45 protein-coding genes, 1 pseudogene and 2 riboswitches (1 of these 48 running past the window's edge) are annotated in these 57671 nt (G+C 50.1%); of the genes and pseudogenes, 26 read left to right on the top strand and 20 right to left on the bottom strand.

Translation table 11 applies throughout. The features are described 5' to 3' along the window. Together IOQ59_RS19200 and IOQ59_RS19195 are read right to left on the bottom strand one after the other, a co-directional pair. Positions 1-976: the 5' end (the start) of an Ig-like domain-containing protein gene (locus tag IOQ59_RS19200; RefSeq protein WP_193955089.1), read on the bottom strand. 1910 nt of this gene lie to the left of the window's left edge; only the first 976 of its 2886 coding nucleotides appear in the window; the start codon lies at positions 974-976; the stop codon falls past the left edge of the window. A 72-nt stretch (positions 977-1048) separates the two neighbouring features. After that, a riboswitch (cyclic di-GMP riboswitch) is annotated at positions 1049-1132 on the bottom strand. A gap of 863 nt (positions 1133-1995) precedes the next feature. Continuing rightward, positions 1996-3387 carry a sigma-54 dependent transcriptional regulator gene (locus IOQ59_RS19195; RefSeq protein ID WP_193955088.1) on the bottom strand — a complete coding sequence of 464 codons (1392 nt, stop codon included), beginning with the start codon at positions 3385-3387 and terminating at the stop codon, positions 1996-1998. 257 nt (positions 3388-3644) lie between these two features. Here IOQ59_RS19195 and IOQ59_RS19190 point away from each other — a divergent pair, with 257 nt between their 5' ends. The 4 genes from IOQ59_RS19190 (at position 3645) to IOQ59_RS19175 (ending at position 9358) form a co-directional block, all read left to right on the top strand. Next, positions 3645-5336: an ExeA family protein gene (locus IOQ59_RS19190; protein WP_193955087.1), complete on the top strand. Its 1692-nt coding sequence runs from the start codon at positions 3645-3647 to the stop codon at positions 5334-5336. Between the two features lies 1 nt (position 5337). Further along, positions 5338-6147, top strand: a complete 810-nt coding sequence (locus tag IOQ59_RS19185; RefSeq protein ID WP_193955086.1) for a general secretion pathway protein GspB — start codon at positions 5338-5340, stop codon at positions 6145-6147. A gap of 413 nt (positions 6148-6560) precedes the next feature. Then, entirely contained in the window at positions 6561-7859 is a 1299-nt protein-coding gene (locus IOQ59_RS19180; protein ID WP_193955085.1) for an alginate export family protein, read from the top strand. Between the two features lie 86 nt (positions 7860-7945). Further along, a complete protein-coding gene (locus tag IOQ59_RS19175; protein ID WP_193955084.1) occupies positions 7946-9358 on the top strand; it encodes an aldehyde dehydrogenase family protein in 1413 nt (470 codons plus the stop codon). Positions 9359-9943: 585 nt separating this feature from the next. Here IOQ59_RS19175 and IOQ59_RS19170 read toward each other — a convergent pair. From IOQ59_RS19170 to IOQ59_RS19155, 4 genes are all read right to left on the bottom strand, one after another. Next, positions 9944-10870: a ChaN family lipoprotein gene (locus tag IOQ59_RS19170; RefSeq protein ID WP_193955083.1), complete on the bottom strand. Its 927-nt coding sequence runs from the start codon at positions 10868-10870 to the stop codon at positions 9944-9946. A 99-nt stretch (positions 10871-10969) separates the two neighbouring features. After that, positions 10970-12157: a hypothetical protein gene (locus tag IOQ59_RS19165; RefSeq protein ID WP_193955082.1), complete on the bottom strand. Its 1188-nt coding sequence runs from the start codon at positions 12155-12157 to the stop codon at positions 10970-10972. A gap of 880 nt (positions 12158-13037) precedes the next feature. After that, entirely contained in the window at positions 13038-19412 is a 6375-nt protein-coding gene (locus IOQ59_RS19160) for an AAA family ATPase (RefSeq protein ID WP_193955081.1), read from the bottom strand. A 6-nt stretch (positions 19413-19418) separates the two neighbouring features. Further along, the gene (locus tag IOQ59_RS19155; protein ID WP_193955080.1) at positions 19419-20150 is read right to left on the bottom strand and encodes a response regulator; all 732 of its coding nucleotides are present in this window, start codon (positions 20148-20150) and stop codon (positions 19419-19421) included. A 337-nt stretch (positions 20151-20487) separates the two neighbouring features. On the opposite strand from IOQ59_RS19155, the gene peaA (IOQ59_RS19150) reads away from it, so the two are divergent. The 5 genes from peaA (IOQ59_RS19150) to IOQ59_RS19130 all read left to right on the top strand — a co-directional run bounded on the left by peaA (IOQ59_RS19150) (position 20488) and on the right by IOQ59_RS19130 (position 25938). Continuing rightward, positions 20488-22083, top strand: a complete 1596-nt coding sequence (gene peaA / locus IOQ59_RS19150; protein ID WP_193955079.1) for a quinohemoprotein amine dehydrogenase subunit alpha — start codon at positions 20488-20490, stop codon at positions 22081-22083. A 63-nt stretch (positions 22084-22146) separates the two neighbouring features. Further along, the gene (peaB, locus tag IOQ59_RS19145) at positions 22147-23574 is read left to right on the top strand and encodes a quinohemoprotein amine dehydrogenase maturation protein (RefSeq protein WP_193955078.1); all 1428 of its coding nucleotides are present in this window, start codon (positions 22147-22149) and stop codon (positions 23572-23574) included. Beyond that, positions 23575-23895, top strand: a complete 321-nt coding sequence (gene qhpC, locus IOQ59_RS19140) for a quinohemoprotein amine dehydrogenase subunit gamma (RefSeq protein WP_193955077.1) — start codon at positions 23575-23577, stop codon at positions 23893-23895. A 15-nt stretch (positions 23896-23910) separates the two neighbouring features. Beyond that, a complete protein-coding gene (peaD, locus tag IOQ59_RS19135; protein WP_193955076.1) occupies positions 23911-25068 on the top strand; it encodes a quinohemoprotein amine dehydrogenase subunit beta in 1158 nt (385 codons plus the stop codon). A 180-nt stretch (positions 25069-25248) separates the two neighbouring features. Further along, on the top strand, positions 25249-25938 hold the full coding sequence (locus IOQ59_RS19130; RefSeq protein WP_193955075.1) for a DUF3313 domain-containing protein: 690 nt from the start codon (positions 25249-25251) through the stop codon (positions 25936-25938). 55 nt (positions 25939-25993) lie between these two features. Here IOQ59_RS19130 and IOQ59_RS19125 read toward each other — a convergent pair whose 3' ends face one another. After that, positions 25994-26296, bottom strand: coding sequence for a hypothetical protein (locus IOQ59_RS19125; RefSeq protein ID WP_193955074.1), 303 nt, complete (start codon positions 26294-26296; stop codon positions 25994-25996). Positions 26297-26359: 63 nt separating this feature from the next. Continuing rightward, positions 26360-26434: riboswitch (cyclic di-GMP riboswitch) on the bottom strand. A gap of 765 nt (positions 26435-27199) precedes the next feature. On the opposite strand from IOQ59_RS19125, the pseudogene IOQ59_RS19120 reads away from it, so the two are divergent. After that, positions 27200-27584 (top strand): annotated as a pseudogene (locus IOQ59_RS19120) (integrase core domain-containing protein); the annotation flags it as partial. Positions 27585-27667: 83 nt separating this feature from the next. On the opposite strand, the gene IOQ59_RS19115 reads toward IOQ59_RS19120, so the two are convergent. Continuing rightward, positions 27668-28219 (bottom strand): FlgO family outer membrane protein, encoded by a 552-nt coding sequence (locus tag IOQ59_RS19115; RefSeq protein ID WP_193955073.1) that lies wholly within the window; start codon positions 28217-28219, stop codon positions 27668-27670. 6 nt (positions 28220-28225) lie between these two features. Further along, entirely contained in the window at positions 28226-28894 is a 669-nt protein-coding gene (locus IOQ59_RS19110) for a hypothetical protein (protein WP_193955072.1), read from the bottom strand. A gap of 200 nt (positions 28895-29094) precedes the next feature. Between IOQ59_RS19110 and IOQ59_RS19105 the strand changes: the two genes are divergently transcribed. Continuing rightward, a complete protein-coding gene (locus IOQ59_RS19105; RefSeq protein WP_228051028.1) occupies positions 29095-29610 on the top strand; it encodes a GNAT family N-acetyltransferase in 516 nt (171 codons plus the stop codon). 28 nt (positions 29611-29638) lie between these two features. Here the strand turns inward: IOQ59_RS19105 and IOQ59_RS19100 are convergent, their stop codons facing one another. Next, on the bottom strand, positions 29639-30235 hold the full coding sequence (locus IOQ59_RS19100) for a LysE family translocator (protein ID WP_193955071.1): 597 nt from the start codon (positions 30233-30235) through the stop codon (positions 29639-29641). 98 nt (positions 30236-30333) lie between these two features. On the opposite strand from IOQ59_RS19100, the gene IOQ59_RS19095 reads away from it, so the two are divergent. Both IOQ59_RS19095 and IOQ59_RS19090 read left to right on the top strand, forming a co-directional pair. After that, complete coding sequence (locus IOQ59_RS19095) at positions 30334-31218, top strand: LysR family transcriptional regulator (RefSeq protein WP_193955070.1); 885 nt, start codon at positions 30334-30336, stop codon at positions 31216-31218. Between the two features lie 58 nt (positions 31219-31276). Then, positions 31277-31924, top strand: a complete 648-nt coding sequence (locus tag IOQ59_RS19090) for a glycine-rich domain-containing protein (protein ID WP_193955069.1) — start codon at positions 31277-31279, stop codon at positions 31922-31924. Positions 31925-32038: 114 nt separating this feature from the next. On the opposite strand, the gene IOQ59_RS19085 is transcribed toward IOQ59_RS19090, so the two are convergent. From IOQ59_RS19085 to pcaF, 8 genes are all read right to left on the bottom strand, one after another. Further along, positions 32039-32695 (bottom strand): response regulator transcription factor, encoded by a 657-nt coding sequence (locus IOQ59_RS19085; RefSeq protein WP_193955068.1) that lies wholly within the window; start codon positions 32693-32695, stop codon positions 32039-32041. Positions 32696-32864: 169 nt separating this feature from the next. Beyond that, on the bottom strand, positions 32865-33962 hold the full coding sequence (gene paaE / locus IOQ59_RS19080) for a 1,2-phenylacetyl-CoA epoxidase subunit PaaE (RefSeq protein WP_193955067.1): 1098 nt from the start codon (positions 33960-33962) through the stop codon (positions 32865-32867). A 7-nt stretch (positions 33963-33969) separates the two neighbouring features. Then, positions 33970-34509 carry a 1,2-phenylacetyl-CoA epoxidase subunit PaaD gene (paaD, locus tag IOQ59_RS19075; RefSeq protein WP_228051027.1) on the bottom strand — a complete coding sequence of 180 codons (540 nt, stop codon included), beginning with the start codon at positions 34507-34509 and terminating at the stop codon, positions 33970-33972. 23 nt (positions 34510-34532) lie between these two features. Next, the gene (gene paaC, locus IOQ59_RS19070) at positions 34533-35297 is read right to left on the bottom strand and encodes a 1,2-phenylacetyl-CoA epoxidase subunit PaaC (protein ID WP_193955066.1); all 765 of its coding nucleotides are present in this window, start codon (positions 35295-35297) and stop codon (positions 34533-34535) included. Positions 35298-35313: 16 nt separating this feature from the next. Next, positions 35314-35601: a 1,2-phenylacetyl-CoA epoxidase subunit PaaB gene (paaB, locus tag IOQ59_RS19065; RefSeq protein ID WP_193955065.1), complete on the bottom strand. Its 288-nt coding sequence runs from the start codon at positions 35599-35601 to the stop codon at positions 35314-35316. A 12-nt stretch (positions 35602-35613) separates the two neighbouring features. Then, a complete protein-coding gene (gene paaA / locus IOQ59_RS19060) occupies positions 35614-36555 on the bottom strand; it encodes a 1,2-phenylacetyl-CoA epoxidase subunit PaaA (protein ID WP_193955064.1) in 942 nt (313 codons plus the stop codon). Positions 36556-36769: 214 nt separating this feature from the next. Beyond that, positions 36770-38068 carry a phenylacetate--CoA ligase PaaK gene (gene paaK / locus IOQ59_RS19055; protein ID WP_193955063.1) on the bottom strand — a complete coding sequence of 433 codons (1299 nt, stop codon included), beginning with the start codon at positions 38066-38068 and terminating at the stop codon, positions 36770-36772. A gap of 138 nt (positions 38069-38206) precedes the next feature. Then, complete coding sequence (gene pcaF, locus IOQ59_RS19050) at positions 38207-39415, bottom strand: 3-oxoadipyl-CoA thiolase (RefSeq protein WP_193955062.1); 1209 nt, start codon at positions 39413-39415, stop codon at positions 38207-38209. A gap of 557 nt (positions 39416-39972) precedes the next feature. On the opposite strand from pcaF, the gene IOQ59_RS19045 reads away from it, so the two are divergent. The 3 genes from IOQ59_RS19045 (at position 39973) to IOQ59_RS19035 (ending at position 41685) form a co-directional block, all read left to right on the top strand. After that, positions 39973-40341 carry a SpoIIAA family protein gene (locus IOQ59_RS19045; RefSeq protein ID WP_193955061.1) on the top strand — a complete coding sequence of 123 codons (369 nt, stop codon included), beginning with the start codon at positions 39973-39975 and terminating at the stop codon, positions 40339-40341. Between the two features lie 91 nt (positions 40342-40432). Then, on the top strand, positions 40433-41074 hold the full coding sequence (locus IOQ59_RS19040; protein WP_193955060.1) for an esterase/lipase family protein: 642 nt from the start codon (positions 40433-40435) through the stop codon (positions 41072-41074). Between the two features lie 74 nt (positions 41075-41148). Continuing rightward, a complete protein-coding gene (locus tag IOQ59_RS19035) occupies positions 41149-41685 on the top strand; it encodes a nucleoside 2-deoxyribosyltransferase (RefSeq protein ID WP_193955059.1) in 537 nt (178 codons plus the stop codon). A 9-nt stretch (positions 41686-41694) separates the two neighbouring features. On the opposite strand, the gene IOQ59_RS19030 is transcribed toward IOQ59_RS19035, so the two are convergent. Together IOQ59_RS19030 and IOQ59_RS19025 are read right to left on the bottom strand one after the other, a co-directional pair. Beyond that, positions 41695-43152: a hypothetical protein gene (locus tag IOQ59_RS19030; RefSeq protein ID WP_193955058.1), complete on the bottom strand. Its 1458-nt coding sequence runs from the start codon at positions 43150-43152 to the stop codon at positions 41695-41697. A 134-nt stretch (positions 43153-43286) separates the two neighbouring features. Then, positions 43287-44783 carry an aldehyde dehydrogenase family protein gene (locus tag IOQ59_RS19025; RefSeq protein WP_193955057.1) on the bottom strand — a complete coding sequence of 499 codons (1497 nt, stop codon included), beginning with the start codon at positions 44781-44783 and terminating at the stop codon, positions 43287-43289. Between the two features lie 425 nt (positions 44784-45208). Here IOQ59_RS19025 and peaA (IOQ59_RS19020) point away from each other — a divergent pair, with 425 nt between their 5' ends. The 10 genes from peaA (IOQ59_RS19020) (at position 45209) to qhpG (ending at position 57567) form a co-directional block, all read left to right on the top strand. Next, on the top strand, positions 45209-46810 hold the full coding sequence (gene peaA / locus IOQ59_RS19020; protein ID WP_228051026.1) for a quinohemoprotein amine dehydrogenase subunit alpha: 1602 nt from the start codon (positions 45209-45211) through the stop codon (positions 46808-46810). Positions 46811-46863: 53 nt separating this feature from the next. Continuing rightward, positions 46864-48324, top strand: coding sequence for a quinohemoprotein amine dehydrogenase maturation protein (peaB, locus tag IOQ59_RS19015; RefSeq protein ID WP_193955056.1), 1461 nt, complete (start codon positions 46864-46866; stop codon positions 48322-48324). 1 nt (position 48325) lies between these two features. After that, positions 48326-48652 carry a quinohemoprotein amine dehydrogenase subunit gamma gene (qhpC, locus tag IOQ59_RS19010; RefSeq protein ID WP_193955055.1) on the top strand — a complete coding sequence of 109 codons (327 nt, stop codon included), beginning with the start codon at positions 48326-48328 and terminating at the stop codon, positions 48650-48652. Positions 48653-48670: 18 nt separating this feature from the next. Continuing rightward, positions 48671-49822 (top strand): quinohemoprotein amine dehydrogenase subunit beta, encoded by a 1152-nt coding sequence (gene peaD, locus IOQ59_RS19005; protein WP_193955054.1) that lies wholly within the window; start codon positions 48671-48673, stop codon positions 49820-49822. Positions 49823-50134: 312 nt separating this feature from the next. Continuing rightward, a complete protein-coding gene (locus IOQ59_RS19000) occupies positions 50135-51463 on the top strand; it encodes an alginate export family protein (RefSeq protein WP_193955053.1) in 1329 nt (442 codons plus the stop codon). A gap of 63 nt (positions 51464-51526) precedes the next feature. Next, positions 51527-51679, top strand: a complete 153-nt coding sequence (locus IOQ59_RS18995; protein ID WP_193955052.1) for a hypothetical protein — start codon at positions 51527-51529, stop codon at positions 51677-51679. 75 nt (positions 51680-51754) lie between these two features. Further along, positions 51755-53683, top strand: coding sequence for a sigma-54-dependent Fis family transcriptional regulator (locus IOQ59_RS21490; RefSeq protein WP_193955051.1), 1929 nt, complete (start codon positions 51755-51757; stop codon positions 53681-53683). Positions 53684-53806: 123 nt separating this feature from the next. Beyond that, positions 53807-55534 carry an ABC transporter ATP-binding protein gene (locus IOQ59_RS18985; protein ID WP_193955050.1) on the top strand — a complete coding sequence of 576 codons (1728 nt, stop codon included), beginning with the start codon at positions 53807-53809 and terminating at the stop codon, positions 55532-55534. A gap of 1 nt (position 55535) precedes the next feature. Then, entirely contained in the window at positions 55536-56243 is a 708-nt protein-coding gene (gene qhpE / locus IOQ59_RS18980) for a subtilisin-like serine protease QhpE (RefSeq protein ID WP_193955049.1), read from the top strand. After that, positions 56236-57567: a flavin-dependent monooxygenase QhpG gene (gene qhpG, locus IOQ59_RS18975; RefSeq protein ID WP_193955048.1), complete on the top strand. Its 1332-nt coding sequence runs from the start codon at positions 56236-56238 to the stop codon at positions 57565-57567. Before qhpE ends, qhpG begins: the two co-directional genes overlap by 8 nt. Positions 57568-57671 lie beyond the last annotated feature (104 nt).

Genomic DNA, 57671 nt, shown 5'->3' with positions numbered 1-57671 from the left:
GGAAGGCGTAGATAAATCGTTTATAGGCGGAAAGGTTAACGCCATTTGACTCGGCCGCCTGGCGGGCCGCAGCAACAATCGCTGCTGAATCACAACTTGTGCTGCTCAGCGGAAGCGTATACCAGCCTGTGACATCACCACTTAACCAAGTTTTTTGGAACGAGTTTTCCATGATGAAGTCATTTGCGGTACCGAACACGGTATTAGAGACATCGTTTTGGGTCCATGGCGTTGTTGGGTTATCCTGAAAATTCACCATAATAACCATGGTTGCCTGCTCACCCGATGTAGCTGTACTGGCTGCGGAACCACCATTGCTCCCACCGGTACTGCCGCCATCTGCTGCAAGTGTCAGTACGCTACCTTCATCTGCGCTCAGGGCAACATCACCGTCAATGCTCGCGTATTCGTCGTTACTTGAAAGCAACAAACCGTTAATACTGACGTTGGCGCCATTTTCCAGGTGTTTGTTCTTGCCCGCAAAATGCAGCTCGAAACGCTCGTTAAATTCGGTTTTTAGAAAACGACGTAGTTTATGGCTGCCATCATCATAATCTTCGTAAAGCACTTCCAGCGTGCCCTCAACTTCGACGTGTTGCTCTAGCAACTCTAGCGTTTTCTGGGGCAGACCCGCTTGCTTATCTTCAGGTATAGCAACGCGCAGCGCTTCGGCAGGATTGGTTTTGATTAACTTAGCCAGCATCTCCCGACGCGCTTCTGCCTTGGCAATCAGGTTGCTCAGCGCTTGTGCTTTGTTAGATGCACCTCGTGCCTGGGCCCATTGTTTATGTGCGGTGATAAAGTCTGATGTGGTGTCGGATGACGCTTTACGAGCAGCCGCTGGCGTAGAATACGCGGCAGTGGCTGCGTGATCATGCTGAGGACCAGATATTGCGAGGCCCGATGTGAATAGCAGGGCAGATGTAAGGCCCAGTGATGCAAGTATGTGTGTAGGCGTTGGCGCTTTAAGCGTCATGAGAATCTCCGCAAATTGGGTTTGCGAAAGATCCTCAACAGCTACGTATTCACGCGCGAGGGTATACTCTCCATCGGCAGTGCGGCCGTCCCCACAACAAAGATGGGACCCGTGACTTTGCGACACCTGGTTTCCCAGGTTGTGCCTTTATCCAGAGAGGATCTTTCAAATATATAACCGCGGTACTGTTTTCCCGCGGACAGACCCTTATGGCTGATTCTCGTCAGTGAGACCGTATATCCAGCAACATCAATGTTCCCGTTGACCGTCCTTGTCCAAAGTGGATGCGTTAAGCCATTCGGGTGGTAAAGCGGACATAAGATATGAAAGGCGTACGAATACGAATGCGGGTAACAAGAAGACGCATGAAGCGTGTCTGTACTTACCGAATTTCCCTACCAAAATTCAGCCAGTCAGACGAAACAGTTGTTCCCCACAACGTATTGCCAACGTCATATCGTTTGCTTTACACGCTGTAAACTGTTGTAACGGAGCGCATCCTAGCATTTACAACTGGTCGTGTCTTATACAGTTGTGGAATAAAACATACGTTTGCCTGAATAAATAGTGATCAAATGTTCAGGAACTTTTTAACAGTTGCTTATACACCTTATGGATTCCCATCCTCGTCGTGATTGGATAGGTCGTTTTCGTAAACGTTACTGTCGTCAGTTGAAGGGACGTTCTCGTCAATTTCATCCCATAACAGGATAATGGGGCCAGAACTGTAATGAACGCGTTGGTGTAGCAGGCGGCGGGAGCGGCTGCGAAAGGAGGGAACCAGATGAGGCGCTGACGTAGGCAGCGTATGATTTGAGGATGCGGATGAAGGGGCCGGCATCTGGTTATTTGAACCTGAACCGGCATCATTGTCGCGATGATATTTTTTAGTGTCTAGGCTATGTCGCATACTTATCTCCATCCCCTGTAAGGAAATAAGCAACCTTCGCGCCACTAATTTAATTCGTTTATTTACAATAAGTTAAAGCGCCTGCGCTAAAAACAGGTAAGCAAAACTGTTAAGGTGCTGATACATTTTTCTTTAAATCATACTTATCAATCAGGCGGTATAGCGTTACCCGAGAGACCCCTAGAATTTTTGCAGTTTTTGTAATGTTATGGTGGGAATAATGCAATCCACTTTTTACTGCGAGTTCTTCTGCATGATTACGCGCCTCGTCCAGCGACATCACTTGCAACTGAACAGGGGAAGAGGACAGTCCGAGATCCGATGGCGTTATCATTCGGTTCTCGCCCATGACCATCGCACGCCGGATACGGTTGATCATCTCGCGGATATTGCCTGGCCAGCTGTGTTTGTTCATCGCTTCAATCGCCTGGCTAGAGAAGCCTTTTACCTGCGTTTCGTATTCGTGGGAGAACTTTTTGAAGAAATAGCGGGCAAGTAGCTCGATATCCTCATAGCGCTCGGCGAGTGTAGGCATGTCAATATTGAGTACATTTAAGCGATAGTAAAGATCTTCCCGAAAGCGTCCTTCTTCAACCGCTTTCTCCAAATCGATATGCGTAGCGGCAATAACGCGCGCATTAACACGATGGCTTTCATTCCCGCCAAGTCGCTCGATCGTTCGCTGTTCCAAAAAACGCAGCAGATAGACCTGTAACTCCAAGGGCAGGTCACCGATCTCATCGAGGAAAATCGTACCGTTCTGGGCAGCTTCGATGCGCCCAATCTTTCGTTTATACGCACCGGTGAAAGCACCTTTTTCATATCCGAACAGCTCTGCGTGGATCAACGTATCTGGCAGTGCACCGCAGTTCACCGCAATGAACGGTCCGTCGTTACGGTTTGAGCGCTGATGGATAGCGCGTGCGACCATCTCCTTGCCGGTACCGGTGTCTCCTCCTATCATCACCGGTGCATTAACATTCGCGACTTTACGAATCTCGTTAAATACACGGCGCATATGTTCACTGGCACCGACCATCTCCGTTTGCTCATACTCATTTATCCCCTGGCTTTCGAGGGAACGTAAAAGAGCGATTCCGTAAGCATGGCCTAACGTTGCTTTCAGATAGTCCAAGCTATTGTCCAGCGGCAACGTGAAGTAATCATAGAAATTGGCACAAATCATCCGCTGGAAGTTCGCATCCAACAGATCGTTATGCTCAACCAGAGCAATCCATATGGTGTTGTATTCACGACCCACAATCTCCATCGCCTGTTGGCGTTGAATATCGGATAAGTGGCTTAAATACACCAAGCCGACCAAATAGTGGTGTGCGTGAATACAGGCTTTGGCTCTTGGTGGACTCGTAACGCGGTCAAGTGCCCAATCAGAGAATTGAAAGTTATCAATATTACTGGGGTGATACTCGGCTAAATCTACATATAGTGCCTTCCGTATACCCCCATCGTCTCGTTGTGTGAGTTGAGTGTTGGGGTTCATGGTAAAGACCTTGTCTATTAAAGTGAACAAGTGTGTACAAAACATCCAGTCACTAGGTGGTTTAAGTTTAGCCCGTGGTACGCAACATGTTGTGAAAACAATGCAATACATCGGTGTTCAACATGCGTTCCATTTAAGTAGCGTTTGTCAGCTATTTGAACGCAATGGGAGAGGGGGTGTAATAGCAGCTGTACGAATATTGAGCATTTGGCGCCTAAGGGTTCTATATTGGTATGTGTAACCAAGGGATACTTACCATGTACAGTAACTACTTTGGATTATCCGAACCGCCATTTGCGATAGCACCAGACCCTCGTTTCCTATTTATGAGTGAACAGCATCGCGAGGCACTGGCACATTTACTTTACGGTATAAACAGCAACGGTGGGTTTGTGCTGCTGACGGGCGAAGTTGGCACCGGTAAAACGACAGTATCTCGCTGTTTACTGGAGCAGCTACCGGAAAATACAGAAGTAGCCTTTGTTCTTAACCCTCAATACAGCGCAATAGAGCTGCTTGCCGCTATCTGCGACGATCTCCGGATTTTCTGTGCCAAAAACAGTGAGTTGAAAGATTATGTTGATTCGATCAATCAGCATCTTTTAGATAATCACCGCAATGACAAACACACGGTTCTGATTATCGATGAAGCTCAGAACTTATCCGCAGACGTACTCGAAACCATTCGTTTGTTGACCAATCTTGAGACAAACACGCAGAAACTGTTGCAAATTATTCTGATTGGACAACCTGAACTGACCGAGAAACTGTCAAAACCAGAGCTAAGACAAGTCAATCAGCGAATTACTGCGCGCTATCATCTGCGGGCGCTATCACAAAACGAATTACCTGCGTATGTAGCTCACCGCCTGTCTGTAGCGGGTGTTGATGGGCAGCTATTTCCTCCTTCCTCCATCAAACGTCTTTACCGGCTGACAAAAGGCATTCCAAGGTTAGTAAATATCATCTGTGACAGGGCGTTATTGGGGGCTTATGTGCAGAGGGAGAGTCGGGTGGAAGCGGGCACGTTGGGCAAAGCTGCCAATGAGGTATTTGGTGAAACACCAGATGGCCGATCAACCGCGGCGTGGTACTCAAGACCGATTGTGATGATAGGGTCATTAGTTGCGATTGTTACCTTGAGTTTGGTTCTGATTAAGAACATGCCGGACAATAACCTGTTTGAGAGCTTACAGGCGGTGACGCATCAGATAAGCGACCCATTACGTCACGATGAAAGCACTTCGACATTGTCAGAAATGGAGCTTACCGAGCAGAGTGATGAAACGGTAGTCGGCGGAAAGGAACTGTCTAATCCAGCGAATTGGCAGTGGCCAACCGGAACCGACACGCGTCGCACTGAAGTTCAGGCATATAAAACATTGATGCAGCAATGGGGCCTTACGTATGAGCCCAGGAAGCAGCCGGCCGTCTGTCGGTTTGCTGAAGCCAATGGTCTCAGATGTCTCTTCAAAATCGGTAGTTTAGATGAGCTGATTAACCTGAACCATCCAGCAGTGATCAGCCTGTTTAACGCCAAAGGGCAAAGCTTCTATGCGACGTTATTAGGTGTACATAACGGCGTGGCCAAGGTGTTTATTGCAGGTGAAGTTCGCTTGGTGGGTATAGAGGATCTTAAACTGTGGGTTGAGGGAAAATACACTGTTGTATGGCGCGTCCCTCAACATTACAAAGCGCCTATTCATCCTGGCACCGAGGGGCCGGAGGTGATCTGGTTGGATCGTCAACTCGCATTTGCTCAAAGTCGGGCTCCACGTTATTTCCGTTTTCAAAAGTACGATAACGGGCTGGTCAGACAGGTTAAACGTTTTCAGGAAAGTCATGGGTTAGTACCGGACGGAGTTGTCGGACCTCATACAGCCATTCTTCTGAATTCTGTTACTCAGAAAGATGATCCAATGCTTGAAGCAAAAGAGGGAGGTGTGTGAAATGTCCTATATCCTTGATGCACTTAAGCACTCAGATCACGATCGAAATCGCGGACGTATTCCCGATATTCAAACTCAAACACTTCCATTACCTGAAACACCGAGCAACAAGACGACCTCCTATCTATGGGCGGGCGCTGTTTTCCTCGGAATTGTGATTGCGCTAATAGGTGGTACCGTTCTGTTATCACCGTTTTCGGCATCTTCGGCTCAACAGGTTGCACCTGCATCGGTAGTAGATCCCAATGACAACAATACGGTGACAGTGAAGCTTCCCATTGATGCTAAAGATCCTCCGTTAAGAAATGATGATTGGTTGCTATCGGCCGAGGTGCTGTCCGATGTAGAGAACGTCAAAATTCGCACGGCCAGCGCACGCGCAAGTGATATGTCGGTTGCCCCAACACGGTATGCGGATAACCTTAAGGCACAGAAGGCTGCATCATTAACGAAAAAGCCACAATCCATTCCAAAACCAGTGGCCAAAACGATCGCTAAGGTCGTTCCGTCACCCGTTCCCGTTGCGTCATTGACACCGCCTGTTACGAAGATCACTCCTTCCATGCCTGACCCCTACGCAGGTATACCACATCAGAAACAGTTGCCTGCAGCGTTCCAAAAGTCGTTGCCAGATTTCACGTTCAGCGTTCACATATTCTCGTCCAAAGCGGCATCAAGAATGGTCAAGATTAACGGTCAGCGCTTACGTGAAGGTGATTCAATTGCCGCGGGCTTGACCCTTAAGCAGATTACCCAGGACGGTGTGATTCTTAGCTATAAAAACAGGCAGTTTTGGATCAACGCTCGCTGATCACTCGAAAGCTGACCTTTCTATCCCAAGCGTATTCAATCCTGACATCCTCATCAAAATACCTGTGTGCACATGATTTGATCCTGATGAGATAAACCCAGGCGACGAATAGGGTGGTTAAACCTGTTTTGTATTCTACGGGCTTTAAGAATCGTTGATTAACCGATCGGTCTGTTTTGCTGCGTCGAATGTTGTGATTCCAATCGATGTGATCTGAAACTGTCATGTTCCTTTATCTATTACAAGTCGTTACATCTCTGCACAACTCACTACATCCGCCGCAAATCCTGTTTACAGCGTGTAGGTACTCTAGCCATATCGAACTTTTGCATACCAGCAGCCCCCCTTCCTGCTGAAGTGAAGTTCTTGAATAAAAACAAATAAAAAATGCGCTACTGCGGAGGACGAACACAATGAACTCAAAGATGAAGCGCCGGCTTTCCGGTGTTTTGCTGGGGGCGGCAATTGCTGCTGCATCAGGTACAGCGTCTGCGTACAACCTGGTTAATGAAGACGGTACTGAGCTGAACTTTGATTTGGAAGTGATTGCAGGTTATTTCAGCAGTCAGGAAACTTACGGCAACTCAGCGAGCAAGCCAAGCTGGGGGGAAGCCTATGCAAAATACGGTTTCTCTGGAAATAAAGTCGTTGCAAACGATGTTGCCGTATATGGGGCTATAAATGCACTTACGAGCGGTGCATGGGGTGATGGTGAAGCATCTGGTACGACCAATGGTAATGAACGTCAGACCAAACTAGAAGATATCTATATAGGTGCGCGCACAGGCTTAGTGGATTTCTCGGTGGGTCGTCAGAACATCACGCTTGGTGATGGTTTTCTAATGAATGGTGACTCTCTTAACTTTGGCGAAGCAATTGATTCAGAGTTAAGCCGCGGCGGCGCATATTGGCTGGCAGGTCGTAAAGCATTCGACAAGACTGCATGGCTTAAAGTCGGTGGAGACGAAGGCCTGAGGTCCGACTTATTTTGGTTCGAGTCTGACAATAAGGCTCAGGGTCGTCCAGAAATGGCGGGTATCAACATCGAGCACAACAGTGAGATGGGTACTTTTGGACTGATGTATCTGAAAGGAATGGATGTTAATCCAACCGGTATCGCGGGTGGTGCTTTTGATAATCTTCAGCGAGATGGTCAGAAAAACATCAGCCTTCGCTATCAAGGTAATGCGGGGGTAGAAAACCTATTCTTGTCTGCTGAATACGTTGATCAGACTCAGGGGAATAGTGCACCAGACGCGAGTGCTTGGTACGTGGAAGGCGGCTGGACATTTGCAGACGTCGCGTGGTCACCAAGTGTGAACTACCGATATAGCACTTTTGACAAAGGTTATGATCAGCTCTTTACCGGTTTTAACCGTGGCTACGGTACGTGGTTCCAAGGTGAAGTATGGGCCAATTATGCGGCAGCGGGTCCTGGCAATACCGGTGTTGATGTTCATCACATTGGTGTGAAGGCTCACCCAACGGAGCTGTTGACGGTCGGTGCGTTGTACTTCGACTTCGAAGACACCAGTGGTCTGGCTGCACGTTCTGACGCTCAAGAGTTAAATCTATATGCGGAATGGGTTGTTAATGATCACTTGATCGTTAGTCCATTGCTGGGTTTCTTTAAACCTGATTCTGCAAGCAGCACACAAGGTAACACTGACACCAATACCTACTTCCAGGTACTGGCTATCGTACCGTTCTAATCACAGCGGACGGACACGTTATTCGCCGGACTCAGCAATGAGTCCGGTTTTAATGGCTATAAGAAGACAATAAAGGACCAACCTCCATGCAGAGAGAATACAGTTTAATTATTAATGGCGAACAAGTTGCGGGTGGCCGGGGAACTTTTGATGTAATCAACCCGGCAACCGAAGAGGTTGTATCAGCGTGTCCATACGCAACCGTTGAGCAGTTGAATGATGCCGTAGATGCGGCAGATGAGGCATTTAAAACCTGGCAGTACAGTAGTGATGCAGAGCGTAAACAAGCGTTACACCGTATCGCCGACGGTATCGAAGCGAATGCGGCTGAGCTGGCTGAAATCATTGTAAAAGAGCAGGGCAAGCCAATGTTCCTGGCTCAGGCCGAAGTTGGTGGAGCTGTTGCCTGGACGCGTTACACCGCGGATTTGGAGATTCCTGTAGAGGTACTGGAAGACAGCGATAACAAGCGCATTGAACTTCACCGCAAGCCATTGGGCGTAGTGGGCTCCATTACCCCATGGAACTGGCCGCTCATGATTGCAGTGTGGCATATCATGCCAGCGCTACGTACGGGTAATACGGTTGTCTGTAAGCCATCCGGCCTGACACCCCTGAACACCATCATGCTGGCTGAAATTATCAGTAAAGAAGTACCTGCAGGTGTCATGAACCTCGTGACTGGCGAAAGCGGTATTGGTAGTGCGATCACCGGTCACGAAAAAATTCGTAAGATTGTATTTACGGGCTCCACGCCAACCGGTCAGGCCATTATGCGTAACGCCGCCGGTAACCTGAAGCGTCTGACACTGGAGCTGGGTGGTAACGACGCAGGTATTATCCTGCCGGATGCTGATGTAAACGCGATTGCCGAAGGTATTTTCCAGACTGCATTCCTGAACATGGGGCAGACCTGTGCAGCACTGAAGCGCCTGTATGTTCATGAAACCCAATATGACCAAGTGTGTGACAAGTTGGTTGAACTCGCCAACGCTCAATCTGTGGGTGACGGTATGGCAGAAGGTACGACCTTCGGCCCTGTACAAAACAAGGACCAGTTCGATTTGGTTAAAGACCTGGTTGATGATGCCAGAGAAAATGGAGCCTCTGTTCTATGCGGCGGTCAGCCGTTAGAAGGCAAAGGTTTCTTCTATCCACCTACTATTGTCGCCAACGTTACCGATGATATGCGTATTGTGACTGAGGAACAGTTTGGTCCAACACTGCCTGTCATTCGTTATAGTGACGTAGATGATGCGGTAGAGCGGGCGAATAGCTGCGATGTGGGTCTGGGTGGTTCTGTTTGGTCTTCTGACATTGAAGGCGCTCAGAAGATCGCTCAACGCCTGGAGTGCGGAACTGCATGGATTAACGGTCACGCTGAAGTGCTGCCACATGCTCCGTTTGGTGGCTGTAAAATGTCTGGCTTTGGTGTGGAGTTCGGACAGGAAGGGCTGCTGGAATATACAGTGCCTCAGACCCTTAATATCAACAAGTAATCCTTTCCCGTTTTCCCCCTCGCTGCTGCCGGCCATCATGCTGGTAGCAGCCCTCTTTTTCTTGTCACCTTGGCTGTCTAGCGATTTCTCATGCTGGAGTTCGCAGGAACCTTCGGGTTCCTGTGTTTTTTATGCGTGTTTGAAATGACAAATAAAAAACACATACAGGTATGGCAGAAGTATTACCTGATAGTTGGTCAGTACTTCTAAAAAAAGTAGTAAGAGGAGGGCAGAAATAAGAAAGGGCACGAATAACGTGCCCTTAGGATCGAGACAGTAAGGAATTGTCTTTCGGCTTTGAACAACTCTTCACTGTAGAAAATCGTAATATGTATTCAGTATCTGCTCATATAGAGCTCTGGAGCATCCTTGCTCTCCGGATTTCCTGATTTTCGGCTTTGATCAGGAAGCCCGCCTGTTGTCGGCTCTTTCGCTGGAAAAGCCGTAACAGTTAAGGTTAATTAAGGACCTAAAGTAGTATCAGGGCAATACGAAGTATTTCGTAATTTGTTGTCTTGGTCTGATATTTCTATGTTTAAAAGCATTTGTTCGGCCAGCCAAAATAAAGCACTCTGTAACGGATATTTATTTCTGACTTGTTTTGAGGTCTTTGCAGTAGTCACGATCAGTGAAGCGAGGAGTAAACCAAACATAGTCAGCCTGACGTTGCATCTCCCGGAGAGTATCTTGATTGTTTTGTAACGTTGGATCAACTTCTTGCAACATGATTACCAAGGGGTGTTTGTTACTTTTTCTCAGACGCAGATGCAGCGGAACGGCCGTATCTTTGCGGACATGGTACCCACCCGCAATGAGGATCGTCTGTGACGATTTCACGCCATCAATTGCTGCAGCCATATATGCATCTCGTGCCAATTGGATATTTACCATGGGTGATAAACGCTCTCGGGGCATCATTTCACAGTGCTGCTCGTAAATTTCGTCCAGAAGAGATGATCGGATTGTATTGCTCATTTCAAGCACTGTCTTAAACCGCGAATCAGTGATTAAAGCTTCTGTGCCGTCTTTGTAGATGCTTCTAACTTTGCTGCGCGATATGTTACCCACTAAGAGCGTTGCGTCTTCAGAGAGGATTTGGCGAACGATAGGTCCATAGTACTCCCAAGGCCAACCTTTTTCGTTCCAGTTAAGTGTTTTTTTAAGCTCGTCGTCAGAATCCGAAGCCTGGATTATGGTTGTGGCATTAGATTGGCTCTCATCAAGCATTTCAAGAATGACCGAAGGTTTGTCAGAAGCATTTATTAATGTCCCCAATATGATCTGTTCCAGGCGATGGTGATCAGGGTTGTCATGCTTTTCACCGATTAAGATAACATCATGATTCTTCAATGCAGCCAGTAATGATTGAGGTTCAACGGCTTCTTGTGTCCGTAAATCGTAAACTTTACCAACATTAGGATGGTCGGTGCTCAGTGGGGATATCCACTCCAAATCAGCATGCGCATGGAGGGCGATTAGTGTGGCAAACAATATACTGAAGAAGCGCTTCATCAATGAATTCTCTGTCCAATTAAACGGGAAAACCTCTGTTCGGAGGCGTTTCGAACAGAGGTTCAAGAAGTTTTTATCAGCTGGGGACTGAATACAAGTCTAAGCTGCAATATGACGTCGGCTACGTGGTTGTTGTCGATCATCGTTACGAATGAGTTTGGATAGAATCCACCAAAAAAACGGGAATAGTCCAAATAATAGGAGCCAGAACGTCGTACCCAACTCTCCTTCTGAGTCAGGCCCCAGAGACGCTGATTTAGCGGCCTTGTGCGTTGTAGAGCCCGAACTATTGGAGGCCAAAGACAAAGCGCTACCCGATGAAGCCGCTGCATTGGAATTGGAGTCAGCTAAAGGGCTCTTGGCGGAAACATTACTGGAGCCACTTTCGCCTTCAATACCCGCTGCGGTAGAACCCAAATCGCCGGTGCTTGCTATACCGCCACTATTGCCACCTGTGACGCCGCCTGTATCACTTGCGGAGCCACCGTTACCCCCCGCAAACCCGCTGGTGCCGCTTGTAGAAGCTCCATTACCGTCTGCGAACCCGCCGGTACCGTTTGTGGAACCACCGTTACCATCTGCGAACCCGCCAGTACCGCTTGTAGAGCCACCGTTACCACCTGCGGACCCAACGGTACCGCTTGTAGAGCCACCGTTACCACCTGCGGACCCACCGGTACCGCTTGTAGAGCCACCGTTACCATCTGCGAACCCGCCGGTACCGGTACCGCTTGTAGAGCCACCATTACCATCTGTGAACCCGCCGGTGCCGTTTGTAGAACCACCATTACCCCCCGCGAACCCGCCGGTGCCGCTTGTAGAGCCGCCGTTACCACCTGCGGACCCACCGGTACCGCTTGTAGAGCCACCGTTACCCCCTGCGAACCCGCCGGTGCCATTTGTAGAGCTACCATTACCATCTGCGGACCCACCAGAGCTATTTGTTGATCCGTCGCTGCCGCCTGAGAACCCTCCAGTGTCACCTGTGCTGCCGCCAGCATTGTTGGATGCTGTATCACTGGAGTTGCCTGAACTGCTGTCACCGCTATCTGGCGAGCTGCTGCTTGAACTAGTAGACGAGCTCGTAGTTGTCGATGTATCGCCGCCACCTCCATTAGGAGTGATCGGGGCACCGCTGTTCATTGCAATCGAAAGATTATCAATATTGCCTGTAACCGTATTTCCGAGGGATTGGAAACTAACGACGACAACGGCTGCAACCAGTACGCCGGCAAGCGCATATTCAATGGTTGCTAAACCTTTTTGTTTTCTCCGCAAGGTATTCATACCTGATCCACCTTCTAAAAATGGGGTTGTACGTGTCAGGGCGGGTGTTCAGTGTATATTCAGTTTAGTGAAGCGATGTCGGCATCGCGAACAAACGGGCTTGAGTAGTTTTCATCCGTTAAGCACGCTTTACATTTTTTATGGATGACACGGTCATGTCAGTTTCCGCGTCCTTTCAATATAAGAAGCTTCAGATAAAAATCCCTCATATCTAAGGCCTTACGTGATTTCTGTGCGTCTCGTTGTTCGGCGTTAAGTTCGTCATGGGCTGGTTTAATATCTACGTCGGTAGGCGTGTCCGATGGTAGTTGAAACTCATTCTGTACGGATAACTGAGATATCACGCTGAAGGGCCCGTAGTATGGTCGTTCTGGCTGAATAGATAGGGCATAAGACTGTGTGCTGCTAAGCACTGTAATCAGTGTTAACGTCAATATTCTCCACATAGATATTGAACGTTTCATAAAGTCCTCCCGAACCCAGCCGCTGTGTAACGTCGCATTTACAGTTCAATTGGAGTGTGAAAATACAGAATGTAGCTTGATAAAGACTAGTGTTCTGCGGTTATTTATCTCGTCATTATTAGTCTAGTGATGCCAAAGCGGTTGGGAGCGGATCAATATTCAGTTACAGCAGCTTGCGCATAGATAAACGCATGACCTCAAATTTATGTGTGTTTATGAAATGTCTTTTAATTCAACAGATTAAAGGAAGGGCTGTGAATACTGAATTGTCCGAAACAAACTCAATTCAATTTAATGTATTGCTCTGAAGCCGCTTGATAGCAGGCATAACGGGGGCTAGAGCGAGGTTGTTAACTGGATGAAAATCATGCAAGTTAATTGATACACCTATGGATGATTTGGTTTACAAAAGCGGTCTATTCGCTTTGAACGACTCGAAAGCCGCGTAGATCTTCGAGGCTTTGCAAATAAATGTGATACGCGTGTTCTACCTGTTTTCTTACAGATTCATGATTATGCGTATCACCTGTTTCAATTCCTTTACATAAGAGGCTCAGCTCATCGAGGCCAAAGTTGGAGCTGGCGCCTGCCAGTTTGTGTGCGAGTTGCTGCACGTTATGCCATTCGCTACTTTGTGACGAAGTTTGTAACTGTTGGAAGAGCTCGTCTGATTGCTGCACAAAACGCTGAAGCAACACGCTAAGCTGTTCGTCACCCAGCATTTCACGATGTTGTTGTAACAGGGCTAGATTTAACCGTGTATGGCTGCTGTGATCCGTCATGGTTTTTGGATTCATCGGTGTTTGTTCTGCTAGCAGTTGTTTTAGTTCAGCAAATTGCAGAGGCTTGGAAAGGACGGCATTCACACCCGCAGCATAGTAATACTGGATCTCTGCATCCGTTACTGACGCAGTAAATGCAATAATCTTAGCGGCCGCTTTGTTTGCATTTGGATGCTGACGCATGCGCCGGGTCGTCTCCATACCATCCATATCAGGTAGATGGATGTCCATCAGGATCAGATCGTAGTCATTATCGCTATGTAGCGATAGGGCGGTGAATCCATCGTCGGCAATTGTAACCGTGTGTCCGTCACTCTCCAGCAAACCTGCGGTGACTTGCTGATTGATTTCAGTATCTTCCACCAACAGAATATTCAGGGGCGCCTGAATGCCAATATCAACCGCGTGTGTTGGGGCAGGATGGGTCTCAGTCGCAGCCTTAAGTGGAATCTCAAACCAGAACAGGCTGCCTTTTTCAGGGGTGCTGTTACAGCCAATTTGACCTTGTTGTGCTTCAACCAGTCGTTTACAGATCGATAACCCAAGGCCGGTACCACCGAATCGACGGGTAATGGAGCTATCCGCCTGACTAAAGTGCTGGAAGATCTTTTCATGGGCTTCAACCGGAATACCGATACCGCTGTCTTCTACCTCAAAACGTACCTGAAATTGCGGCGTATCTTTGTGTAGTAGCTTGATGCGGATTGCGACCAAGCCTTGCTGAGTGAACTTCAGTGCGTTCCCGCAAAGGTTCATCAAAACCTGATTAATGACACGGCGATCTCCGTTTACCCATTCGGGCAGATCGTGATCATATCGAACAATCAGGTCCAACGATTTTTCATCAGCAGTGGGGCGCAATATGGCCTGAAGTTCCTCCAATAACTGCTGTAACGAGAAGTCTCGATGTTCCAGATCAACCTGTCCGGCTTCCACCTTGGTGAAATCGAGGACATCGTTAAGGATGGATAGCAACGACTGGCCAGAGTTGTAGATGGCTTTAACCTGATGTACTTGTTCGGCACTCAGGTCTCCCCGCTGCAGGAGTTGCGCCATACCCAAAATACCGTTCATCGGTGTGCGTATTTCATGACTCATGGTGGCGAGGAATTGTGATTTAGCATCACTTGCGGCTTCCGCTTTTTCTCGTGCGACCACAGCAGCGAGGCGCTCATGCTCAGCTACTTCCCGGCTTTTACGTTCGCTAATGTCGGTGAGCGAGCCCTCGTAATAGAGTACTTGCTGCTTATCGTCCAGTACTCGCCGGGCTGAGATGGAGACATCCAGTGGCTGTTGGCAAGCATTTAGCCAGCGGGTTTCGAAGCTCTGCACCTGATTCTCGCTGGATAGCCGAACCATGAACTGATCCAGCGCATCCTGGTTTTCGAAGCACTGGCTCGCGACATCGGTAATCGTATCCAAAAATGCCTGGGGTGATTCGTAGCCCAGAATGTGCGCCAGTGCCGGGTTTGCTGAAAGAAAAGAGCCGTCAGAAGATGCTCGGAAAATACCCTCTACGGCGTTTTCGAAGAGGGACCGGAATTCCACTTCTGATTGTTCAAGGCTCGAGTAAAGTTTGGCGTTTTCTATGGAGATTGCCGCTTGAGCGGACAAAATCTGTAGGGTTTCCAGACGTTCGCGTGTAAATACGTCTGAACTCTCATTGTTCTCCAGATACAGTACTGCTGTCAGATCACCGTGGTACAAGATTGGCATGCACAACAGGGAGCGTGGATTATGCGTACGAATATAGCTGTCGTGCATAAACATTTCGTGCTCCAGAGCGTTACCCAGTACCACCGTTTCTTTGGTGCGGGCAACATAGTGCACAACATTAACCGGTAACTTATCGCTGCCATCCTCAACGGCCATGCTGCTGAAGAATGTCGGATCGCGATCCAGACCCGCCTCGGCTTCGATATATAATGCAGGGCCACGTTTAAGTGCGAGAATAGCGCGCTGCGCGCCTGCATTCTCTTGTGCCAGTGTCATCAATCGACCCAGCAGCTTTTCCAGGACGATTTCGTCTGCAATCACGTGGGATGCTTTGATGACCGACGCAATATCAATGGCCTGATTGCTTAATACTGACGGGGCATGATTATCGCCAATAATTGTTCGGCCGTTGGTGTTCGGTGTTTCGCGAGGATCCAGTAGCTCACTGTAAACCCGAAACATCTGTTCTACTTTCGCGTTTGCGCCCATCGACTGATAGAGTTTCACGGAGTCATTCAAGTACGAACCCGCTATCTTGGGTTTATTCCAGTCGAGATATAAGCGGGCTGCTAGCTCATGGGCCTGCGCCAGATCCAGCATGATTTCACTTTCGCGGCAGGCAGCGATCGCTTCATCGAACAGATCCATCGCAGTGGTATAACGTTTCTGCACGCGCGCCAGTTCGGCCGTCAGCAGTTTGTAGTGGTGAAGATGGTTGGTTGGGCAGTGCTTCGCCCAGCCCTGAGTCATCTTCTGGATTCGTTTTATATGGCGTAGACGTACCGGCTGGTGCAAGAGATTCGTGTTGGGAATCAACGCCAGCTGGGCCATCGCGCTGATATAGTGCAGCCACGGTTGAGCATACGTGCCGTGAATGGACGAGATGTAACTTTCACCCTGTCGGCCATGAAATGCGGCCTGGTCGTACTCGCCGAACATGTAAAAGAGCAGTGCTTTATACATGTGTTGCAGGCAGATAGCCGTACGATGGTTGTTCTCTTTGTAGTCTGAAAGGGCACTGTCCTCAGAGTAGTAGCGGCCATCCAGACGCGTTGGAGAATCGCTAATACCTCTAATATTATCAATGCTTTGTAGGGCTAATCTAGAATATTGTTCAGATTGTTTTTGCCCGGTTGCCTGCATGCGAAGCATGTACTGCTCCAGCTGAGGCTGAATGCCTTCCATATCTTTGATAAGCGTAAACGCATACTGGATGTATGCCGCAATACAATAGGTGCCCCATTCTACGTCCCCACAATCCAGTGCGAGATGATAGCCTTTCTGTAAGGACTCAAGTGTATTGCTCAGAGGCTCCTTCCAGTGGCGGATATAGCTATTAAACAACGATAAGGTTTTATGGTGCGTGAGCCGGGAAGGCAGGCGTTCGTCAATGGCCAGTGCCGTTTTTCCCAGACGATATCCCTGAACAATGGCATTGTATCGCCCGCACAATACGCCACCGTAACCGGCGAATGCCAGTGCTGAAGACGGGCCTAAACCGTGTTTCAGCGTCAGTTCAACCTGCTTCGCCATAATCAGCGGGCGCAGCTCGGAACTGGAGAATTTAACCGCACCAAACATACTGGCCATGATTGGCAGGGCGGCGAGGACGGCATCCGATGTCATTGCGGGCATCTTAAGCACAGATTCTGGCGGAGTTTGCTTCAGCATCCACTGAGTCTTTAACTTGTTGGCCCAGCTATAGGTATTGCTCGGGTGCTTTGGAATTGTAATCCCCAGCAGATCCAATACCTTCAGTGCTGTATCCAATGCCGAGTCGAAAGCATTGCGGGAGATGTGCGCCTGAATCAGGATTTCGTACATCCGTACTTTTTCCAGCAGACTCTGTGCATTGGTCAGAACGTGCTCAATGAGCCGTTGTAGCTGTTCAAAGTCATTACGGATATAAGCCGTTTCAGCCGCGTTGGTATGCAACAACAAGGTCAAATCGTAATGGTCTTGCCATCGGTTGGAGGGCAGTAGTTCTAATCCTGTATTGAAATAGTCATAGGCTGTTTCAAAAGCGGCTGCATCACGTGCGCCAATACCCGCTTTTAAGTTCAGCTCCGCCAGGTTTAAGCGTTCGTCTGTTTCCTTGAGCAGGTCACGTGCGATGTTGAGATGGTTTGTTACCTCAAAAATCCGGCTCTCGAACTCCTCTGAATCGAAATTATCCAACGCCAGCTGACCAATCTTAAGATGTACCGGTAAACGCGCGGCATCTGATATCAGGCTGTAGGCAGCTTGTTGTACGCGGTCATGAATAAATCGATACCGGGTGCTGTCAGCACTTGGCTGGCGGGGCAGGTGGTAGTTATCGAGTGGCAAGATCAGCCGCTCAGCCATCGCTTGCCACAGATCTGCGGCGGTCTCTTGCGGTGAACGTTGGTGTACGATGGATAAAATACGCAGACTGAATGGGCTACCCAGACAGGAGGCAAGCTGTAACATTTTTTGTGTGTTCGGAGACAACTTCTGAATCTTGTTGACCATCAGATCAACAACGTTATCTGTCATCTCCTGTTGGCGAATACTCTCTTCATTCCAGACCCAGTGCCCGCGATTAAAGCTGATCAGGCCCTCTTCATAGAGGGTGGTGAGGAACTGGTTGAGGAAAAACGGATTACCCTGCGTTTTTTCAATACTGATTCGCGCGAGAGACGCACAACGATCCGGGTTGTATTGCAGCGTATCTGCGATCAGTTGATTCACTTGCGACAGTGTCAGAGGTTCTAAGCGGTATTCTGTGAGCTCCGTCCGGGCGTTGCGGATACGCTGGAGTGCCGTGGCAAGCGCATGGGTGGATTTTACCTCCTGGTCTCGAAAACTGCCCACCAACATCAAGTGTGATAACTGCTGTTGTGCGATAGTTTCGATCAGGCTTATCGATGCCAGATCTGCCCAGTGAAGATCGTCCAGAAACAGGACTAATGGACGTTCTCCTGATGCCAGCGTCTGAATCAGACGCATAAATAAGCGGGAGAAGCGGTTTTGTTCCTCTGTCAGCGCCAGCTTAGGTGCGTTGGGTTGCTTTCCGACAATCAACTCCAGCTCAGGAATCAGACGGATAAACACCTGTGCGTTGTCGCCAAGTGCTTCCAGTAGCTTTGCACGCCACAGAGCAATGCTGTTTTCCGATTCTGTCAGTAGCTGACGGATCAGGCTTTGCAGGGCGAAGGTGATCGCTGCATAGGGCCTGTTGCGGCGAAACTGATCGAACTTGCCACTGACAAAGCTACCGCCTTTGGCATTCACATACTGACGGATCTCATGCACGAGGCTGGATTTGCCGATGCCAGCATATCCCGAAATCATGACCAGCGACTGGTGCCCGCGGGTTGTGCGGTCATAACTGCTCAGCAACCGTTTTATGATGTCGGCGCGGCCATAGAGTCGTTGGGGTATTTCGAAGCGTTCTGAGCGATCTTCTGAAGCGATGCTAAAGCTTTCGATTCGCTTATTCCGCTGCCACTCCTCTTCGCAGGTTTTCAGGTCCTGAATCAATCCAAAGATCGATTGGTATCGTTCGGACGCATCCTTTGCCAGTAACTTTATGATGATCTGAGAGACCACTTCGGGTAACTCGCGATTGATCAGATGCGGTGGATCAGGTTGTTTGGCTATATGACTGTGCACGAGTGCCATACGGTCTTCATCACGAAAAGGCGGTCGGCCCGTCATTAATTCATAGAGGGTGACACCTAAGCCATAAAAATCCGTGCGGTAGTCGATGGCGCGGTTGATGCGTCCTGTCTGCTCGGGCGCGATGTAGGGCAGGGTGTCTTCCGCTAGCTGGTTGTAGTTCCAGGTGGCCTGTTCGCGCTGAAGATGGGTTGCCTGCGTGAAGTCGATGATCTGCAGCCCGTTCGCCGGATCTGCTTCATCGATAATGATATTGTCCGGTGAGATCTGCTTATGAATAATCTGGGCTTTGTGGATGCGGCCGATCAGTTCTGCCAGGCTGACCGCGAATGGTAACCAGCCATACCAAGGGTGGTCACCACGGTTAAGTGCCTGACGCAACGAACTGCCACCGAGATCATCAAAAACGGTCGCGATACTCTGCTCGGTATGAATTTGTGTCAGGGGTCGTATGACGCCAGGAATATCCAGCGTAGAGAGCAGCTCATACTCATGCTGGAACAGGCCGATCTCTTCACCCGTTGCCTGCGAGGCATTCAGCTGTTTGATCACCACCGAGGTGTCATCTTGCGTACGAATTGCTCGACTGACGTTACTGCGCCGGCCTTTATGTAGATGCTTGGTAATGCGGTAGCCGGGCAGGGTCGACATCAAAAGTTACTCCAGCTCACCGGCAAACATATAACCCGCCCCATGGGCGGTGAGTATAAAGTGCGGGTCGGCGGGGTTATCACGTAGCTTTCTTCGCAAGCGGCCGACCAGGACATCAACCGAGCGGTCATTGGGTGTCCATTCACGGTCGTGTATAGCATCCATCAGTTGATCCCGTGACAAGACCTGTCCAGGGTGGGCGATCAATGCATGGAGTAGCTTAAACTCGCCTTCAGGCAAACGTTCACTGGTTTCATCAGATGCTGTCAGCAGACGTTTGCTGCCATCCAGTGACCAGCCTTCGAAGTTCCATACTGCGACCTGGCGGGCATTTTCCCGTGGGTCTTTATCCTGACTGCGTACACGCCACAGCAAATTCTTTGCGCGCACCAACAGCTCACGTGGATTGAAGGGTTTTGTGACGTAATCGTCAGCACCCAGCTCTAATCCCACGATGCGGTCAATTTCATCGCCCTTACTGGTGACCAGAATAATGCCCACGCGAGACGCAGCCCGCAGCTCCCGTGTCAGCGTCAGACCGTCTTTACCGGGTAGATTAATATCCAGCAACACCAGATCTACATTGTCGTCTTCTACCCGTTTGACGAGGTCGTCAGCTTGTTCTGTCTCACTGATCCGGTAACCCTCACGTTCAAAGTAGCTGACAAGGAGGGAGCGGGAGGCAAAGTCATCTTCAACAATTAAGATGTGGGCGTTGGTTGGGCTGTCTGGAACCATAGTGACTGATCCAAAATTGAATAAGCGTTACATAAACCTGAGCGAAACACCCGATTTCTGTCTAAGATGCCCGCTATCAGTACTTATATTTACTCCGTGGTTTCCAGAATATCAAACAAAACAATGGCTTATTTTACAATTTTGATTGCCTGTTACATCTTGATACATCTGCCTACATCTTCGAACAAAAGCGCGGAATTTTATTTACACCATGCGGTTACTTTGGATAGCACACCAGTTGGGCCTGCATCAGCGGGTCAGGCTCAACATATCGCTTTCAGTACTGTGCTGTGGCGGTTACCGGTGCGAATCTAGAATCACGAACTATTAAGGAGTGATGGCCTTGAATAATAACAAGACAACGCGCGCACTTCTGGGAACTGGTGCACTGGCCCTTGCGGGTTTAGTGACGATGCCAGCTCAGGCTGCAGATGCAGAGAGCATCATTCGCGATCGCTGTTTGTCGTGTCATACCGAAACGGGAGAATCGGCAACCCCGTTCTCACGTATCAGCGAACAGCGTAAAACACCTGAAGGCTGGATGATGACTATTAGCCGCATGCAACAGCAACGCGGCTTGGTGATCTCTCCGGAAGAGAAGCGCACGCTGGTGAAACATCTGGCGGATACACAGGGTCTGGCACCGTCAGAAACAGACGGTGTGCGATACCTACTGGAGAAGGAACCGAACGTCGTTGAGTCTTTTGATCAACTGGTACAGGAAACCTGTGTTCGTTGTCATTCCGGTGCACGTGTCGCACTGCAGCGTCGTACAGAAGATGAATGGAAGCACCTGATCCATTTCCATATGGGACAGCAGCCAACCGCTGAATTCCATGCCGGAGCACGAGATCGCGCATGGTTCGATATTGCGCTGACCAATGTGGCACCTAAGCTAGCGAAAGATTACCCGTTCAACAGTGATGCCTGGAATAACTGGCAGAAAGTAAACAAAAAGTCACTGAACGGTACTTGGGCCATGACCGGTTATATGCCGGGTAAAGGCACCTTTGACGCATCACTGCGGGTCAGCAAAACCGCAGCGGATAATTACACCGTTGCGCTTGAAGGCCAGTATGCCGATGGCACACCGCTGAGTGGTGAAGGGCGTGCGATTGTTTATGCCGGTTATGAGTGGCGCGCGAGCCTGACCATTGATGGCGTTAAAGTACGTCAGGTTCTGGCGGCATCCGCCGATGGTTCCGCGCTGGAAGGCCGTATGTTTGAGCGCGATGATGAGATCATTGGTGGCAGCGTTAAAGCCGTCAAAGGTAACGTTATTACTGCGGTCACTCCGTCGTATATCAAACAGGGCGAGCGCAAGCTGGTCACTATCTCCGGCAACAACCTCAAAGGCAATGTGCAGCTGGGCAACGGCGTGAAAATGCTGAACGTAGTGTCTCGTAATGCAAATCGCGTTGTGGTTCTGGCAGAGGCCTCTAAGACCGCGAAGGTCGGTGCGATCAACGTCAAGGTTGGCCGTACGTCCGCAAAAACTGCACTGGCGGTTTACGATCAGGTTGCACGTGTGGAAATCACACCGTCTGAATCGATTGCACGTATCGGTGGCGCCGGCGGTCCGATTCCCAAGCTGAAGTCTGCATACCGCGCGGTGGGTTACGCTGCGGGCGCTGATGGCAAACCGGGTACCGAGGATGATCTGCGTCTGGGTTACATGCCTGCCGCCTGGTCTCTGAAGCCATTTGATGAGATCGCTCAGCACGACAATGACATTAAATACGCAGGTACGATCAGCCGCGACGGTGTTTTTACACCGGGTGATGCGGGTCTGAACCCTGAACGTAGAATGTCGACCAACAACGTGGGCAATCTGTCTGTTGTCGGTACCGTTAATGACGGTAACAACAACGTACAGGGTGAAGCGCACCTGCTGGTCACTGTGCAGACCTTTGTAAAACCGGTTCTTCAGTAATCGGTCAGTAAACCTCCGGACAAATTCGCGACAAGCGACATAAGAATAACAGGTGAGGTAGATATGGGTTCTTTATCCCTGGTGAAGCCAAACATGCATCTGGTTGACGTAGATACGCGCAAGATGATGTTCCACGTGCCGACCAGCAGTCTATTTGAGTTGGACGGTCTAAGCCGCGAGCTGATCGATCTGTTTACTGAGCAGGAACGGGTGACCGCTCAGATGATCCGTGATCGCTTTAATGGTCGCTATCAGCCGCACGACGTGATGGACACTATCGAGGAGCTGAAGTCTCTGCGTGTACTGTCAGACGGTGGTGTTGTGCAGATCAATCACGAACCACAGAAAGTGAAAAACTTTCCGTTGACGACGATTGTTCTGAACACCAATACCGGCTGCAACCTGAGTTGCACCTACTGCTACAAGGAAGATCTGACGACCCCGTCCGAGGGCGACAAGATGTCCTATGAGACGGCGGTTCAGTCAGTAGAGATGCTACTGGAGGAATCTCCGAATCAGCGTCAGTACAACATCGTCTTCTTTGGTGGTGAACCACTCACCAATATGCCCTTGATCCGTAAGGTCGTGGCCTATTGTGAAGAGCGTTTTGCTGCACTTGAGTCAGAGGTGAGCTTCACCATGACCACCAACGCCACCATGCTGAATGAAGAACTGGTGGACTGGTTTAACGAACACCGCTTTGGCATCACCGTCTCGATGGATGGGCCAAAAGCGATGCACGATAAAAACCGTATTACGGTGGGCGGTCAGGGAACCTATGATGTCGTCAAAAAGAAAGTCGACATGCTGTTATCCCGCTACACAGCGCGCCCGGTGGGCTGCCGTGTAACTCTGACGCGGGGTATCACCGATGTTGAAGCGATTTTTGATCATCTCAGTGGACTCGGTTTCGCAGAAGTAGGCTTTGGCCCCGTGACATCCGGCGATATTACATCATTCAACCTCACCTCTGAGGAGATGGTGGAAGTGTTCGCAGGGATGAAACGTCTTGGTAAAGAGTATCTGGACGCTGCGCTGGAGCACCGCATCATGGGCTACGGCAACATGCACCAGCTAATGACAGATCTGCACGAAGGCAATAAGAAACAGTTGCCATGTGGTGCGGGTGTGGGCTTGTTGGCGGTTGATACTCAGGGTGGCGTTAACTTGTGTCACCGCTTTACTGGATCTGAGTTACCCACCTTTGGTGATGTGGATCAGGGCATCGATAAAACTCGCTTGGGTGAGTTTGTCGAACAGCGCCTGGATCGAAGCAACACGGGCTGTGAAACCTGTCGCATCCGAAATATCTGTTCCGGTGGTTGTTACCACGAAAGTTATGCGAAGTACGGCGATGCTGCGACGCCTTCCTACCATTACTGCGATCTGCTCAGAGACTGGGTTGATTTCGGCGTAGAGGCGTACTCGCGGATCATGCTCGAGAACCCGGCGTTCTTCGATGCTTACGTATCTCCTAGAAGGAGTTCTTGAATGAAACACCTTAAATCGTTCAACAAAAAAGCCAAAATGCTCGACCAGGCGACATCTCAGGGTGAGGTGGAAGAGGTTGTTGCGATGCAGTCCGTGGTGGGCTGTACCTCAGTTAACGATCCCGGTTGGGAAGTTGACCCGTTCGGTGGACTGGGTTCCCTCTGTCAGCCGATGGAATCAGATCTGTACGGTTGTGCGGACGCGTGCTGGTGGCCAGCACAAGTGCCTGACACCATGAGCAGCCACCCTGACTGGTCTCAGGATGTTGCGAAGGCCAATGAAGACTGGCGCAAAATTGACAGCATCTTCCCTGAAGACTGATGGAGGCATAGCCAGATGAAACTGACAAAGATGTTTAAGCAGGCGGCGATTGTCACTGCCATTGGCGCATCTGTACTGCTGACGGGGTGTAACAACGCCAACACCGTTGCAGAAGCACCAGCGACGATTAACGGAATGAAAGCGGGTGGTCACGAATACATTCTGACCGTAACGCGTCCAAACGAGCTGCATATTGTTGATACAGAAACCAACAAGTTGATTCGTACCTGTGATGTACCGGGTGTGTTCGGCAATGGTGGTATCGCGATGTCACCGGATGGCCGCATTGCGTATGTGATGACTAATAAGTGGGAAGACGTATACGGCTTTGATATTACCAACTGTGATATCAAATTCTCCGTTAAGCAGTCCTACGATAATGTACAAGTGAAAAGCATTACCTCTATGGCCGTTAGTGCCGATGGTAAAGAGCTTTACACCGTTCAGAATCCGGTACGTAAACTGCCGGATCGTTTCGAAACCATGGAGCCGCGTCTGGCGGTATTCAACACGAATGATGGCCTGAACGCGAAGCCTGTACGTACCTTCCCGGTTGATCGTCGTATCACTAAGATCGGTGCGATGCATAACGGCGAAGTGATTCTGGGTGGTGGTGACCTGAAAGCCATTGATCCGCAGAATGGCAAAACCCGCATGATCAAGGCGTTGCAAAACTGGGATCGGGCACCTGATAAATGGGTTCCGCCTGATGCATTTGCTATGCACTCCTTAGGTGAACACGTGGGTGAGTTCATCATGCCGTACTTCACTATCCGCTGGAATGGTGCACCGGGCGACGAGTCCAAAGCCGATTTCCTGTGGGGCCATGTACGTATTGATATGAAGACAGGTGAAGTTGAAAGCATTGAGAAAGTGCCCTTCGAATTCATCGTCTTTAACTGGATCACTGATCCGCATGACAAAGACGTTATGTACGGATCATTCAATCAGCTGTCGAAGCACAATGTGAAAACGGGTGAGACCATCAACGTACAGGCGATGGACCACACCTACTACAACATCAACATGGCCAACGATGGTAAAACGTTGTACATCGGCGGTACGTCCAGTGACATCTCCGTGCACCGTTCGGATACATTGGAAAAAATCGGCAGCATTCAGCTGACCGGCGACATGTCCACTTCAGACCTGCGCCTTGCTCGTCTGAAGTAATCTGAAGCAGGTTGATCTCTGTCGACCTCATTTGGGCCACCCTCCGGGGTGGCCTTTTCTTTTTCGCCCCCCCCCCATGGCAAACCTTTTCTCGATACACTTCTTAGCAATTCTTAACACGCATGGGTTAATGACGCTGCTACACTGATACCCAACTCGCACTCTAGGAATTTACGGTCTATGCGCGTATTCAGATTGGCAACGACACTGATGGTCACATCGCTGCTCGCCGCGTGCGGTGGGGTTACGACTAAGCCGACCCAAGCCACCGGATTTTTGGAAAACTATGAACAGTTAAGTCCTGTAGAGGTCGTATCTGAAACGCAGGTGTGGCGTTGGCGTTCACCTGAGTTCAGGCCTGCCAATTATCATGCGTTGAAGCTGATGCCTGTTGTTTTTGCACCTCAACCAACACCCAATGACCAGGTTAGTCTCAAAGTCCTCAACGAAATACGGCATAAGATTAATAGCACATTGAGTCAGCAGGCTTCTGCAAGCGGGATTCCGATAAGCGCGTCATCAGGTGCGGGCGTGTTAACACTCCGTCCGGCGATCACGTCCGTTAACTTATCGCTACAGGATATGAAAATCACCGAGGCTATCCCGATTCGCTTGGTGTTGTCCGGCGCTGAATTGGCACTAGGGTTACGTGATAAAGACGTAACGTTCCTGTTTGAATACGAACTGGTTGATTCCACCACTGGGCAAATAATGATGAGTGGTGTGCGTCACGCCAACACACAACCTCTGGAAAACGATTCGGAGAAATTGAAGCAGGAGCACGCCAAAGAGATGCTGGAAAATCTATCGAAAGATCTGAATCAGAATTTCAGTGCGTTGGAAAAGGCAATGAGCAAAAAAGGGATATGAAATGCTGCCGCAATCTGCGGCATCTTTCTCCCAGTGCTGAATGTCCGGAAAAGAATTACTTCGGACTCATCACCGTAAGAAGCCCGATATAGAAGCGTCGCAAGTTACGCTTTTTATGCGCGTTTTTCTTCTTCGGTTCAATAGCGCTCTCAACATACGGCTCGTTTGCACGGTCGGGAGAGGATATTGCATACAATGGATACGGTGCGCCACTCTCGCTATAGATGTGATCGAACTGAATGGCTTTTACAGTGGGAGAGAAGCCTGTTTCGTCAGGTTCTGCGTAAGCGGGACTAATAGTGCCAATGATCAATAAGCCAACTAGATTGATGTTGGCGACAAACGACGAACATTTCATGACGACCTCTGCAGTACATCAGCTAAGATCCTCACAATAGATTGTCCGTGAATGAGGCTCTCCTTCGGTGGTCCGGCTATCCCAGAGGGACCCGTGACTTTGCGTCACCTGATTGCTCAGGCTTTGCCGTGTCGAGAGAGGATCTTGTGCTTTAAACAATCAAACTAACGTTTGATACTTATGTTTGTTCGCATGATAGCACTGTTGCGTGCTCAATATTTATACAGATCTGTAATAATAAATCGATCTATATACCCGAATGACATATAACCTCAGGGTAGTGAAAATCCGCGAAAGGTATTCCAGGAATGAATGGAAAAACTAGGGAGTAACCCAAGGTTGGTACAGAAGGGAGCTTGCTGATTTGAAAGCAATACTGAGGTAAAGAGTAGAGAAATTAAAGAGAAGGGTGTAGCGTCCAATCCGCACCCGAAGCGCCAAGTGACCAAACAGATGACCGGAAGTTATCCTATAAACGGCGCAAACAAAGATATCTTAATGACTGACGTTATACCGCTGTTTTGAAATGCGAATGGCCAACGCGTAGCATCAGCCAGCCTCGACTAGCACTCTTCATCCACGATGAACTACACACATCACAACGGTAGATTGTTCCTAATTCTAACTTGCAGATTTCCTTCATGTATTCATGAGGTACATCTTGAATCTGCTGATATTCGCAATGGTCGCAACACTTATTATTATTCATCGTCCTAACCCATAGTTTATATCTGCTCAATAAATGTACATTCGTTTATCGCATAACGATATAGGAAAAATTCCTAATTTGTTGACAGTTGGCAGCGAATACAAGCCTTAATAATCCTTAAGGATCTGGTGGTCGTGGTGCGCTTCCCCTTTATCGATAATGCTAATCACCATTGCTTTAAATGGGGTAAAACCAACAAGGTGCTTGCCTTGTTTGAGGCCAATGGGCTTCCTCTCTTATGCATCTTGACCGACCGAGTTAAGGAGTATTGTGGTAATGCCAAGCAGCATGACTATCAGCTTTATCTGGCGATTAATGATATTGATTACACCAAGACCAAGGTGAAGTCACCCCAAACTAATGGTATCTGTGAGCGCTTCCATAAGACGACGATGCAGGAGTTTTATCAGGTGACTGTTCGTAAGAAAGCCGTATGGAAGCATCGAAGAACTCCAGAAAGATCTGGATATATGGATCGATTATTACAACACTGAACGTACGAATCAGGGCAAAATGTGCAATGGCAGAACGTCACAGGAAACATTACTTGATGGGAAGTCGGTCTGGAGAAGAAGCTGAAGTGATTTTGACCTGACAGTCACATTACAGATTGTTCGGTAACTGTCAGATCAGGTCCGAATTACTAAACTTAATAGGATGGTCTACCTTCTAGTTCGACCAATTCCTAATAGATGCTGCAGATCGTTATTCAGAGGTAACATAAAGTCATGTGATCCTATGATAATGTTATCAATCGTCCGAACTAGGCGTGCGTTAACATATAGGCTATTACCGCCGATAGCGTACGTACCTAGCATAACTGCTTGGGCGTCATGCTCTTCTGAGATGTTTTGTAGGTTTCGTGACAACATAAACTCTCCTGCACGCTGTTTGATAAACAGGCTGTCGCGCATCTTCACTTCTATAACACGGTACCCGCGTGCAGTCATACCCGATGAGATCACTTCTGATGCCATTCGTCCGAATGTTGAAGATGTAGTTAGATCGTCAATATTTGCAAAGCTGGCAGAAATAATCGGTTTATCTTTAGACAACGGAGAAACAAGCTTATCAAAGAGAGGCTTGCGAGCCTTTGTTAATTCGCTTACCACATCGACTTGAGCATCGCGTGACCGTGTATTTGCCTGCTTGTTTGCACATCCAGCCGTTAGTATCGTGATGCCGATGATTAAGGCGCAAAGAATTGTTTTCATAATATTTTATCCCCGATCGGTAACTCGAATCTTAGACGTGCTGTTTTCCTGCGGGGCGTAATGTTGTGCATCACCACCGTTGATGTAGTAAATATTCGAAGAAGAGTGAATAATCTGATTTTTATCAATTACTGTGGTGGTGATTATGACCTCAAAATCGGTATCTTTTATCCAATTACCACTATAAATATCAGCGCCAATTGCTGCTGGAAAGAGTAATTTTGCAGGTGTACTCCAATGTTCCACGGCATGCGCAGCGACAACTACTCCTGTTGCCAGTAATGTCCATGAACCTGCTGGTTTGCGACGGCTATCACGATCTTTATGCTCAATGACATTTACGTCAAATGACACTTGAGCTGACCCTGATCCTGTTGACCTTACTATGGCACCATTTGTTACTAACTGACTGGTCAGTAGATTTTTATAACCATTATAGAAAGGAGTATCCGCATCTCCGCCACTAACATGCAGTGGTACATTATGCTTTTGTAATGTTGTTGTAATTAACCGAGCTTCGTGCGCAGCCAGAACATCCCAGTGGTGTGCAGCTTGCATTTTCTGTTGCTCGGATGTTGAGTAAGCGGTAGGAGTTGGGGTTTGAGACGTATTTGCTTGATAGCAGCCAGATAGAAGGCCTGCGCATGTACCAAGCATAAGAAGATTTTTAACCATGTTATTTCCTTGTCTGGCATCCGATGCCGACTTAAAAAGTACTACTTACTTGTCAATAAACGTAATAGCGAAGGAATGTGTTGGAGAATTCTCTCCAGCGCGTAATCCTATCCGATATACCCTATATGTCAACTCAGATCAATAGCAGTGTTGACTTACATGAGTACAAGGACGCTAATATTTGTCAAATAGGCTTTGTAATGATGATGCTGTGTGTACCCGAGTCACTGGAAACCTCACGCCTGATTTTGCGACAGTTTAGAGAAAGTGACTGGCAGGACCTCCATCTCTATTACTCCTCAGAAACTGCGACGCAGTTTACGGTTGGCCGTGCCTTTAGCGAAGGTGAAACCTGGCGCACCCTGTGTAGCATGGTGGGCCACTGGCAATTTAGAGGATACGGACCGTACGCAATTGAGCACAAAGAGACGGGGAAGGTATTGGGCACGGCAGGGTTCTGGTATCCGAATGATTGGCCTGAGCCAGAGATCAAGTGGGCATTAGCCCCCGAATACTGGGGACAAGGTTATGCCAGTGAAGCCGCCCGGGGAGTCCAGCAAGCAGGGCGTGAATGCATGCCTGATATGAGGCTTATTAGCTTCATCCATTCGGAGAACCATGCATCTATTCAGCTGGCAAAAGCCATTGGTGCGGTGTTTGAAAAGGAAGTGAATTTCCGGGGTGGGTTATGGCACATATATCGTCACCCGTCATAATATGATGTGCATTAACTTACACCGACTCTCAACCAGAGTGTTGCAAATACAGAAGATAGATTGCAACGACTATCAAAGTGCTCCCCATGACTCTGTTGAATACACGCAGACTTGAGCGTTCAGTCAGCAGCGAACTGATCCGGTCTCCCACAAGCGCCCAGCTGCTCACACACAGGTAGCAGATCACAAAATACAGTCCTACAAATACGTAGAGCAAGCTCGAAGCATCTGCCAGATTGAACGCTGTGACACCTGATAGACAGGCGATCCAGGCTTTTGGGTTGAGCCATTGCAGCATTATCCCCTGAAGGAAAGTGGGACGTGTATCGTTGGCGATCTCGATATCCGGATTAGCTGTAGCGACTTTATAGCCCATGTAGCAGATAAAGCCGGCACCGAGATAACCTAACATGATCATCAGCTCCTGATTCTGAGCCGCGATACGACCTATACCCAGGCCAACCATCAACAACAGCAGGGTAAATCCCACCGTTGCACCGCTGACAAACGGTATTGCGTTCCGAAAGCCATGGTTTACGCCGGTTGACAGCGTAATCAGGTTGACCGGGCCGGGGGATATCGACATGGATAGGGAAAACAAACACATAGCTAAAATGACAGACATAACACAATCACTCCCAAGTAATGCTAAGCAGTCTATTACGGTGTAGATAATATGATTAGATGCTGTAATTAGATTTCATTGTTCGAACGGTTGATGTAATGATTGATGACCTGAAAGCGATAGCAGTGTTTGCGGAGATGGCGCGTCAGGGGTCGTTTAGGGCGGCTGCTGATGCTCTGGGACTATCTCCCTCAGTGGTAAGTTACCATGTCAGCCAATTAGAAAAACGAGTGGGTACCGCGCTAATTTATCGTTCTACCCGGAAGCTATCCCTGACCCACGAAGGGCAGGTGCTCTATCAGCATGCACGAACAATGTTAGATGCCGCTCAGCAAGGCTTAAACGAGGTTGTGTCCCATGATGATGAACCTCAGGGCAAACTGACCATTACTCTGCCTTCAGCTCTGACAAGAGCGCCTATTAATCAGCGTATCGCTGAGTTTGCCAAACAGTATCCAAAAATTGAGCTCAACCTTCTTTATACCGACATTCGACAGGACCTGATCGCCAACGGGATTGATCTGGCCGTGCGGGCAGGGGAGCTCGAAGACAGTGCGTTAAAATCAAAATCCATTGGCACCATTGAACGTGTGTTGGTTTGTTCTGCGTCTTATGCTGAGCAGCATGATGCACCTTCGGTGCCTGAAGATCTGGCTGAGTGGAATTGGATACGTCTGGCTATGTTACCGACACAGAGGACGTTGATTGGTCCGGCTAATCAACGTATACCGATACATTACGCCAGCCAGATTGTCGTCGACAGCGTGGATGCGATGGCTCAATTTTCTATACTGGGTCTTGGGATCTCGACGCCACCGCGCTTTTTGGTTGAAGATGCGATCGCTGATGGTCGCTTGGTTCAGCTGTTATCGGAGTGGCACGTTGAAGGTGTCCCGATCTATGCGGTTTGGCCCGGGAATGCATCAATCAACAATAACGCCCGACGTCTCCTGAATTACTTAACGCCTACCACCGAATCATAAGGCAACTGCATACCTACAACACGTGGGACTCGCCTGACGAAAAGAAAAAGGACACTACATGGATACCATTGTTCCTGTTATTTTTGCCATCTTCGTCGCGTTTATTCTTTTCCGGATGACGCGAAAGTCGCGTGCTCGAAAGCGCGCTGATTTGATCGATGCATATCAGTTTCCAGTCAAGCTTCGTGAAAAGATCGCTGAAACCTATCCTCACCTAAGCGAACGGGAGATTGCTAAGGTCATTCAGGGGTTACGTGAGTATTTCCATATCTGCAACACCGCAGGTAACAAGATGGTCTCAATGCCGTCGCAGGTTGTTGATGTTGCCTGGCATGAATTCATTTTGTTTACCAAGAAATACGATCAGTTCTGCAATCAGGCACTCGGCCGCTTCCTGCACCATACACCGGCCGAAGCGATGAGTACCCCAACGATGGCACAGAAGGGGATTAAGACCGCATGGCGACTGTCATGTGCACGGGAGCAAGTGCCGCCAAAAAATCCAACCCGTCTGCCTTTGTTGTTTGCACTGGATGCTGAGCTTGGCATTCCTGATGGTTTCACTTATGCGCTTAACTGCAAACGTACCGATCAGTCATCCGGCCACCCATACTGTGCGTCCCATATTGGTTGTAGCTCGGGTAGCAGCGCCGGGGAAGGGGGAGACTCTGATTCAGGTTGCAGCGGGGGATGCGGAGGTGATTAGGTGATTAGGTCATGTAATGCAGTGACCCCTGTTTAGGCAAAAAGCAGGGGCTGTTTTCAGATACTCATTAGCCGTGGCAGGCATAACGTCTATGGTTAAGCCATGCAGCACAATTCAAAGTCTTATCTGATCGGTCACTCCGGAGTGTCGTGCACTTACGACCAACTGAGTCCGACTCCGTACCTGGAACTTGCGATAGATATTGGTGAGATGATACTTCACCGTACTTTCGTGAATGCCCAGTTGATAGCTGATCTGTTTATTCAGCTTTCCATCGATGATCAACCGAATAATCTGTAGTTGCTGCTCGGTGAAGTCATCCAAAGAGACACAATGATCAGGTGCCACAGGGGTCGTACGGGAATTTTTATCAATCACCGGCCAATAAGAGCCACCCTTTAACAATCGGTGTGTGACCTTGTTGATCCGTTCCATCGATGCACTACGTTCAACGACACCACGTATCCCGGCATGACGGGCTTCATTAATTAGCGAATCGGTGAGTTGATCGCACATCAATAGGGTAGTGATGCAGGTATTGCTCACTAAGTGTTTCAGCGACCATTCTGAATGCTGTTCAATCAGCGTTTGATCGATAATCAGCAGATGATAACCGCTGTTGTTTTTCACCTGGGACTGGAGCTCGTCGATACTGCTCACACAATGCGCGGCATAAAGGACGTACTCCGGACCGCTGGTGATAGCGAGTTTGATCCCTTCACGGTGTAAAGGGTAACGATCAGCAATGAGGATTTTATGCGGCTTTTCCATGGGGGCCGTAGCTGTCAATCAGCACATCAGTAATTGTTGTAATCCCCATTCCAGAATACAGACGTAGTCATCCCACAAACGCTAATGCGTTTTATAAAGAGGGTCTATGGAATAAAAAGCGGGGAATAAGGCGTTACCCGGCGGTTAAACCACCGGGTAACAGCAACGATTATCGCGCGTCGAAGTCGACAACGACTTCATCGGAGATAGGGTGTGCCTGACAGCTCAACACATAGCCTGCGTCGATTTCGTGCTGTTCCAGACCGTGGGTGATGTCCATGTCGACTTCACCTTTAACCAGCTTACACTTACAGGTCGAACATACGCCTGCTTTGCAGGAGTAAGGCAGTTCCATACCGTTGTGCATGCCTGCGTCGAGAATGTTCTCGCCCACAGTCGCCAGATCAAACATGATGGAACGACCATCAGCAACGACTGTGACTTTAGACGTTTTCTCTTCGCCGAACTCTTCTTTACGTTTCGCAGCTTTCTCCAGCATCTCTTTAGAGTCAGCGGAGGAGTTAGCAAACAGTTCGTAATGGATCTGTTCGTCGCTCAGGCCTTCCATACGGAAGCCGCGAGATACTTCAGACATCATCGCTTCAGGGCCACAGATGAATGCTTCATCCACAGACTTGATGTCGATCAGACCCGCTTTCTGCAGGGCGTAACCCTTAGCGTTGTCGATGCGACCGTTCAGCAGGTCTGCACCCTGATCTTCGTAGTCCATTACGTTGATCCAGTGGAAGCGATCCATATAACGGTTTTTCACGAAGTTCAGTTCGTCTTTAAACATGACAGAGTTGCTGCGACGGTTGCCGTAGATCAGTGTAACGTTGGAACCCGGCTCCGTATCCAGCACAGATTTCATGATGGAAATCATTGGCGTGATACCAGAACCTGCAGCGATGCACATGTAGTTCTTTGGCTTGTCTGCATTCAGCTCGGTGTAGAAGCTGCCCTGAGGAGGCATGACTTCAATTTCCATACCGGGCTTGAAGTTATCGTTCGCAAAGTTAGAGAAGCGACCGTTCATAACGCGTTTAATGCCCACACGCATGTGACCATCATTTACACCGGAGCAGATGGAGTAGGAGCGACGTACGTCTTCGCCTTCAATCATTGCACGCAGTGTCAGGAACTGACCCTGAATAAATTTAAACTTTTCTTTCAGTTCTTCTGGTACATCGAAGCTGACGCAGATAGCAGTTTCCGTTTCCGGCTGAACATCAGCGATCTTCAATGTGTAGAAATTGGTGTCAGACATGCTTCACCTATATCTTCTTAAAATAGTCAAATGGCTCGTTGCAGTCGTTGCACTGAAACAGGGCTTTGCAGGCTGTTGAACCAAACTCACTCACCCGGCGCGTGTTACGCGAGCTGCAGTGCGGACATAGCGCATGGGCATCAGGGGTCAGACCGTCTTCATCCAATTCCGCATCTTCCGGTGGCGCAATGCCATATTCGCGGAGTTTTTTGCGGCCATCGGTAGACATCCACTCTGAACTCCAGGCGGGTGAGAGCGACATTTTTACTTTCACATCGCTGTAACCGGCATCGTTCAGAGCTTTGGTGACATCCGTGCTGATATTGTCCATCGCCGGGCAACCGGAGTAGGTTGGCGTGATGGTGATCACAATGCGTTCACCTTCACGCTCAATATCACGCAAGATCCCCAGATCCCAAATCGTCAGCACCGGTACTTCAGGATCTTTTACTTCATCGAGCAGATCCCATAGTTCCTTTACGTCAGCAGCATTACGCTGCTGCAATCGCTGGTACTGCTCTTCCGGCATCAGTGAGATTTCATTCATAACCTTTACCTTGCTTCTACTGCTTACCACTCACAACCTGGGTAGGAGCGGTGTACGATCTGCATCTCGGTCAGCATGTGACCCAGATTCTCGGTGTGATAACCGGTACGGCCACCGCGTACAGCCCAGCTGTCTTCTGGGACAGTGATGGTCGCTTCGGTCAGAATTTCGCTGACCAGCTTGAACCATGCATCGCGCAGTTTGGATACATCAACACCGATACCGTTGTCGGCCAGCAGCTGCTCAGTTTCATCCATATCAAACAACTCGTGGGTGTAACCCCAGAGCTGATCAACGGCTTTCTGAGTGCGTTTCTGGCTTTCTTCAGTACCATCACCCAGACGCAGAACCCAATCACGGCTGCGACGCAGGTGATATTTGGTTTCTTTGATCGCTTTTGCAGCGATTGCGGCCAGTGTCTCGTCCTTAGACTGAACCAGTTCAGGCAGTAGCACGGTGTAATACGCATCGGCAAGAAGCTGGCGAACCTGAGAGTAGGCGAAGTCACCGCGAGGCATCTCCATCAACAGCAGGTTGCGGTAATCACGGTCGCTGCGCATGTAAGCGAAATCGTCTTCGGTACGGCCATCGTCAGCCAGATCTGCCGCATAGGTGTAAAACATGCGGGCACGGCCGATGTAATCCAGCGCTACGTTACCGTATGCGATGTCTTCTTCAAGGAATGGACCGTAGCTGACCCACTCAGAGATACGGTGGCCCAGTACAACGGAGTCATCACCGAGGCGGGTTGCGTATTCCAGGGTTGCGTTTTTGATTGCATCACTCATTCTAATTCTCCCCCAATCACATGTTGTTAACTGGGTCAGGCAGAACGTAGTAAGTTGCGTGACGGTAAGGCTTGTCATCGCTTGGATCGTAGAAGCTTTCTGCATCATCTTCCTGAGACGCGCAGATGTCATCAGACTTAACAACCCAGATGCTTACGCCTTCGCTACGACGGGTGTAGCAATCACGTGCATATTCCAGTGCTTGTGCATGGTCTTCGGCGTGCAGGCTACCGATGTGCTTGTGGTCCAGACCGCGCTTGGAACGCACAAATACTTCAAACAATTCTAATTTTTCAGTTGTCATTTCAGTTACCCCTTACGCCACGTCTTGTGCTTTTTTAGCATTCTTTTTTTCATTGTAAGCAGTGATTGCATCACGTACCCATGCACCTTCTTCGTGCACGTCGATGTGGTGTTCCACACGCTGACGGTTACAGTGACCATTACCATTGATTACGCTGTAGAACTCATCCCAGTCGATCTCGCCGTGATCGTAGTGACCACGTTCTTCGTTCCACTTGATCTCTTTATCCGGGTGCTCAAGACCCAGGAATTCAATCTGAGGAACGGTCTGGTCGATGAATTTCTGACGCAGATCATCGTTGGTTTCACGCTTAATCTTCCACTCCATGGATTTAGCAGAGTGTGCAGATTCAGAATCGTGCGGGCCAAACATCATCAGAGCAGGCCAGTAGAAACGGTCCAGAGAGTCCTGTGCCATCTGCTTCTGTTCCGGCGTACCTTTCGCCAGTGCCAGCAGTGCTTCGTAGCCCTGACGCTGGTGGAAGCTCTCTTCTTTACAGATACGGATCATGCCGCGTGAATACGGGCCGTAAGATGTACGCTGCAGAGAAACCTGGTTACAGATTGCTGCACCATCAACCAACCAACCGATTGCACCTACATCACCCCAAGTCAAAGTAGGGTAGTTGAAGATAGATGCGTATTTAGCTTCACCGGTCTGCAGGGCTTCGATCAGCTCCGCACGGGTGATGCCCAACGTTTCAGTTGCGCTATACAGGTACAGGCCATGACCTGCTTCATCCTGTACTTTGGACAGCAGTACTGCTTTACGACGCAAAGAAGGCGCTCGCGTGATCCAGTTACCTTCTGGCTGCATGCCGATCACTTCAGAGTGAGCGTGCTGAGACATCTGGCGAATCAGATTCTTGCGGTACGCTGCAGGCATCCAATCTTTCGGCTCGATCTTCTCTTCAGCCTCGATCTTGCGCATGAAGTTTTGTTCTTGAGGTGTCATCTAAATGGCCTCCACGATGTTATATGGCGCGCGATTAATTATTATGAGTTAAAACTTAGTGACACAAATGGTCGCTCAGTTCTTTCTTATAATGTATCACAATATCTTGATCAGACCACAATCAGATCGCCTTTGTTCGCGTCTGTTTTGCGGATCTGTACAACTTATTACAAAGGCCCCGCCTTAAAAGGGCGGGCACCTGTCTGACAGCAGCTTAGCGGTTATCAAATACGCGCTTTGCTTTACCTTCAGAGCGAGGAATTGAACCGAGAGGTACAATGTCCACGCGTGTGCTGATACCCACCACAGATTTGATGTGATGCTGCAGCTCTTTGATCGCCTGATCCTGATTCGCTGACTGTGCTTCCGGAGCTAGCTCCACCTTCACCTGTACTTTGTCCAGGTTGCCGTCTTTGGTCACCACGATCTCGTAGTGCGGAGCCAGTGCAGCGATCTTCAGAATCTGTTCTTCGATCTGCGTTGGGAAGACGTTTACACCACGGATGATCATCATGTCATCGGAACGGCCGGTGATCTTATCGATACGACGCATCGGACGTGCGGTACCCGGCAACAGGCGGGTCAGGTCTCGGGTGCGGTAACGGATGATCGGCAGCGCTTCTTTGGTCAGAGAGGTGAACACCAGCTCGCCGTATTCGCCGTCTGGCAGCACTTCGCCAGTATTTGGATCGATAATTTCAGGGTAGAAGTGATCTTCCCAAATAGTTGGGCCATCTTTAGTTTCGATGCATTCCATCGCCACACCCGGACCCATCACTTCAGACAGACCGTAGATGTCGACTGCATCAATGCCCAGACGGGTTTCGATGTTCTTACGCATCTCATCGGTCCAAGGCTCTGCACCAAAGATGCCCAGACGTAGTGCGGTATCACGCGGATCCAGACCCTGACGCTCCATCTCATCGATCAGGTTCAGCATGTATGACGGGGTCACCATGATGATGTCCGGATCGAAATCACGCATCAGCTGAACCTGTTTCTCGGTCTGACCGCCAGACATCGGAATAACCGTACAACCCAGACGCTCAGCACCGTAGTGCGCACCCATACCACCGGTAAACAGACCGTAACCGTAAGAGATGTGAACTTTATCGCCGTAGTGACCGCCTGCCGCACGGATAGAGCGCGCCACGACATCAGCCCAGGTATCAATATCATTTTGGGTGTAACCCACAACCGTTGGTTTACCGGTGGTGCCGGAAGAGGCGTGGACACGTACCACTTCGTTCATCGGCACTGCAAATGAATCGAACGGATACGCGTCGCGCAGGTACGCTTTGGTGGTAAACGGGAACAGCTTCAGGTCGTCCAGTGTTTTCAGGTCAAACGGGTGGACGCCTTTATCGTCGCACAGGCGTTTGTAGGCCGGTACGTTGTTATAAGCGTGAGCGATACTCCACTGCATACGTCCCAGCTGCAGATCGCGCAGCTCATCGATGCTAGCGGTTTCAATCGGGTCGAGCGCGCCGCGTAATGGTTGATCGTATTGCATAATTATTATTGTCCTGTCTAATTGACCGTTGTTATGTCAGAGCGTTTTTCAGAACAACTGCCTCTACTTGGGCAGTTAAAAAAAGGGGATGTTTCGGGACACCCCCGGAAGGCATTAGATAACGCCTTATAAAACTGCTTAAACGCGCTCGATGATGATCGCGATACCCTGGCCGACACCAATACACATGGTGCACAGGGCATAACGACCACCGGTACGATGTAGCTGATACATCGCGGTTGTGACCAGACGTGCGCCACTGGCACCCAGTGGGTGGCCCAGAGAGATTGCACCGCCATTCGGGTTCACGTTTTCCGCATCATCCGGCAAACCCAGATCACGCATGACCGCCAAACCCTGAGAAGCAAAGGCTTCGTTCAGTTCGATGACATCCATCTGATCCAGTGTCAGACCGGCTTTCTCCAGCACTTTCTTGGATGCAGGCGCAGGACCAAAGCCCATGATGCGTGGTTCAAGGCCGGCAGTGGCCATTGCCACCACACGGGCTTTCGGGGTCAGGCCATTTTTCTCTGCTGCTTCTTTAGACGCGATCAGCAGGGCGCAGGCACCGTCGTTAACACCGGACGCGTTACCCGCAGTCACAGAACCGCCTTCACGGAACGGAGCACGCAGCTTGCCCAAACCTTCTAATGTCGTAGAAGCGCGAGGGTGCTCATCGGTATCAACGATAACGTCATCGCCTTTACGCTGAGGAATCACCACCGGGCAGATCTCTTCGTTGAACAGGCCTGCTTCCATTGCTGCTGCGGTTTTCTGCTGGCTGCGGAAGGCGAACAGGTCCTGATCTTCACGGGAGATATTGAAATCTTCAGCCACGTTCTCAGCCGTTTCCGGCATGGAATCCACGCCGAATTCCGCTTTCATCTTTTTGTTGATGAAACGCCAGCCGATGGTGGTGTCGTAGAGACCGTTTGGATTTCGGCTAAACGCGGATTCCGCTTTACCCATGACAAACGGGGCACGGGACATGGATTCACAGCCACCGGCGATCATCAGGTCGGTTTCACCGGACTTGATGGCACGTGCGGCCATGCCGATCGCATCCATACCGGAGCCACACAAACGGTTAATGGTTGTCCCAGGAACAGAGGTAGGCAGACCGGCCAACAGCGTAGACATACGCGCAACGTTACGGTTGTCTTCACCCGCCTGGTTGGCGTTGCCGTAGATCACATCGTCTACGGAAGACCAATCGACATTCGGGTTACGATCCATCAGTGCTTTCAGGGGCACGGCGCCCAGATCATCAGGACGTACCGGGGCTAGACCGCCGCCATAACGACCGAAAGGGGTGCGGATCGCATCGCAGATATAGGCATCTGTCATTGTAGTTACCTCTCCTCATTAATTAGATGTAAGAGTGGTGCATTCCATTTATATGCTCAGGAATTCACCAACGAAGTGTTTCAGCCCTACAACCGATCCCTGAAAACGATGGCTATCAACTAGAGTCTGAAAACGTTAAGTCCATCCATGTAACGCGCTGCTCACACTAGAAAGCGATACACATATAGGCACTTCGATCCTTAACTTTGTGAAATATTACACTATTCGTGATCATGATCAATATTTTGTATCACAATAAATTCGTCTTTTTTCCGGTTAATTGAGTGCACAACTAATGGGCATATCCAACATAAATAAAAACTAACCTTTTGTTTTAAAGCGAGAAATTATTTATTTGTCCTTAAGCCTCCACGCGTTTTCTGTCATAGGTGCGGTAAATTTAATGTGAGGGCGATACGACGATCTGACCAGCAAGGTGCCGGAAAACAACAAAAATCAACGAAAATTATGGCAACGCATCTGCATCGATTTTTTCAGTTTCCGGTGATAAATCCGCCATACTAAAAGCTAGCCGCACCTATCATAGGGGGATGACCATGTTAAAGCTGATCGATACCGGTATAGAGAACACCGTAGGATTTAGCATTGACGGAAAAATCACCAAAGAGGATATGTCGCTTGTGCTCAGCGCAGTAAAAGAGAAGGGCGAACAGCACTCACACCTCTTTCTATACGAAGAAATAGAAAGTATTGGAGGGCTGGAATTTCGTGCGATGCTTGAGAAGCTCTCTTTTTTGTGGGAAACAGGTTTTTCTAACATCCGCAAAATAGCAATCGTATCCGACAAACGATGGGTTCATACGGTGGTCGATATCGAAGACAGGATCTTCCGCGGTATTCAAATGAAGAGCTTTGATCAGCATGAGAAACCGGCCGCTCTGGCCTTTCTGCACCAACGTACGTAAAGAGCATCATCTCAGGCGAATATAAAAATCAGTTGATCAGTAGGCAGATTCATTGTCTACCAATATCAGAGGCAGGATAAAGGGACCTATTATGCCGAAAGAGTGTGTGATTTTGCTCCATGGCTTAGCCCGTACCAGCCGCTCCATGCGAACATTGGAGTCGGCGTTAATTAGTGCTGGTTTTGGAGTCACCAATCAAAGCTATGCCTCAACCTCCTATCCAATCGAGCAACTGGCAAACCGTGCGATCAATTCTGCGTTAGCCCATTGCCCGGATAATACCCGTATACATTTTGTCACCCATTCCATGGGAGGGATTTTGGTGCGTCACTATCTCAAGTCTCACGGGTTACCCAATCTTGGGCGGGTGGTGATGCTCGGTCCGCCGAATCAGGGCAGTGAGATCGTAGATGTTCTTGGCAGGATGCCGGGGTTTGCGTTGATCAATGGTCCCGCAGGTCTGCAGCTGGGCACGGATAAAAGCAGTGTGCCCGTTCAATTAGGTCAGGTTGACTTCGAATGTGGAGTCATAGCGGGAACGCGCACGATTAATTTGTTCCTTTCAACGCTGATATCTGGTCAGAACGATGGCAAAGTATCAGTGGAAAATACCAAAGTAGAAGGAATGAAAGATCATATCGTGCTGCCTGTGACACACCCGTTTATGATGATTAATCCTAACGTTATCAATCAGGTTATCGAATTCCTGATCCATGGTAGATTTAATCGATAGCTTAGAGGGCATCCACATATGGGCCCGTTACCGCCTCATGAACGGAAAATTCGATTGGAAATGCAGGTAATCGTATGACACGTAAAAACATCTATCTAGCAGGGCCTGACGTTTTTTGGCCAAACGCCAAAGAGGCGGGTGCCGCTAAAGTTGCACTCTGTGAGGCGTATGGATTTAACGGGCATTTCCCATTGGATACCGAACTGGATCTTACTGATCTAGCACCCTATGAAGCCGGGCTGGCAATTTATCGCGCCAATATAGGGTTAATGGATAACGCCGACCTGATCGTCGCGAATATGACACCGTTCCGTGGTCCCAGTATGGATGTCGGTACAGCATTTGAGATCGGTTATATGACCGCCCAAAAGAAACCCGTTTGGGGATACACGCTGGATGGCCGTCTCTATAGCGACAGGGTTGATCAGATACAGAAAGGCCAAGATGCTCAGGGGGATCAGGTAGAACAGTTCGAGATGGCCGATAATCTGATGATGATCGGCGCGATTGATCGTTCCGGTGGGCAATTACATTGCGAGGACGCGGCATTCTCTCTTGAAGATCATCTAAGAATTTTTCGTGCTCTTCTAGAAAAGATGTCTGATCAATAAACAGAGCGATTAGCTAAATGCACCACCCATCCATTCGTTGATGTTCTGGCCTTCGTTACTGTCTGGCATATTCTCGCCCATCAATAGTCGCGAACACGCCGCGAGATAGGGTGTTCGCCATTGGGGTGATATCCATTCAACCGTTTCCAGTACGGCGGCACCATATTTGAAGTCATGGGCTTTGTTGGATTTAGAGAGCAGCCAGCTGTTCAGTTGCTGCTTTAGCGTCCACCAGCCATCATTGAGTGGATATCGCCGCAACAGGTCCCGTGCTTCAATATGATCAGTCCCTATAGCGTTACCTAATTGATCCAGCTGATTTGCTAATGATGCGGAATTGGGTGGCGCTGCTTTGAGGTCCAGAATATCAAAATTATTCCATGCGCTGCCCGGCCGCTGCTGCTTCATTTGCACGACATAGCTAAGGGCCTGCAACGGAATTACCCGTCTCATGGTTGTGTTGGTGGTCCGCTGCCATAAGCTATAAAGAGCATGCGACACAGTGATACAGTGCAGCATCGGTATATTCGGGCGATTCATAACGGCGTCTGCTGCGGCAAGGAATACGGCGTCCCAGACGCATTGCATCGGTAGCCCTTGCTGCAACCGTTCAGCCGCTAGCTCGCTGCTGGATCTTGCATCCAGCTGACGCACTTTTTTCAGCAAACGTTGGGTATCTTTTTCTGGAGCGAGAGGTAAAAAGGCCGAGCCGGGAATTTTATGGGCTAAACGCAAGTTTTCAGGGTAATCCTTTTCCCACCAGCCTTTTTCCTTATCGGCTGTTACATTGCCATCAGCGAGCAAGGCATACGTTACACCGCGCAAAATCGTTTCACTGCCATCCCAACCACTGTATTCCAAACAGCGTACTACACCGCTCAGCAATATGGCTTTGTGGCCGATGGAGTGAAAATCCTTAACAGCCCATTCCAGCATCAGCTCAAACGCGGCGTACATACTGCCGGAGCGCGCCATGCGTGTAATGGCCTGATCGGCTTGCTGCCACTGTTTCGTCTGCATTGATCGCGTAAAAAGGTCTGGGGCCTGTCCAATGAGGGGGAGTTGTGCGTTGGCGTCTTCCAGTGTCCAGCCAGATATCCGCAAACTACGTGCCTGACTGTGTTTGAAATAATCGACGTTCCAAAGGATAGGTATCCAGCTGGCGATCCCCTCGGCTTGCAACGATAAACGTCGTGCGGCATCTACCATCAGCACAGCATGGTATTTAAAGCCAACCGGGCGAGGCTCGATATGAGATACACCAGCACTGAGCAGTGCTTTGATCAACGCTGGTTTACGGATACTTCCATTACGAATCTGCTGCACAACATCTGCCGTTAACGTACTACGCGGCGTATGTATCAACGCAGAAACCAGATCTGCCTGCTGTGATGTGGCGCTTACGTTGGGAAAACAGGCCCAGAAGGGCGTGGATAGTAGACCGGTGACCAGTGTGCGACGTTTCATTATGTGCTCCCTCTGCTCTTGATTGCAGCTTAGACGTAAATTTGGTGAAGGGATGGGGAGCATGCTGTGAGAGGAGACTGCTGATCGCTATTGATGTCAGCAGTCTCCGGCGGGGCGTAACTATGGGGAAAGAATTAGAGGTTAATCACGACAGACTTCATTTCAGTGTAATGCTCAATGACTTCACGCCCCATTTCACGGCCAAGACCGGATTGCTTAAATCCGCCAAATGGCAGGGAAGGGTCCAGCGCCGTATGGCAGTTCACCCAGACCGATCCCGATTTGATCCTTGGGATCATACGGTGAACTTCGGACAGGTTGTTGGACCAGATACTTGCCCCCAGACCGTACTGGCTGTCGTTGGCGATACGGATCGCTTCATCCATGTCATCGAACGGCATCGCTACCAGTACCGGGCCAAATATTTCTTCTCGTGTCACCAGAGACTGCTGATCTACATCGACCAAAACGGTTGGTTTTACGTAGTAGCCTTCGCCGTCGTATGCGGTGCCGCCAACCGTGGCACGTGCACCTGCGGCGATGCCCTGGTCAATATACCCCTGCACCCGTTGTTGCTGGCGTGCGGAGACCATCGGTCCCATTTGGGCGTTTGCATCCAGACCATGCCCTAACGGCAGGCTGGCCGCGATGTCGCTGACATCCGCCACAACACGATCAAAGTGTTTCTTGTGAACATATAGACGGGAGCCTGCGCAGCAGACCTGCCCGTGGTTAAAGAAGATCGCATTTGCCGCACCTTGCGCAGCTACGGTCAGGTCCGCATCAGGCATGACAATCGTTGGCGACTTACCACCCAGTTCAAGCGTTACACGGGTCATGGAATCCATTGCGGCTTTACCGATCAGCTTGCCGACCTCGGTAGAACCGGTGAACGTTAGCTTATCGACGTCAGGGTGGGCGGAGAGCGCTGCGCCCGCTTCATGACCGATACCTGTGACGATGTTCACGACACCCGCCGGATAACCTGTTTCCTGAATCAGTTCACCCAACTTCAGTACCGACAACGGTGTTTCTTCAGCGGGCTTCAGTACCACCGTACAGCCGGTTGCCAGTGCCGGACCCAGCTTCCAGCATGCCAAGAGGAGTGGAAAGTTCCAGGCGACAATGGCCCCCACCACGCCCACCGCTTCACGCATGGTGCACGCAAATACTTCAGCGCCGGGCATAAATGGCAGACTCGGCGTTACGGTCTGGCCTTCAATTTTCGTCGCCCAACCCGCCATATACCGCAGGAAATCGACCGCTAAACGAATATCGACGCCTTGAGCAATCGCCTTACTTTTACCGTTATCGATAGATTCAATTTCACCGAGCAGTTCTGAATTTTGTTCAATCAGATCCGCCAGACGCCACAACAGACGTTCGCGATCGCCGGGTTTCATTCGACTCCAGTCAGAGTCATCAAATGCCTGACGTGCCGCTGCCACCGCCAGATCAATATCCGTTTTATCGCCGGATGGCACCTGTGTAATCACTTTCCCGGTTGCAGGGTTATAGACATCAATGGTGCGGCCCGAACGTGCTGCTGATCGCTCAGCGCCGATGAACAGCTTGTGATCCCGTGAAATAAAAGCAGTTGTTTCTGCCATCGCTGCATCAGTTTCAATCATGGATAAACCTTCTTGTTTTTGTTTTGGCAATGTCTCAGCAATAGCGCAAACGGTGTGCCATTTAGTAAAAATATATTTAACGCATTGTATTTATTGGTTTTTTTGTGATTTTTAGATTCAGTGGCGTCTGATTTTAAGTGTCACATTCTGAGACAGGGTGTCAAAAAACGAGTCAATTCCACGTTTAAGCACTGTGCAGGCGAGGTGTCGCCGCAGTGTCTCAATTTTCGACAGAGTGTCGCGTTATGGAACAGTGTGCAGTGCGATACGGGTATACCCCAAACCCCGTGTTTTATGGGTAACTGATTGTAATTAAAAGACATTTATTTTTTGGCACGCGCTTCGCTACGTGAGAGGACAGGTTAGATACACCGTTATCCCGTCCATGTGGGTACCGGACAACAAAAACAAAAGGAGGTCTGGCCTTGAACACAATAATAAAAAGCCCGTTAGCGTTGGCGATTACCGCCGCCCTAACGACCACTGCGTTACCTGCGATTGCGCAAGACGAAGCGGTAAAGATCGTGCAGAGCAAGTGTCTCGCTTGCCACACCGAGGAGAGCAGCAAAGCACCTCAGTGGAGCCGAATCAGTCATCAGCGTAAAACGCCGGAAGGGTGGTTGATGACGATTGGGCGTATGCAGATGATGCACGGTTTACAGATCAGCGATGATGAGCGTTCCGCCGTTGTTAAATATCTGGCAGACCGTCAAGGTTTGGCGCCGGAAGAAACCACGGACTACCGCTACGCCATGGAGCGCCGGTTAGACACCATGGAAGTCTTTGACGACAGCCAGCTTGAGGAGATGTGTGCACGCTGTCATTCCGGTGCACGGGTTGGCCTGCAACGTCGACCGGCGGCGGAGTGGGAGCATCTGGTGCATTTCCATCTGGGGCAGTGGCCGTCAACTGAATATCAGGCGCTGGCACGTGACCGCGATTGGTTCCCGATAGCGCTGAATGAAATGGTGCCTAAGCTCGCCAAGATGTTCCCGATGGACAACGACAACTGGAAACAGTGGCAGGCAGCTACAAAACCAAACTTCGTTGGCGAATGGAGCTTTGCCGTACATCAGCCAGGTCGTGGTGATGGCAGGGGTGTGATGAAAGTCGAGCAGCAGGAGGCTGATCGTTACAGCGTGACAGTCGAGGGGCAGTGGGCCGATGGAACACCCCTGAAAGGTTTTGGTTCCGCCATCGTCTACACCGGCTTTGAATGGCGCGCCCAGATTGATCTTGGCGGCGTGCAGATGCGTCAGGTACTGGCTGCGAGCAAAGATGGTATGAACCTGAGTGGACGTGTTTTTGAAACGGTACATGACGAACGTGGTATGGAGTTCTCCGCTGCAAAAGCAACCACCGGAAATAGCCAGATTATTGCGGTGTATCCACAAAACCTGAAAGCCGGCGAATCAACTGAAGTCACTATTGTCGGCAGTGGCCTGAAAGGACGCGTTTCGCTGGGTAAAGGTGTCAGCGTAGAGAAAGTGCTTAACCGCACCTACAACAGTGTGACGGTGCTGGCAAAAGCAGCAAAAGGCGCAACAACATCGGCTAACGGTGTCTCTGTAGGCGCTGTGAATGGCGGTCAGTTTGCGGTCTACGACAAAGTCGATCAGGTCAAAGTTATGCCAGCCTTTACGATTGCGCGTGTCGGTGGCAACGGCGGTAGTACACCAAAAGTGCAGGCACGTTTTGAGGCAGAGGCCTGGGGTGCGGGTGCTGATGGAAAAGCCGGAACTGAAGATGATATCCGTATCGGTTATTTGCCTGCCAGCTGGCATGTAGAGCCGTTCGATGAAGCGGCTAAAGCCGATAACGATGTGCACTTTGCCGGCCGTATGAATGCAGCCAGCGGTGTATTCACGCCGGGTAATGCAGGTCCTAACCCTGAGCGCCGCATGTCGACCAATAATGCGGGCAACCTGAAAGTGGTTGCTCAGGTTCAAGACGGTGATCAGACCCTGACCGGTGATGGCCAGCTGATCGTTACGGTTCAACGTTGGAATGATGCTCCGCTGCCATAAAGCGCAGGACTTCATGATTTGACGTTTAACCGAGGTATGACGAGGAGGTTGCCATGAATAACCAAGTACAGGCCGCTGCAATAAATCTTGTAGAACAGAACCTGCATCTGGTGCAGGTCAGTGATCGGCGTTTGATGTTCCATATTCCGACCAGTTCTCTGTTTGAGCTGGACGGAATCACCGCAGAAGTGATCGATACGCTGCGCGGTGGACAGAACAGTGCTGAACGCTGGACACGCCCAGAACTAATGCAGCATCTGAGTGGTAGCTTTAATGCTGAACAGATTGCAGAAACCGTGCACGAACTGATGGCGCTGGAGGTAATCAGCGACGGTTCTCCCCTGACCGAAGAGATCGCCGTTAAGACAGTCGATCAGTTCCCACTCAATACGCTGGTGCTGAACGTAAACACCGGCTGCAATCTGAGCTGCAGCTACTGCTATAAGGAAGATCTGGATAAACCCTCTGCGGGAAAGAAAATGGAGCTGGATACGGCGATTCAATCCATCGAAATGATGCTGGATGAATCACCGGACGAACCTCTTTACAACATCGTGTTTTTTGGTGGAGAACCCCTGAGTAACTTGCCACTGATCAAATCAGTAGTGGCATGGTGCGAAAGTGAATTTCCGGCACGGGGTAAGCGGGTGGAATACACCATGACTACCAATGCCACCTTGTTGAATGAAGAGATCGTTGCCTGGCTGGCCAAGTACAACTTTGGCCTCTCGGTGAGTATGGATGGCCCCAAAGCGGTACATGACAAAAACCGTATCACTGTGGGTGGGCAGGGCACATACGATGTGGTGAGCAAGAAGGCCAAAATGTTGCTCTCGGGCTACATTCGCCGCCCGATTGGTGCCCGTGTCACGCTGACGCGCGGTACCACGGATGTGATTGGCATCTGGGATCACTTGTTCAATGAGCTGGGGTTCGCTGAAGTGGGCTTTGCGCCGGTGACATCCGGTGACGTTTCACACTTCAATCTGCCTGAGGATGAGCTTAAGCAGGTCTTCGACAACATGAAGGCACTGGGTGAGCAGTATCTGGAAGCAGCACTGGAACACCGCAATATTGGCTTCTCCAACCTACATCAACTGATTACCGACCTGCACGAAGGCCACAAAAAAGCGCTGCCTTGTGGTGCTGGCCTGAAGATGCTGGCGGTGGATCATCAAGGTGAACTCAACCTCTGTCATCGCTTCACCGGCTCCGATCTACAGACCTTCGGGGATGTTAAGAACGGAGTGGATCACGCCCAGTTGGGAGACTTTCTATCCGAACGGCTCGACCGCACCAATACCGGTTGTGCGTCCTGTCGGATTCGTAACCTCTGCTCCGGCGGTTGTTACCACGAAAGCCACGCCCGCTACGGTGATGCGACCCGTCCTACCTACCACTATTGCGATCTGATGAAGGATTGGGTGGATTTCGGCATCGATGTGTACGCCCGCATCATGGCTGAGAATCCTGACTTCATCGATCACTACATTTTGCCTCGGAGGGCAAGCTGAGATGAAACATCTTAAAGCGATAAATAACAAAGCACAGCTGCTGGACAAAGCCGTTGTAGAAGATCAGGTGGAAGAGGTCGTTGCGATGCAGTCACTGGCGGGCTGTGCGGCAACCACCGATCCGGGTTGGGAGATTGATGCCTTTGGTTCTGTCACTTCACTGTGTCAGCCAATGGAATCCGATCTGTACGGTTGTGCGGATCCATGTTGGTGGCCTGCTCAGGTACCGGACATGATGAACACCCATCAAAACTGGAACGACGATGCGCAGGATTCCGGCGAAGGCTGGCGCAATCTGGGCACCGTATTCCCATCAGATAAGAAGTAACCAGCACAGGATAGAGCGATGAATAACAAAAACAATCTGCGCAAAACCCTGCGTAACCTGATGGTCGGTGCCGGTATTCTGGGCACCACTATGATGGGTAGCACAACATTTGCCAACGAAGCCGATATGTCGGGTCCTGCACTAAAAAAAGGTCAGGAGTACATGGTGGTTGCGAACTATCCCAACCAGATCCATGTTCTGGACCTGCGGACGGACAGTCTTCTCAAAACCTGTAAGGTGCCGGGTGCCTATGGTCCGGGTGTGCTGCAGGTCGCACCAGACAAAAAAACCGTCTACATGCTGACCAATCACTATGAAGATGTGTATGGCATCAACGTGGACGACTGCAGTGTGCAATTCCACACAACGTTCTCGAAGCAGAACACGCGTACCAAATCCTTGTTCTCTATGGCCTTGAGCCCGGACGGCAAAGAGCTGTACGTGATGCACAATCCAACCCAAATGAATAAAGACCACTATCGTGTTCAGGACACCTATCTGGCGGTGTACAACACAGCAGATGGGAAAGGTGCAAAACCTGTCCGTACGTTTCCGGCACCGCGTCAGGTCACAGTTATGGCCACCGGCAAGGATGGCGGCTTATATATGGCGGGCGCGGACATCTACAAAATGGATGTAAACACCGGCAAGTACGATGTTGCACTGCCAAGTCGCAATTGGGACCGTCCGTTGTACGTTCAACCCGATGTATTGAATGCGTGGCCGATCCAGACGCCAAGTAAAGACTTCACCATTCTGTATACCACCGCACGCTTTCAGGATGAAAAGCAGGATCTTGCGACCGCTGATTGGATCTACGGTTACCTGAACATTGATCTGGAAACAGGTGAAACGGAAACCACTGATTTCGGCCCGATTACAGAGATCTACTTTACAGGTATGAGATCCCCCAAAGACCCGAACCTCGTCTTTGGCGTATTGAACCGCCTGGCTAAGTACGACGTGAAGCAGAAGAAGCTGATCAAAGCGGCTGAACTGGATCACTCATATTACTGCATCGCGATGAATCACGATGGCAGTAAGGTCTATCTCGGCGGCACCTATGATGATGTGGCGATCTATGACGCTGACTCAATGGAAAAACTGGGCAACATCAAACTGCCGGGTGGAGATATGGCGATCTCTACGTCGCAGGTATTCATTCGTTAACCATTGGATGGCCGGTGGTTCCGGTCATCTGTTGGCGAATCAAGTAACTGCGTCAAAGCGTAATGAGCAACGGCCGAGCAAGGCAAGCTTCAACGAACAAGCGGAGCTTACACCCAGTAAGTGAGTATTGAGAGATGAAGCTTAACGCAGCACGGGCAAGCGCAATAGCTTTGCCGTAGTTACGTCTCCGGGTAGCAAATCCCAAGCCGTTACCGGCCTTTAAGCCCTCACGGGGAATCTTTCCCCGGGGGCTCTTTTTACCCGAAAAACGCCAAAAGAATTATAAAAAGTGTTCGTTTACGGAGAGAAATAATGATAACAACATTTCGTAACTCATTGACTGCTGTGGCTTTATCCGCATGCTTTGCGCAAAATTTGTTGGCGGCAGTCATTTCTGAAGAAAACGGTAAAACGATTTCCTTTAACGTCGAAGCGATGGCAGCGGCCATGTCGCTGGATGAGAACTACACAGGAACACCCGGCAAGAAAACGTGGCAGGAAGGCTACATAAAGGGCGATCTGGTCGGCTCCAATTTGCTGGATAACGGCAGCACACTGTATGGCGGTTTAGGTCTTATCGCACTGGGTACCCGTGGAGATGGGGATGGCCTGGGTTTGACCACCGGTGATGAAAGTGAGATTGATGTCGAAAACGCCTATCTCGGCTGGCAGTCCGCCAATAACCTCATTGATCTTTCCGTGGGTCGCCAGATGTTCACATTGGGTGATGGTTTTCTGATTGCGGGCGATGCCATCAGCCCGGGTGAGGGGTTTGATTCCTTCTCCAACGGCAGTTTGGATCGCGGTGGCGCGTATTATCTCGCAGGCCGTAAGAGTTTTTCGAATACCGCTGTTCTGAAAGTGGACCCGGAAGGCCCACTGCGCGGCGATCTGTTCTGGCTGAAATCCGATAACCAGTATCAACAGAACACTGAGCTGACCGGTCTGAATCTGGAATATGTCAATGAAGAGATGGGCACCGTCGGACTGACCTATATGAAAGCCACCGACGTGGATGTGGGCGCTGGCTTAGCGTTGTTCAATAACCGTGATGGTATGGACATCGTGAGTGTTCGTGGTCAGGGCAGTATGGGTGTTGAAAACCTGTTCCTGTCTTTCGAATACGTGTCAGAAACTGGTGGTGATCAGGTCGAAAAAGATGCGAACGCCTGGTACGTGGAAGGGGGCTGGACCTTTGCTGATCTGCCTTGGACACCAAACCTGAACTACCGCCACGCAGAGTTCTCGGGTGACGATAGCTCCACGGCGGACGATGAAACTTTTGATCCGCTGTTCTTCGGATTTACCCGTGGCTTCGGTACGTGGTTCCAGGGAGAGGTTGCTTCCAACTACGGTGGCCCCTTTAACAGTGGAAACGATCTGGATCGCTTGGAGTTAACGTTGACACCACGTGAAGATCTGACCATCGGATTGCAATACTGGGACTTTGATAAGACTGATGATGCTGCCGATAACGCCGCAACGGAAATTGATCTGTATGCATTGTGGAGCATCAACGACAACTGGGTGTTCAGCCCGATGGTCGGACTCTATGAGCCTAAAGGCAGTGCCAACAAAGCGGCTCAGGGAAATGACAGCGACAACCTGTATGTGCAGGCAGTGATGATGTATTTCTTCTAACACCATTTTCATTAGGGAGCGCTGGTTCACAAAATTCGTTGCTACAACGGCTCGTGGTGACGAATGCATCGTCGACTTCGTGAACTGATGAATGAACATAACGAGCAACACCCCTTCGCCATGGATGGCACGGGCGGTCTGATTGACGGGTTGTGCGTCAGACCGTCCACCCCCTGGTCGCTAAAAGCGCTGATAGGGCTGGAAGATGCGGATTAGGTTATCTGCTAGTATTTTTGAACGAATTTTTGATCAACCACAATTCCAGACAATAACAATAAGGTGGAGTGGGCAATGGCGATCAATACCGAACCCCATAACCTGTTACGTGCAGACGTAACACGGCAGTTGTTACTTCAACGCAGCTTGCCACACGGCCAGCTGCGTGAATCGATAGAAGCTTCCTGGCTGCGCAGCCTGGACGCAGGTCTGGATTGTCAGACGCAACTAGAGGCTGATAGTTTCAGCCAATCAGATGTGCGCGATTTGCACGAAAGCAACAAACTACTGCTTGACTGTGCCGCACCTGAAGTTGAGCTGCTCACACGTCAATACTCGGCAGAAAATGCCCTGGTCATGCTGGCTGACTGTGATGCCCGCATATTGGCTGTAAAGGGCAACAGCGATGTCCTGGATAATGCTGCACGTCATGCACTGAACCCCGGCGTGTGCTGGTCAGAGAGCAGTCGTGGTACCAACGCGCTGGGCACCGCACTGGTCGATGGTCGTGCCGTTAAGATCGAAGGCAGTGAACACTTTCTCGATCGCTTAACTCAATTCAGTTGCACCTCTGCACCCATCTTTGGCCCGAACGGAAACACCCTTGGTGTATTGGATCTGACCAGCGAACGTGGTCGTGTTCAACAACCGCTTGAAGTGGTGCAGATGGCGGCACGTTCGATTGAGAATCGATTATTTTCCGCCAGTTTTAAAGACCATGCCGTTATTGCCATCCATAGCCGACAGCAGTACCTCAGCTCGGTATGGCAGGGGTTGATTGCGGTCGATCCTGATGGCGATCTGTTAGGCGCCAATCAACAAGCTCATCAGTTATTGAACATTCAGGACGGTATGCTTAAGAAGCATTCGCTGGATGAGATGTTAGGCATCAGCGCCAGCCAATTACTCGGTCAGCTGATGCAAGGCAAAACCTACACACTACAAACACGCATGGGCGCGCTTTATTGCTGTTTAATCCAGTTACCTAAGCCCCGTATCAGCCTGCCGTTTGCCACCGAACAACGCATTAAACGCTTTGGTGAAGAAAAACGCCCCGGGCTAGCAGAAGTCGCAGGTAACAATCCGCGCCTGAGCCGTAGCTTAAAAATGGCATTAAAAGGCATGGCGCACGATCTGCCGGTACTACTGAACGGCGAAACAGGCACCGGTAAAGAGGTGGTGGCGCGCGCACTACATGACGCGGGAGCCCGATCAAACAAGCCCTTTATCGCAGTCAATTGCGCAGCTATCCCGGAAGGCCTGATTGAGTCTGAACTCTTTGGTTACCGAGAGGGGGCGTTTACCGGTTCCCGGCGCGGCGGTATGGTCGGACGCTTCCAACAAGCTGATGGCGGCACGCTGTTCCTTGACGAAATCGGTGATATGCCGCTGGCGTTACAAGCCCGCTTGTTGCGAGTCTTACAGGAGCGTCGAGTGGCACCGCTGGGCGGTGGCGAAGAGGTCTCGTTGGATATTCGCCTGATCTGTGCCACCCACCGTGATATGCGCACGTTAGTCGCGGAAGGGAGCTTCCGTGAAGACCTGTTTTACCGTCTTAACGGTGTAGGCGTAAAACTGCCAGCACTGCGTGAACGCACAGATCTTCCTGAGTTTCTGACCAAATTGTTAGCGTCTGTGCAGAACCACATGATCGGTACACATACGACGATCACCATCGACAGCAACTTAATGGATCGATTTTCACACTACAGCTGGCCCGGAAACATCCGTCAGATGGAAACGGTACTGCGTGCTTCACTGGCATTTATGGATGAAGACGAGACCCTCATCACCGAAGCGCACCTGACCGATGATTTTCTAGACCAACTATTACTGGAGGCCGATGGGCAGGGCTGCGGCGGTATTCTTAAGCAGAGTGAGCACCAAACGATCCGCAAAGCGCTGGATGAGCACGGAGGCCATATCAGCGCGACCGCTAAAGCCCTGGGGATCAGCAGGGCAACACTTTATCGCCGATTGCAGGAGCTAGAACAGGAGGGATAAATTAATCCCTCCTGCTTGTTACAACCCGTTACATTTTTGCACATACTTACCCAATGCCCGCTGTTACATCACGTTACAGTGATTTGAGATGTTCGTATTGATCACACTGAGTACTACTGACTTATGATTAAATGGCTGGCCCGTGCAGTTGAAACCACCGACCCGAATGCCCTGGAACAGGCGTTTCGCTGGTTGTTTGGCTTTGTTCGTCCGCAACGGCGTGCGATTGCACAGGTATTGGGGTTGTCGTTACTGGCATCTATGCTGGTGTTGATGCAGCCGTGGCTGACTAAAACGCTAATTGACGATGGTCTGATCGCAAAAGACTACGGCACCCTGGTACAAGTCGCTATCGCGATGATCGGTGTTGGTATCTTTGGTACCGCACTGTCTGGGATAAACCGTTACCTGCATACCAAACTCTCTGCCCGCATTTTGTTTAGCCTGCGCGATGATGTGTATGGCCACTTGCAGAAACTCTCACCGACATTTTTCGCGCAGCGACGCATTGGAGACATTCTCTCCCGACTAGACGGTGACGTGGCTCAAATTCAACGTTTTGCCGTGGACTCCCTGTTTTCGGCCGTATCCAGCATCATTGGTCTGATCGGTGCCATTGTTCTGATGGTGACACTGTCATGGCAGCTATCGCTCATCGTCGCGCTGCTGATCCCTTTGGAAATTCTGTGGTTGCGCTGGATGCGCAGAAAAGTCGAAGTCCGCACTCGCAGGCTGCGTGAACGTTCCGCAGATCTATCATCATTTCTGGTCGAAACCTTGCCAGCCATGAAGTTCATCCAGTCTGTCGGGCAAGAGAAAAAAGAAGCCAATCGGCTGAGCGGGCTGAACGAACATTATCTGAGCGATCTGCTCAAACTGCAGGTTACTGAGTTCTTCACACAGGCAGTTCCGGGCACCTTAACCTCATTGTCGCGGGCAGGAGCGTTTCTGATCGGCGGCTATTGGGTCATCGAAGGCCAATGGCAGCTAGGCGCCCTGATCGCATTCTCGACGTATCTGGGGATGGCGGTGGGGCCAGTGCAAAGCTTGTTGGGCTTATACGTCGCCATACAGCGGATGACCGTGAGTTTGGGGCGTGTCATGGAATTGCGTCGGGAGCCGGTGCTGGTGACCAATACTCAAACGCAGGCTGACTTCCCCTCAAGCGGTGGCGCGCTGCATTTAGACAGTGTGACCTTCGCGCATGGTAGCGGTCAACGCAGTGTCACTGTACTGAATAGCGCGACCGTTGATATTGAAGCGGGAAGCAAGGTGGCGTTAACCGGGCCGTCGGGTGCTGGCAAGTCGACCCTGATCGATCTACTGCAGCGGCATTATGATCCTGATACAGGTTCTATCTCGCTCGACGGAGTTGATATTAAAACCTGCCCAGTAAGTGAGCTACGTCGTCGTATTGCTGTTGTCAGTCAGGAGATCGTACTGTTTAGGGGCAGTGTGGCGGACAACATTCGTTATGCCGCGCCTAATGCTACCGATGAGCAGGTTAAGGTCGCTGTGATTCAAGCGCAGCTATGGGACATGATTGAACAGATGCCGCAGGGGCTGGATACCCCATTGGGCGAGCGCGGACAACAGCTTTCTGGTGGGCAACGTCAGCGTATCGCAATCGCTCGTGCGTTGTTGCAACAGCCCACGGTCTTGGTATTGGACGAAGCGACTTCTGCTGTCGATGAAGAGACCGAGCGAGAGATCATTGGTGCCGTCGATACACTTTTTGCAGACCGAACGCGCATTCTGATCAGTCATCGCGCTTCAACACTACGTGATGTAGACCAGCGGTTTGAGCTCTCAGAAGGACAGCTTCGTAGTGTCACACTGGAGGCGCAATAACATGGCCGCGATCAATGTAGGGGTCGTTGACAGTGGCTTCTTGCCCCGTCAGACACACTATATTCAGGACTCAGCGGCCTTTATCGTGCAGGATGATTCGTTGTGGCAGGATCAGGCGACTGAAGATCAGTTGGCACATGGCACTAAGATATGTGACGTCATTCATCGTATATCACCCAGTTCAAATATCCTTTTAGCTCAAGTGTTTAGGGAACGTTTTACAACCACTGCGTTACAAGTTTCAGCTGCGATCCGCTGGCTAACGAAGCAAAAAGTTGACGTGATTAATCTAAGCCTGGGCTTACGGACAGATCGCCTGCAACTGCGTGAAGCGGTTGCTGACGCTATCGCCGCTGGCATCCTGATCTGCGCCTCATCACCGGCAAAAGGTGAGCCGGTATATCCATCAGCGTATCCCGGTGTATTACGTACTACAGGAGATGCACGCTGCACGATGGATGAATGGTCCATGCTGAATACCCAATATGCAGATATTGGCGCGCACGTGCGCTGTTTGGAAGGTAGCATTTCCGGGGCTAGTATTGGCACGGCATATGTGGCGGGACATATCGCAAAGTTTATGTCTGATCATCCTCATGCTGGTCGAAAAGAACTCGGACATTACCTAAAAAATAACGCCAGTTACTTTGGTGCAGAACGTCGCGGACCTGACGAAGTCTGGACAGATGAGGGCAGTCACCATGCATAAACCCATCATTGTTCTGGGTGCTGGCCCAGCGGGCGGTGCGGTCGCACTCGGTTTGATTCGCTTAGGGTATTCCGTCACCGTAATTGGGCAAGCTCGACCCTTTGATGCGGTCGAAGGCATCTCAGAGCGAGTCGTGGAGGGTCTCCGCGGTGCAGGCTTTCATCGGGCGTTAACGGCGATTCGCACGCCCTCAGCCCGTAATGCCACCTGGAACGGTGAAAGTAATAGCGCGAATACTGAACGTCTGATCAGCCGTCGTATGTTAGATGCGGGCATCTGGCAGGATTTACAGGATGCCGGTGCGAAATGTGTTGAGGGTCGGGTAACAGGTGTCGAACAGGATGACACCACCCTTAACGTCACGTACCAGACCGATACGGCACCAAACACCACGCAGACAATACAAGGGGCGTTTCTCGTTGAAGCCCGTGGCCGTGCGGCACCCTCAGCACGTCTTAAGCGATTCCGAGGTGCCGAAACCGTATCGTTGCTGCAATATTGGCAAGGTCCGGCAGCAGAGGCGCAATCTGCGGCGGTGAGTTTTGAAGATGGCTGGGCATGGATGGCGATGACTGAAGAGGGCAAACGTTACCTTCAGCTCACCTTTGATGTTGCTACCGCGAATTTACCCCCCAAAGCAGAGCTGGCTCAATTCTGTACGCAACGATTGTTAACCATTCCGCAGGCCGCACCGTTTATGGCGAACGCGGAACCTATCGGTGATCCGCATGCCCGTACCAGTACACCGATTCTTTGCGAAGAAGCGGTGGGCGATCGCTGGATTAGGGTTGGCGATGCGGCAATGGCCGTTGATCCACTCTCAGGTAACGGTATTTTTCAGGCCATGTCTTCGGCGCTACAAGCCCCGGCGGTCATCAATACGTTGCTGAAATATCCGGAGCGGATAGCATTAGCCAAAGCCTTTCACCAATCCCGTGTTAATGCCTTGTTTTACCGTTTTGCCCGCATAGGGCGGGACTTTTACCAGATGGAAACACAATGGAATGAGCGCCCGTTCTGGGAGTCTCGTCACCATTGGCCCGACGATATCCCGATGCATATTGCGACCACGTTTGATGAGTTTGAAGTTAAAACCATGCCGGTGGTTCAGGAAGGAGAGATTATTGCGGCAGACGTTGTGGTCACCCCTGATCAACCGCTGGGTATCTGGCACCTGGGGGGTATTGAGCTGGCCCCAGTCGTGCTTGCGGTGAAACAGAGAAAAGAAAGGCAGGCACTTGAATCTTGCTTAAGTGACTTAGCGCTTGCGCCCTCCCAACGTGCAGCTGTGATCAACTGGCTGCAAGGCATGGGGCTAAGGTAATTACGCTACGGACTTTCAGCTCATCACCATTAATCCACGTAGCCTTTGTAGGTTGGGACGAGCGAAGCAGATTCCCAACACTACCTATCTCGATAAACGTCTGA

Origin of the sequence: Pontibacterium sinense, assembly GCF_015209595.1 — a bacterium.
Lineage (GTDB): Bacteria > Pseudomonadota > Gammaproteobacteria > Pseudomonadales > Balneatricaceae > Pontibacterium > Pontibacterium sinense.
The sequence above is the reverse complement of the archived record's forward strand: the minus strand, read 5'-3'. Positions and strand labels throughout refer to the sequence as shown.

Bases quoted from the DNA above. Each gene is read 5' to 3' on its own strand.
- IOQ59_RS19195 (WP_193955088.1), bottom strand. From the start codon at position 3,387: ATGAACCCCAACACTCAACTCACACAACGAGACGATGGGGGTATACGG.
- IOQ59_RS19190 (WP_193955087.1), top strand. From the start codon at position 3,645: ATGTACAGTAACTACTTTGGATTATCCGAACCGCCATTTGCGATAGCA.
- IOQ59_RS19185 (WP_193955086.1), top strand. From the start codon at position 5,338: ATGTCCTATATCCTTGATGCACTTAAGCACTCAGATCACGATCGAAAT.
- IOQ59_RS19180 (WP_193955085.1), top strand. From the start codon at position 6,561: ATGAACTCAAAGATGAAGCGCCGGCTTTCCGGTGTTTTGCTGGGGGCG.
- IOQ59_RS19175 (WP_193955084.1), top strand. From the start codon at position 7,946: ATGCAGAGAGAATACAGTTTAATTATTAATGGCGAACAAGTTGCGGGT.
- IOQ59_RS19170 (WP_193955083.1), bottom strand. From the start codon at position 10,870: ATGAAGCGCTTCTTCAGTATATTGTTTGCCACACTAATCGCCCTCCAT.
- IOQ59_RS19165 (WP_193955082.1), bottom strand. From the start codon at position 12,157: ATGAATACCTTGCGGAGAAAACAAAAAGGTTTAGCAACCATTGAATAT.
- IOQ59_RS19160 (WP_193955081.1), bottom strand. From the start codon at position 19,412: ATGTCGACCCTGCCCGGCTACCGCATTACCAAGCATCTACATAAAGGC.
- IOQ59_RS19155 (WP_193955080.1), bottom strand. From the start codon at position 20,150: ATGGTTCCAGACAGCCCAACCAACGCCCACATCTTAATTGTTGAAGAT.
- peaA (WP_193955079.1), top strand. From the start codon at position 20,488: ATGGCCTTGAATAATAACAAGACAACGCGCGCACTTCTGGGAACTGGT.
- peaB (WP_193955078.1), top strand. From the start codon at position 22,147: ATGGGTTCTTTATCCCTGGTGAAGCCAAACATGCATCTGGTTGACGTA.
- qhpC (WP_193955077.1), top strand. From the start codon at position 23,575: ATGAAACACCTTAAATCGTTCAACAAAAAAGCCAAAATGCTCGACCAG.
- peaD (WP_193955076.1), top strand. From the start codon at position 23,911: ATGAAACTGACAAAGATGTTTAAGCAGGCGGCGATTGTCACTGCCATT.
- IOQ59_RS19130 (WP_193955075.1), top strand. From the start codon at position 25,249: ATGCGCGTATTCAGATTGGCAACGACACTGATGGTCACATCGCTGCTC.
- IOQ59_RS19125 (WP_193955074.1), bottom strand. From the start codon at position 26,296: ATGAAATGTTCGTCGTTTGTCGCCAACATCAATCTAGTTGGCTTATTG.
- IOQ59_RS19115 (WP_193955073.1), bottom strand. From the start codon at position 28,219: ATGAAAACAATTCTTTGCGCCTTAATCATCGGCATCACGATACTAACG.
- IOQ59_RS19110 (WP_193955072.1), bottom strand. From the start codon at position 28,894: ATGGTTAAAAATCTTCTTATGCTTGGTACATGCGCAGGCCTTCTATCT.
- IOQ59_RS19105 (WP_228051028.1), top strand. From the start codon at position 29,095: ATGATGATGCTGTGTGTACCCGAGTCACTGGAAACCTCACGCCTGATT.
- IOQ59_RS19100 (WP_193955071.1), bottom strand. From the start codon at position 30,235: ATGTCTGTCATTTTAGCTATGTGTTTGTTTTCCCTATCCATGTCGATA.
- IOQ59_RS19095 (WP_193955070.1), top strand. From the start codon at position 30,334: ATGATTGATGACCTGAAAGCGATAGCAGTGTTTGCGGAGATGGCGCGT.
- IOQ59_RS19090 (WP_193955069.1), top strand. From the start codon at position 31,277: ATGGATACCATTGTTCCTGTTATTTTTGCCATCTTCGTCGCGTTTATT.
- IOQ59_RS19085 (WP_193955068.1), bottom strand. From the start codon at position 32,695: ATGGAAAAGCCGCATAAAATCCTCATTGCTGATCGTTACCCTTTACAC.
- paaE (WP_193955067.1), bottom strand. From the start codon at position 33,962: ATGTCTGACACCAATTTCTACACATTGAAGATCGCTGATGTTCAGCCG.
- paaD (WP_228051027.1), bottom strand. From the start codon at position 34,509: ATGAATGAAATCTCACTGATGCCGGAAGAGCAGTACCAGCGATTGCAG.
- paaC (WP_193955066.1), bottom strand. From the start codon at position 35,297: ATGAGTGATGCAATCAAAAACGCAACCCTGGAATACGCAACCCGCCTC.
- paaB (WP_193955065.1), bottom strand. From the start codon at position 35,601: ATGACAACTGAAAAATTAGAATTGTTTGAAGTATTTGTGCGTTCCAAG.
- paaA (WP_193955064.1), bottom strand. From the start codon at position 36,555: ATGACACCTCAAGAACAAAACTTCATGCGCAAGATCGAGGCTGAAGAG.
- paaK (WP_193955063.1), bottom strand. From the start codon at position 38,068: ATGCAATACGATCAACCATTACGCGGCGCGCTCGACCCGATTGAAACC.
- pcaF (WP_193955062.1), bottom strand. From the start codon at position 39,415: ATGACAGATGCCTATATCTGCGATGCGATCCGCACCCCTTTCGGTCGT.
- IOQ59_RS19045 (WP_193955061.1), top strand. From the start codon at position 39,973: ATGTTAAAGCTGATCGATACCGGTATAGAGAACACCGTAGGATTTAGC.
- IOQ59_RS19040 (WP_193955060.1), top strand. From the start codon at position 40,433: ATGCCGAAAGAGTGTGTGATTTTGCTCCATGGCTTAGCCCGTACCAGC.
- IOQ59_RS19035 (WP_193955059.1), top strand. From the start codon at position 41,149: ATGACACGTAAAAACATCTATCTAGCAGGGCCTGACGTTTTTTGGCCA.
- IOQ59_RS19030 (WP_193955058.1), bottom strand. From the start codon at position 43,152: ATGAAACGTCGCACACTGGTCACCGGTCTACTATCCACGCCCTTCTGG.
- IOQ59_RS19025 (WP_193955057.1), bottom strand. From the start codon at position 44,783: ATGATTGAAACTGATGCAGCGATGGCAGAAACAACTGCTTTTATTTCA.
- peaB (WP_193955056.1), top strand. From the start codon at position 46,864: ATGAATAACCAAGTACAGGCCGCTGCAATAAATCTTGTAGAACAGAAC.
- qhpC (WP_193955055.1), top strand. From the start codon at position 48,326: ATGAAACATCTTAAAGCGATAAATAACAAAGCACAGCTGCTGGACAAA.
- peaD (WP_193955054.1), top strand. From the start codon at position 48,671: ATGAATAACAAAAACAATCTGCGCAAAACCCTGCGTAACCTGATGGTC.
- IOQ59_RS19000 (WP_193955053.1), top strand. From the start codon at position 50,135: ATGATAACAACATTTCGTAACTCATTGACTGCTGTGGCTTTATCCGCA.
- IOQ59_RS18995 (WP_193955052.1), top strand. From the start codon at position 51,527: ATGCATCGTCGACTTCGTGAACTGATGAATGAACATAACGAGCAACAC.
- IOQ59_RS21490 (WP_193955051.1), top strand. From the start codon at position 51,755: ATGGCGATCAATACCGAACCCCATAACCTGTTACGTGCAGACGTAACA.
- IOQ59_RS18985 (WP_193955050.1), top strand. From the start codon at position 53,807: ATGATTAAATGGCTGGCCCGTGCAGTTGAAACCACCGACCCGAATGCC.
- qhpE (WP_193955049.1), top strand. From the start codon at position 55,536: ATGGCCGCGATCAATGTAGGGGTCGTTGACAGTGGCTTCTTGCCCCGT.
- qhpG (WP_193955048.1), top strand. From the start codon at position 56,236: ATGCATAAACCCATCATTGTTCTGGGTGCTGGCCCAGCGGGCGGTGCG.